Here is a 57,671-nt window from a genome sequence, read left to right as displayed (position 1 = left end):
AAGTCGGATGCCTAAAGGGTAATCAGGAGGTTTTCTTTTTTCCCCTTATTAGATACAGCACCATAAAAAAAGAGGGCAGGGCCGGCACTAAGGTATACACGCTGCCTACCCACAAATGGATCAGCAGGGAAGTAACGATATAGCCAATGCAAAATCCCCTCATCCAGGCAATTTAAGCACCTTGCTGTAGCCGGCAAGGTTAAATTGAAAGAACATGGGGAGCGGGAGGGGCCTTCCCAACTGCCTGTCACCCCACAAAGCCAAAACGCCGATGATGTTGTACGATTGGTTTAAAGACATTGAATTCGCCCGCAAATGGGTGTTGCCTTTCCTGGGCATGCTGCCCGTTTTTGCCTGGCTGCAGGTGCGCATGGCCGCCTCCCTGAAAGCCGGCTTCATGGTGACCACGGCCCGGGCGTTTACGGTCAAAACGTTCCGCAACCTGTTGGCGCCTCTGCCGCTGGTGTTGCGGTTGCTTTCCCTGGGCTGTCTCCTCCTGGCCCTGGCCCGCCCGCAGGTGCGCAATGCGCAAAAACAAATCCGGGGCGAAGGCATGGATATCGTGTTGGCCATGGACGTGAGCGGCAGCATGCTCTCTTCGGATTTTTACCCTAACCGGCTGGAGGTAGCCAAGCAGGTGGCCGCCGATTTTGTACGCTCGCGGCCCGTAGACCCCATCGGGCTGGTGATCTTTTCAGGGGAAAGCTACTCCCTGGTCCCCCTCTCTTCCGACCACCAGGTGCTGCTGGAACAGATCCAGGGCCTGCGCAGCGGCATGCTCCAGGACGGCACCCTGATCGGCGAAGGGCTGGCCACAGCCGTGGAACGGCTCTCCGCCGGCCGCTCGAAAAGCAAGGTGGTGATCCTGCTCACCGACGGCAAGGAGCAGCCGCCGGAAAACCGCCTGATCGACCCGCTCACCGCCCTGGAAATCGCCCGGGCAAAGGGCGTAAAAGTATACACTATCGGCATGAATGCCATTCCTTCGGCCACCGTCGGGGAAAGGGGGCTGCAGGGAAGCGGAGGCGGGCTGGACGAGGAATTGATGAAACGCATTGCCATCGGCACCGGGGGCGAATATTTCCGGGCCCGGGACAAGGAAGGCCTCCGCGACATCTACCGCTACATCGACCGGCTGGAAAAGTCCCGGGTAGAGGTGATCACCAAAGAGCGGGTGGCGGAAAAGTTTGCCCCGTTCCTGCTGGCGGCGCTGGTGCTGCTGGCCCTGGAAATCCTTTTCCGGTACATTTTGCTGCGCACGTTTCCCTAGAGGCCTGCCGGTTTCACCGCTTTACAGCCATTTTTTGCGCCGGAACCAAGCGTAAATGCCCGCCGCTACCGCCACCATCAGCAGGAGCACTGCCGGGTACCCCCATTTTTTACCCAGTTCGGGCATATACGTGAAATTCATTCCGTAAATGCCGGCAATAAAGGTCAGGGGCATGAAGAACGCAGAGAAAAGGGTCAGCACCTTCATGATATCGTTGGTCTTTTGAGAAGAAAACGACAAAAACAGGTTCATCAGGTTGTTGACATTGTCCAGCACCTGGCTGTACAGGATTTGCATCTTCAGGTGCTGGTCGCGTACATCCTGCAGGGAAGCTTCATCTCCAGGGTCAGGACGGATATGGTTGATGGGTTCCTGCATGAGCATCAGGACCTTGTGGGCCAGTGAGGCTTCCCGCTTGATCGTATAAAGCGCTTCCATCTGGTCTCCGGTGGTTTTGCGCACCATGATCTGGGATTCATAAAAATCCAGCTGATCGGACAGCCGGCCTGCCGGTTCCGTAAGCCTACAGGCAGCCACATATTTTTTATCCCAATAACCGGTGGTAGCTTTAGTCCTTACCCCCGGATCATGAATACAACCCCCAAAAAGTCGATCAACAGGCGAACCGATGCGGAGAAGCTCGGTCTCATCCAGGAATGGGAAAAAAGCGACCTTTCCATTGCTTCTTTTTGCCGCCAGCACGGATTCTCCGATTCCCTGTTCCATACCTGGCTCAAGAGATACCGCCCCAAGGGCGGTCAACAGTCCAACAGTGATTTCGTGCCCCTTCAACTTCCTGCAGCTCCCGCTGAGGTACCCGATACCCCTTCCCTGTATGCCGAACTGGTCCTGGCTGGCGGCACCAATATTAAGTTCTACCAGCCGGTAGCCGCCACTTACTTGCGAACCCTAATATCCTGACCACCATGTTGGCCCTTAGCGACGCTTACCGTTATTTCCTGTACCGGCCACCGGCCGATATGAGAAAAAGTTTTTATTCCCTGGCAGCCCTTGTCCGGGAGCAGATGCAGGGTGATCCCCTCAGCGGTGATATCTTTATTTTCCTGAGCCGCCACCGCAACCATATCAAGCTGCTTCGCTGGGAAAGGGACGGCTTTGCCTTATACAGCAAGCGCCTGGAGAAGGGCACCTTTGAGATGCCGGCTCCTCAGCAAGGGGACGGCGGCTCCCCTTTGATCAGCTGCCAGCAGCTTTTACTGATCCTGCAGGGCATTTCTTTAGGGCAGGTCCATTACCGAAAACGCTATGCCCCGGTTGCGCAAAAGGATTGAAAATCATTTGCATTATAGATGAGCTTTGCCGATATTTATATTCCTGCATGCCCACCCCGCCCGCCATAGATTACAAAGCTCTTTACGAAGAAACAAAACCCTTGTTGGACGAGGCGTTGCAAACCATTGCCCTGCTGCGGCATGAAAATGCCCAGTTGAAGAAAATGCTCTTTGGCAGCCGCCGGGAACGTTTTGTATCCTCCACTGCCGCGGGTCAGCAGCCCACTGAATCAAAGCAGGAGGCACGCCAGGATCGGCAGGCCGGTGAAGTACAGGCAAAGCAGGTAAGTTCTACCCTTAAAACAGCGAAAAATCCGGTTTCCCATCCCGGGCGCAGCCCCTTGTCTTCCCGCCTGAGAAGGATAGATATCGTAGTGGAACCGGACTTCATTCCGGAAGGCAGCATCCGGATCGGCGAAGAGGTCACCGAGCAACTCGAATACATTCCCGGAGAACTCGTCGTAAAAAGGACCATCCGGCCCCGCTACCTAGTGCCCCGCCGCAGCCTGCAGGAAGGCACAAAGATCATAACGGCGCCCCTGCCGGTCGAGGGTGTCTTTAAATGCATTGCCGGCCCCGGCCTTCTGTCCCAGATCCTCATCGACAAATTTATTTACCACCTGCCGGCTTACCGGCAGATGCAGCGCTTTGAGCAAAACGGCATCAGCATCGCCTATTCCACCCTGATCGCCTGGATCGGGCTGACCGCCAACCTCCTGGAAGTGCTCTATGATGCCCTGCGCAAAGAACTACAGCAAAGCGGCTACCTGCATGCCGATGAAACGGAGATCAAGGTGCTGGACAACAGCAAAGCCGGCAAAAAGATACACCGGGGCTACTTCTGGGTATACAACAACAGCATCAAAAGGCTGGTGTACTTCGACTACCAGCGCTCACGCAATAAAGAGGCGCCGAAGGCAATGCTGGCCGGGTTCAGGGGCTATTTGCACACCGACAGGCATGAAGTTTATAATGACTATGATAACAGTGAGCACATTATTCATTTGAACTGTATGGCGCACGCCCGGAGGTACTTTGTAGAAGCCCTGGAAACCAGCAGGCCGGAAGCGGAATACGCCCTGCAGCGGATACAACAGCTTTACGCCATTGAGCGAAGGTGCCGGGAGGCGCAATACTGCTTTGATAAGATTAAGGAGATCCGACAGGAAGAATCGGTTCCGATACTTAAAAGCCTGGGAGGCTGGATCGGGGAAAAGAAGTCCGCCATGCAGGCCGGAAAGGTTTTGCCCCAAAGTCCATTAGGTAAAGCGATTACCTATTGCTCTAAACGATGGGAAAAGTTGTGCCGGTATACCGGGGATGGAATGCTTTTGATTGATAACAACCAAATAGAGAATGCTATCCGCCCGGTGGCTCTGGGGAGACGGAACTTTTTATTCGCCGGGTCTCATACTGCGGCGCATCGCACCGCTATGATCTACAGCCTGGTAGGCTGCTGCAAAATGCATGACCTCAACCCTTACGAGTGGCTCAAAGATGTACTTACCCGCCTGCCGATGCATCCCATCAATCGAATAAAGGAACTGCTGCCTCACAACTGGAAGCCTTTGCAAGCGGGTCCATTTAAAAAAATTTAGAAGGAAATTTGCCTGGCGGTTTACCGATCTTTGGGATATCAATAATTTGTTCGGCTTATGGATCCCTCCTTATCAGAGAAAAAGCTTACGCTCGGAGAGCTGCTCGCCCATCTGCGGCATCTTTACCAACCCGATCACAGAGCACTGGCCGAGGCTTTGCAAACATCACACTCAACGTATCTTAAGATCGAACGCGGCCAGCGGGAACTGAGTTTTCTCATGGCATTACGGATCTGCCAGTTTTATCAACTGGACCTGCATGAGTTTATCTCTATACTGAGTGATGAGGAGCTTGGTCGCAATGATTTTTCCGTCATGAAAGCGATAGAAAAAAGGGAAAGAAAAAAAGCTGAAGCGTCTAAGGAAAAGCTATAGCCTCCTACAGAACGAATCGACAAGCAAAGGGGTCAATTTGCCCATACCTGTGGCTGCCTGTAGGTTTACCCGGTTCCTCAAAGGTTTCCAGCGTTTGCCAGCAAACCTGCAGCAGCACGTCAGCCGTGGTATCCCATTTTCCACGGGCCGCCTGGCGTTTGAGGAGTTCCAGAAAGGTGAGTTCCGACTTATGAATGGTAATAAAAAAATGGGACGTAAAGAAGATGGCGATCTTGTTGGTCTGGTCCTGGATGGTGGTTACCCGCTTATCGGAAGGGCGGGCGTAATAGCGCAGGATCAGGAAGTGCACGTCCTCTACAAACTCGTACTTGGGCAGGTGCTCGGGTTGCATGCAGTCCCGGACGATGTGTTCGTTGAGGCCGTATTGCTGGCTGAGCTGTTGCATTTCCCCGGGGGTGGGGTCGGTCACGTCGATCCAGTTGATGTCCTGGAGGATGGGTTGTATATTCGTTGCCATAGTGGTCGTGCTTCGCGCACAAATGTAGCCGCCCTCCGCACCCGTCCGCCTTTTTGCAAGGTGAAATATTTCGGGTACTTTTCCTGCGCCCTGTGCCTGCACCAGACAGGAAATCGGCCCACTAAAACCGGGAACATGAACAAAGTACGCCTCTGCCTGTCTTTGATTTTCCTTTTGGGGCTTGCCTCCTGCACCACCCTGCTGAACACGCCCAAATACCAGTTCACGGATGGTTACTATACCCAGAAAGTGCCCGGCCAGCCTTCCCGGAAGGTGTATGTGGATACGGAAGAAGAGGACATCCGGGTATACTCCCTGAAAAAGACGGGAAATTACTACGGGGTGGACACCGGGATGTTTACCCTGCTGCCGCCTCAGGGGGAAGCTCTTCCTCAATCGTACCCGAATGGGATTCACTTCCACCAAAAGAGTTTTGACGTGGATTTTCTTTCCATCCTGTTCAAATACCGGCCACCGGTTCAGGGCTTTCCCAACCAGTTTACCACCAGCCTGAATGGAGCGGTTTACCTGGGGTACCGAACGGACGTGTACTCCCTGGATTTCACCACCGACCCGCTGGGCTGCCACAGCCGGGAAACGAACCACTACGGCTTTTCCTTTGGAGGCTTCACCGGTGTGGGAGCCACCGCCATGAATCCCTGGGTGACGAATGAGCGGATCTCTATTGAATACGATGGCGTGGTCTGGTCCAAAGGCCTGGCAGGCATCCTGGGGCTCAACCGCTTTACCGTGGGCCTGGCCCTGGGCTGGGACCATTTACTGGACCGCAACAAAAGGGTCTGGATCTACCAGCAGAAACCCTGGGCCGGCCTCGCCTTTGGCCTCAACCTGAACTAAGCTGAGCTGGTCTGAAAATTGCAGAGTTTTTTTGAGAAGCTGGACATCCAATAACCCACTGCCCGTTTGTTCCGGGAGGGCGAAAGCCCGTGAAGACCAGCATCCTGACATCGTACCCTGCCTGGAAACACCCGGAAACGGACAAGCAGTTAAACCACCTCAATACGATGGAATTTTTACTGATTGAAGACGATGAGCGTTTGGCCTCCCTGATCAAAAGGGGAATGGAGGAACAGGGCTATTCCGTCATGCTGGCCTACGATGGGATGATGGGCCGAAAACTGGCCCTGAGCAAAGAGTTCGACCTGATCATTACCGACATCATTCTGCCCAAGCTCAATGGCCTTGACCTGTGCAAGGAGATCCGTATGGCCAAACCCGAGACCCCCATCATCATGATGACGGCCCTGGGCTCCACGGACGATAAAGTCGAGGGATTCGACGCCGGCGCCGACGACTACCTGGTCAAACCCTTCGATTTCCGCGAGCTGTACGCCCGCAGCCGTGTGCTGCTAAAGCGCCACAGCGGGAGAATGAAGACGCAGGGATTCCTGCTGAAATATGCCAACCTGGAAATCAACCTGCACACCAAGGGCGTCAAACGCGACGAAAGCCCCATTGACCTGACTCCCAAGGAATTTAAATTGCTGGAGTACCTGGTGCAGAACCCCGAAAGGGTATTGTCCCGCAAGGAAATTGCCGAAAACGTCTGGGGCACGCACTTCGACACCGGCACCAATTTTATCGACGTCTATATCAACTACCTGCGCAAAAAGATCGATAAAAACTTCGAACCCAAACTCATTCATACCAAATCCGGGATGGGCTTCGCCCTGAAAGCAGAATGAAAGTCAGAAACAAAATAAGCCTGCTGTTTACCGCCCTGGCCGGCGCCATCCTGCTTTCCTTTGCCGCTTCGATCTATTATTCTGCCTATAAGGACCGGGAAACCGAATTTTACACCAGCCTGACAAAGGAAGCCATCACCAAGGCCAACCTGTTTTTCACGGCCGAAGTACCGGTGCCCACCCTCCAAACCATCTACCGGAACAACCGGGCTACCATCAATGAGGTAGAGGTGGCCATTTATGACAGGGATTTTCACCTGCTGTATCATGACGCCGTCAATATCGACCTGGTGAAAGAAACCCGGCAAATGATTTTGCAAATCCAAAGGGAAGGGGAAATCCAGTTCTACCAGGACCGCTGGCAGGTCGTGGGGATGCAGTTTCCCTTCAGGGGCCGGAACTATATTGTCACCGCCACCGCCTACGACCAGTACGGCTACAATAAACTGAACAACCTGGGCCAGACCATGCTGATCGTTTTTGTTTGTTCCATCGTGCTCATTTTCGGCGCCGGCCAGTTCTTTGCGAAAAATGCGCTTTCCCCGGTAACCAATATGGTCAAAAAAGTAAAATCCATCACGGCCACCAACCTCGATCTGAGGGTCAATGAAGGCAACCACCGCGACGAGATCTCGGAGCTGGCCGTTACCTTTAACCAGATGCTCGACCGCCTGGAACGCTCCTTCGAAGCCCAGAAAAACTTTGTTTCCAACATCTCCCACGAACTACGTACCCCCCTGGCCGCCATGATCGCGGAACTGGAATTGACCTCGGCCCGGCAGCGGCGTCCCCGGGAATACCAGGCCGCAGTTCAGAACGTGCTCAGCGATGCCCGCAAGCTGGCCAAACTTTCCCAGGGCCTGCTGGACCTGGCCAAAGCCAGCTATGACCAGTCGGAGATCAGTTTTAAAACCCTGCGGCTGGACGAATTGCTGCTGGATGCCCGCCAGCAGGTCCTGCGTTCTAACCCGGAGTACCGGGTGCATGTCACCTTTGAGCAGGAAATCGAGGAGGACCACAATATTTCCGTCGCCGGCAACGAATACCTGCTGAAAGTGGCCTTTGCCAACCTGATGCAGAACGGCTGCAAGTATTCCGCCAACAATGAGTCGGCCGTAGCGATTAGTTTCTGCAGCCATTATACCAAACTGAGTTTTGCCGACACCGGTATCGGGCTGTCCGAGGGCGACCTGCCCCATATTTTCACGCCTTTCTACCGGGGCGCCAACTGGCAATATGCCGAAGGCTATGGCATCGGCCTGCCCCTGGCCGACCGGATCATCCGCCTGCACCAGGGCGCTATCTCCGTTGCCTCCCGCCTTCAGGAGGGCACGACCTTTACCATCGAGCTGCCCCACCTCTAAGGCTTTCTAATGTTTTTCTAATGATATTCTGTTCCCTCTCTAACCCGCTTTGCCTGGAAGTTGTTCTACTTTTATCCTGTACACCGGTCCTTCCCGTAATGTCAATCAGCCGGGACTGAGCCTTATACCCTTCCGGAAAATGCCTGGCCGTTCTAACCGCCAGGAGTCATCGAATCCAAAAGGGAATGTGCACCTTCCGAGCCCGGGAAATTGCAAAAGATCCGTACACCCATAATTCCGTTCCTGTAAAGCCCCATTGCTTACCGGGGACGATTTTCACTGTACCGGCAAAGTCCAGGTGTTTTTCATTCCTTTTCTCTCATGGCAGGCCCCCCTCTCCTTTTCTGTCACCCTGCGCTCATCCGTCCTGCCGGTAATTTCCCGCAGGAAGTGGCAGGGGCGCCAACTGTTTTTCCCTGGAGGGTATAGAGCGCCTGCAGAAGGAGGGCCGCTGAATTCTACTATTACTAAAAAGCAGGATATGCATCTGATGGAATCAAAGAGCAAAGTCGCCCCGGAATCTGACAACTCCCTACTCGACCTTCAGAAAAATAAGTCCCTTCCTCCACAGGAGCGTGCCAGCCTGCTGAAGACGCTGCCCGCCGACAGGGCGCTCCATGCCTTTGTCGCCTTGCCGGTCGGTGCCGGCGTATCCTTGTTTCCCTACCTGGGCCTTATGCTGCAGAAGAAGATCCTCCGGGAAATAGCCAGATCCCGGGCCTCTTACCTGCTCAATGCATTGCCTTCAGACGAGCGGATGGCTTTTTTCTCCGCCCTGAAAGCCGGGGAACTGTTGGTTTACCTTGGGCTGCTCAGCGAGAAAAACCAAGCGGCCATACAAGCGTTGCTGGAGTATCCTCCCGGAAGTGTTGCCCGTTTCATCAATACCGATTTTGCCGCCATTGACCGCTCCATGACCGTAGGGGGCGCTTGTGCCTATTTAAGAGAGCACCACAAAGACTCCGAGGCGGTCAACGTAATATATGTCGTGGATGAGAAGGGCAGGCTGCTGGACGATGTGCCGGTACGGAAACTCGTGCTCAGTGAACCGGAAACAACGATCCGGCAGCTACTGGACGGCTTCTGTGTCCGTTTGAAAATGACCGACAGCCGGGAAGAGGCGCTCCAGAAGTTCCGCAAATACGACCGAGAAGTGCTGCCGGTGACCGATGGCGATTATCATCTGGTCGGCGTTGTCACCGTGGATGATGTGCTGAAGGTAGCAGCGCAGGAAAGTACGGGGCAACTGCAGCAGTTCGGGGGGATAACCGCCCTGGAAGCCCCCTATGCGCACACGTCTTTTTTCGACCTGCTGCGCAAAAGAGCCGGCTGGCTGGTCCTGCTGTTCGGGATTGAGTTACTTACGGTCCTGGTTATGAACCGTTTTGGGGCTGCACTTACCAATGCAGGGGTACGGGTACTGTTTCTTCCCCTGGTTCTCTGCTGCGGCGGCAACAGCAGCACGCAGGCGGCGGCACTGGTAATACGGGTCCTGGCGCTGAAAGAGCTTTCCCTTAGCGACTGGTGGTATTTCCTGCGCCGGGAGGCTGCTGCCGGCCTCCTGTCAGGCGTCCTGCTGGGAGGCCTGGGATGTTTGAGCCTCGCCTTGGGGCAGCGGCTTCACCTCTGGGATTATGGAGGAGGGCAGCTGGGGCTCACGCTTTTCCTTTCCCTGACCGGCATCGTGCTGTGGGGCACCCTCTGCGGTTCGTTGCTGCCGATGCTCTTAAAAAAAGCAGGCGCAAGTCCCACTGCCGCCTCCGCCCCCCTGGTGGCCACCCTGGCGGATGTGACCGGAATGATCCTGTATTTTACCCTGGCCGCCGTCCTGATGAAGGACGCCCTTTCCTAGTTTCCTGCTGTCCTTTTTCCAGGTGCTCCGTAAGCCCCAAAAAGCAGCCGGAAGGCTTCGCCCAGTACGCTCTAATATTTTTCTAATGATATTCTGTCGCTTCTCTAACCGCCCTTCCCTGGAAGCTGTTCTATATTTGGCTGGACCCGATCCTCCTTCCCTGAGCAAAGCTGCCGCCACTACTGCCTGCCCTAATCCTCCCCCGAAAGCTTCCGGACGTCCTGCCTTATCCTTAAAATTTCATTCCTAACAAAAACCGCCAGCTATGAAAAGATGTATCCTCTCTTTTCTGTGCTTCCTCCTTTTGACCTTCACCCTGACCGCACAGCAAACCCTTTTGCCCTACAAATCTTCCTGGAAATTTTTTACGGGTGCTGCGGACCCGGGCACTGCCTGGCACCTTTCCCCCTTCGATGACGCTTTCTGGAGCAGCGGCAGCGGCAAGCTGGGCTACGGCCTGGAGGGTCTTTCTACCCTGCTACGTTCCGGTACCGCCCCCCTTTACACGACCACCTATTTCCGGACAACCCTTACCCTCTCCAACCCGGAACAGTTTGATGATTTTACCGGGAATGTTCAATTTGGCGATGGCGTAGTGGTCTATATAAATGGCGTGGAAGTGTACCGCAAAAACCTGCCCGCCGGTACCCTCACGTCGCTAACGCCCGCCACTACAGCGGGAACTTTTACCAAAAAGTTTCCCATCAGCAAAGGGGTTTTTGTACCCGGCACCAATGTAGTTGCCGTGGCGGTACACCAGCAGGCGGAAAGTTTATCGGATATGGTCTTTGACATGAAACTGTCGGCCTACCCGGATGTCCTCCCGCCCCGGGTGCTCAACGCGGACCTGCTGCCGCCCGGGGACGCCCAGCCCCGGGGCTCCGCCCTCACCTACCGGTTCCGCTTTTCTGAAAAAGTGAGCGGCGTGGACGTGACGGACTTTGTGCTGACCCCCACCAGCGGTGCGCCGGGCGGGACCGTCAGCCAGGTCACGCAAGTGGATGGCAGCGGCACCTTGTCTGATGTGGCGGTAAGCGCTATTACCGGAACAGGCACTTTTCGCCTGGACCTGAAATCCGGTGGCACCGCTATAACCGATATGGTCGGCAATACCTCCGTCGCCGGCTTTACCTCCGGGCCTGCCTACATCGTGGACCAAACCCCTCCTTTTGTAAAGAGCATCACCCGGCTTTCGCCCCTTATGGAGCTGACCAAGGCCTCCACGGTTACCTTCCAGGTGGCCTTTTCCGAAAAAGTAACCGGAGTGGGCAGGACCGACTTCAGCGTGGTGGCCGCCTCCGGAACGGTAAAGGGCGAAATCGAATCCGGCGACGTGGACCCGGTGGGCACCGATGGCACCACCTATAACGTAAAGGTGTCTTCCATCAGCGGCTCGGGCTTGCTGCGCCTCGACCTGAAAGCCTCGGCTACCGGCATTGGCGATGCGGCCAAAAACGCCTGTGACGGTTATAGCGCCGGGCAGACCTTCCACATCGACAAAACGCCCCCGCAGGTGCTCGGCATTGGGCGCCAGGCACCGGCCGCCCCCCTTACCAATGCCGCCGCCCTGGTCTACCGGGTTTCCTTTACCGAGCCGGTGGCCGGCGTGGATGCGGCCGACTTTTCCCTGACAACCCTCAGCGGCACGGTTAAAGGCGTGCTCTCCCCGGACGCCGTACAGCCCGTGGGGCCGGAAGGCACGACCTGGGACGTGCGGGTAAGCGCGCTGAGCGGCAGCGGGGAGCTGCGCCTGGGTGTTAAAAGCAGCGGTACGGGCATCGTGGACGGGGCCGGCTCCAAGCTCAGTGGTGGCTTTGCCGGCGGAGAAAGCTATACCCTCGACGTTCAGGCACCCACCGTGGTCAGCATCACCCGCCAATTGCCCTCCCGCTCCACCACCAATGCCCCCTCCCTGACCTACCGGGTTGCGTTCTCTGAACCGGTAACCGGTTTAAAGGGCAGCGACTTTTCGCTGGTCACCCTCAGTGGCACCACCACCGCTGCGGTCGCTTCGGACGGCGTGGTGCCGGCAGGTACAGACGGTACCACCTGGGACGTAATGGTCACCAGGGTAAGTGGTGCCGGCATACTGCGCCTGGATGTCCGAAGCAGCAGCACGGGCATTATGGATGTTTTGGGAAACCCTTTAACCAGTGGCTTTGCTACCGGCCAGGCCTATACGATCGATTATACCGCGCCGGAAGTGGTGAGCATCAACCGCCATTCCCCGGATGAAAAGGATACCGAAAAATCGTCGGTCATCTTCCGGGTCAGCTTTTCCGAAGCTGTTACCGGGGTGGATGCCACTGACTTCCTGCTCACCGCACTCGAAGGCACCGCCAGCGGAGAGCTGGCCGCGGAGTCGGTGGTTCCTGCCAATTCCAGCGGCTCCCGGTACGATGTGGAGGTGCGCTCCATCACCAAAAACGTGCAGCTGCGCCTGGATATCAGCAGCAGTACCGGCATTACGGATGGGGCGGGCAATTCCCTGGCCGGTGGCTATACCGCCGGGCAATCCTATAACATCCACCCGCCCATACCTTACGGATTTGAATCGGTAACGCCGCTCCATACCCAATCCGTTACCGCCACTACCGAGCACAAACCCCAGGGAAAGCTGTGGACCCATGACGGCCACTGGTGGAGCGTGCTGGCAACTTCCGACGGCACCAAGATCTTCCGCCTGGACGGCACCTCCTGGACCGACGTGCTGACCCTCTCCAGCGCCGAAGATGCCAAGGCGGATTGCTGGGTGGTGGAAGACGTGACCCATATCCTGTTATTCCGGGAGTCTTCCAGCTCACAGCTGGTATCGGTGGAATATGATGCGGCCCAACACACCTACAAGCTGTGGAGCCGGCGTCCGTCCCGGGTTTCCCTTTCCCTGGGCTCGGATGCCGAAGTCGCTACGCTGGTGGTGGACGACAGGGGCCGGATGTGGATCGCCGCCGACGGCGACGGGGATGTGAGCGTGCGCTGGAGCGATGCGCCCTACACCAGCTGGAGCAGCCGCATCAAGCTGGCTTCGGGCGCCACGGACGATGACATCTGTACCCTGGCCAAGCTGCCGGGAAAAATTGGCGTGCTCTGGTCCAACCAGGACTCCGAACGTTTCGGCTTCCGCACCCACAGCGACGGCGACGATCCGGACGACTGGGCGGAAGACGAAAAGCCGGGCGCGACATCGGCCAAAAACGTCGGGGCCGGTTTTTCCGATGACCACATGAACATTGTCAGCGGCAGCGATGGCACGCTTTACTGTGCCGTGAAAACCAGCTATGACACGGACAATTATCCCAAGGAATCGCTGCTGGTTCGCCGTCCCGACGGCACCTGGGATAAACTGTACACCGTGACTGAAAATGAAAATCATGGTACCCGGGGCATTGTCCTGGTCAACGAGCAAACAGGAAAGCTGCGGGTGGTGTATACCTCCATTGAGGACGGCGGCGATATCCTGTACCGGGAGTCCGCCCTTTACCCGATCTCCTTTGGGCCCGCCCGGACCCTGCTCCATGGCCAGTATAATCATGCTACCAGCACACACCAAGCTTTTACATCCGAGGTGGTGGTGCTGGTCACCGACCTGGAGGAGGGCAGGGCAAAAGGTTTGTTATTGAGCGATGAGGCGACCGCGGCCAGGGCTGCGGCCCCGGCCCTGGTGGAACTGCCGTCGGAAATACCCGGAGCGGGCGGCTTGCAGGCCGAACTGGCGGCAGTGCCCAACCCCTCCGGTGGACCGGTGACGGTGAGCTTCGTGCTGGATCAATCCGACAATTACCAGGTCGTGCTGGAGGACATCAGTGGCGCCCGGCGCCAGGTAGTGAAAAAAGGCTGGGCGGAAGCTGGTCTGCGGCAGACCTTCAGGCTGGAAGACGCCGGAAGGCCTGGCGGTCTTTACCTGCTGCGCCTGCATACCTCCAAAGGAAGCAAAACGCTGAAACTCATGGTGAGCCAATAAGCGGAATGCCCGTTCGCGTAAAATTCAATATCCATTAAAACCATTCCGTGTATGCAAAGATTTACGTTCCTCCTGCTGTGCTCTTTGTTGATGGCCGCCACCCTGACCGCCCAGGTTACCCTGGTTCCCTTTGGCAGTTCCTGGAATTACCTGGACAATGGAACCAACCAGGGAACCGCCTGGCGCGCCCTGGGTTTTAATGACGGCGCCTGGAAAACCGGCAATGGCAAACTGGGTTACGGCCTCAGCGGCCTCACCACCACCGTCAGCTACGGCCCCGACGAGGACGACAAATACATCACCACCTATTTCCGCAAAACCATCTCCATTGCCGACGTCAGTACCTTCACCGGCTTTACGGTGAACGCCTACCGCGAGGATGGTGTCGTGGTGTACGTCAACGGCATGGAGGTGTATCGCAACAACATGCCCACCGGCACCATCTCCTATACCACCGCCGCTTCCGCCAGTCCCTCCAACGATGGCGCCGCCCCGGTAACGTTTACCGTCCCCGTCGCCCGCTTTACCAGCGGCAGCAACGTGATTGCCGCGGAGATCCACCAGAAAAGCACCACCTCCTCGGATATTCTCTTTGACCTGAACCTGGTCGCCTCCGGCGGGGGAACGACCGACCCGCCGCCCTCCGTGTTCTCCATTAACCGCCAGTCCACCGCCTCCACCACCAGTGCCTCAACGGTGGTTTTCCGGGCCACCTTTTCTGAAGGCGTTACCGGTGTGGACGTAGACGATTTTGCGGTTACGGCCGTTGGTGGCAGCGTTGCCGGCAGCGTAAGCTCGGTGGCGCCCCAGAGCGGCAGCGTTTACGATGTGACGGTTTCCGGCATTACCGGTACCGGCGAACTGCGCCTGGACCTGAAGGGAAGCGGAACCGGGATCACCGATGCGAACAGCCAACCCCTAACCGGCGGCTTTACCGCCGGGCAGACCTATATCATCCAGTCGGCTCCTCCGCCCACCACCTACGGCTTTGCGTCCACGGCAACCCTGGCAGGGGTTTCCGTGGGCAAACATACCGGCGAAAAGCCCCAGGCCAAGGTATGGCGCCATGACGGCCGGTGGTGGTGCGTGCTGCCCACCTCCAGCGACACAAAGATCTTCCGCCTGGACGGCACCAGCTGGACCCCTATGCTGTCCGTTTACAGCTCCAACAGCGGCCGGGCCGATTGCTGGGTGGTCGGCGACGTGGTGCACATCCTGCTGTTCCGGGGGGCCAGTACGACCTCCTACCTGGTGTCGGTGCAGTACGACAGCAACCTGAAAACCTATAAGCTGTGGTCCCTGCGGACCTCGCGGGTCGCGCTTTCCTTCGGTTCCGGCGCGGAAACGGCCACCCTGGCCATGGACGGCACGGGCAGGTTGTGGATCGCTTCCTGCGGCACCTCGGATGTGAACGTGCGGTGGAGCGCCGCCCCCTACTCCAGCTGGAGCTCCGAGATCAAGCTGGCCACCAACGTGGCCGACGATGACATCTGTACCATCACTACTCTTCCGGGGAAAATCGGCGTGCTGTGGTCGAACCAGAATACCCGCCGGTTTTACTTCCGCACCCACAGCGATGGTGCCTCGCCCGCCACCTGGTCGCCGGAAGAACTGCCGGCCATCGAATCGGTAAAGGACAACGTGGGGCTGGGGCTGGCCGATGACCACCTCAACATCGTCCCTGCTGCCGACGGCACCCTGTACTGCGCGGTAAAGACGGGCTTTGACCGGGATGACTATCCCACCCTCGCCCTGCTGGTGCGGCGGCCGGCCGGCACCTGGGACCCGCTCTATCCCGTTACCGTGAACACCAGCTCTACGCACAACGGCACCCGGCCGGTCGTGCTGCTGAACGAAGCGCTGGGAAAAATAAAAGTGGTGTATACGTCGGTGGAAAATGGCGGCGACATTTTGTACAAGGAATCCCCGCTGTCCAATATTTCTTTCGGGGCCACGAAAACCCTGCTTTCCGGCAATTACAACAATGCCACCAGCACCCACCAGACGTACAGCAATGAAGTGGTGGTCCTGGCAACCAACCAGGACAACAACCGGGCGGAAGGCATCATCGGCTTTGACAATGCCGCTGTTGCGCCCATCGTCCATGCTACGCAGTCCGGGGCCGAGCGGCTGGCCCACCGGACCCTTCCCGAAGCCGAACTGCTGGCCTGGGCCCCTGCTTCCTCCCGTACGGCTGTGGTCAGCTTTATCCTGCCTTCCAAGAGCGGATACACCCTGAGCCTGTACAATATGGCGGGCGCCCGGATCTCGGTGCTGCAGCAGGGGCGGGCCATCGCTGGCCAGCGCATCACGGTCCCCCTGGAGACGGCGCGGCTGCCCCAGGGGATGTACCTGGTGAAGCTGCAGACATCCTCCGGCAGCAAAACCGTGAAGATGTTCCTGAATCCCTAAATATTCCCAGGGCGCCGCGCAACCGGCGCCCTGGTCTTTTATAAAGCATTCTCTTCCAGTCCCCGTTGGTGAAAGCAGGGGGAAGGGAAAACTGCAATATTGTCCTCTCCGCGCCTGCGCCCTTCTAATGATTTTCTAATGATATTCTGTCCGCCCTCTAACTGCTTTTGCCCGGAAGCTGTTCTACTTTTACCTTGCCGTAACGGCTTTTTCCTACCCGAGGTGGCGCTTCCATTCCCTGGCTTATGGCAGCGTGCCGGTCTGCTTGCAGGATTCGCGTTTCGTCCTGTGGGTTCTGGGAAACCACCCGGCCGCCCGATCCCCCTGCCTTAAGAAAAGATACCTTTTGTCTCCTGCCTTATGGTTAAAATTTAATTCCTGTAAAAAACCTCCCGAGTATGAAAAGAATGACGTTCTTTTTGCTCTGCTCGTTGCTGCTGACCACCACCATCACCGCCCAGGTAACCATTTTCCCGTATAAAGATTCTTGGAAGTACCTGGATGCCGGTACCGACCAGGGAACCGCCTGGCGCTCGCCCTCCTTTAGTGATGCTTCCTGGAAAAGCGGCAATGGCAAGCTGGGCTATGGCATGGACGGCCTCACCACCGTGGTCAGCTATGGAGCTGTCCCCAGCCAGAAGTATCCCACCACTTATTTCCGCAAAACCATTTCCATCACGGAGCCGGCCATTTACAACAGCTTTACCGGTACCATCGCTTACGACGATGGCGTGGTGGTATACCTCAACGGGGCGGAAGTGTACCGGAGCAATATGCCTGCCGGCACTATCGGCTATTCCACCCTGGCGGTTTCCTCCACCAATACCTCCAAAACATTTACCCTTGGCAAAGAGGCTTTTGTCCCCGGAACCAACCTGCTGGCCGTGGAAGTGCACCAGAATTCCCTGTCGAATGGCGACCTGGCCTTTGATATGAAGCTGGTGGGCAATGCCGATGAAACCGTGCCCAGGGTGGTCAGTTCGAGCCGGCTGGTCCCGCAGGCCGCCCTCACCAATGCAACGGCTGTGACCTACCGGGTGACCTTTTCCGAAAAAGTAACCGGCGTGGACCGGGCCGACTTTGCCGTAACGCCTACCAGCGGTACGCCGGGCGGCACGGTCAGCAGCGTAACTCCTGTGGACGGCAGCGCCACCACCTATGATGTGGCGGTCACCGATATTACCGGGACCGGCGCCCTCAAATTGAGCCTCAAAAGCACCGGTACGGCCATTGCCGATATGGCGGGCAATGCCGCCCCGGGCTATACCAACGGGCAGGGCTATACCATTGACCGTACCCCTCCCACCCTCCTGGGCATCAACCGCCAGTCCCCTACCACTTCCCTTACCAATGCCCCTACCCTTGTTTTCCGGGCCAGCTTTTCCGAAGCTATGGCAGGGGTGGACGCAGCCGACTTTGCCGTGACCCGGCTCGACGGCTCCGTAGCCGGTACGGTACAATCGGTCACCCCATCGGGTACGGCAGGAACCCTCTATGACATCACAGTAGCCCCCGTGACCGGGTCGGGCACCCTGCGCCTCGACCTGAAAGCTTCGGGCGCCGGCATCACCGATATTGCCACCAACGCCCTGTTGGGCGGCATTACCACCGGCCAGACCTTTACGGTCGACCAGGTCGTTCCTTATGTCAGCAGCATCAGCCGCCTGACGCCCCTGACCGAGATCACGAAGGCCTCCACGGTGGTGTACCGGGTGGTCTTTACCGAAAAAGTGACGTCCGTAGGGGTGGCCGACTTCAGCGTGGTGGCCACCAGCGGGACCGTGAAGGGAACCATCGAATCGGGCGATGTGGACATGATGGGCACCGACGGCACCACCTATGATGTGAAAGTCACCTCCATCAGCGGCACAGGCCAGCTGCGCATTGACCTGAAGGGAACAGGTACCGGTATCGTGGATGCCGCCAAAAACGCCTGTGGCGGCTATAGCGCCGGCCAGACCTTTTCGATAGACAAAACAGTGCCCAGGGTGCAAAGCATCGAACGCTATACACCGGCGGCTGTCAGCACCAATGGCAGTACGGTCGTGTACCGGGCCACCTTTACCGAGCCGGTGTCGGGCGTGGATTCCGCCGACTTTTCGCTGACTACTGTCAGCGGCACGGCCAAAGGGGTGCTGGCCCCGGGTGGCATTACGCCGGTTGGTACCGGCGGCACGACCTGGGATGTAAAAGTGGGTGCGCTTACTGGCAACGGTGAGTTGCGACTCAACGTAAAAAGCAGCGGTACGGGTATTGTGGACGTGGTGGCCAACGCCCTGGGCAGCGGCTTTACCACGGGGCAAAGCTATACGCTGGACCATACCGCTCCCACGGTGGTGAGCGTCAGCCGGCAGCTTCCTGCGGTAACCACCACCAATGTCACGTCCCTTACCTACCGGGTGGTGTTTTCCGAAGCCGTTACGGGCGTCTCGTATAGCGACTTTTCCTTTTCCGCCCTGAGCGGCACCACCACCGGAGCCGTGCCCGCGGGCGGTGTGGTGCTGGCAGGAACGGCGGGCACGACCTATGATGTAACCGTAAGTAATGTAAGCGGCTCGGGCCTGGTACGGCTGGATGTCAAGGCCAGCGGTACGGGCATAACCGATATCGCCACCAATGCCTTAAATGGCGGTTTTACCACCGGCCAGGCCTTTACCGTCGACCAAACCCGGCCCGAGGTGTCGGGCATAGCCCGGCAGACGCCACTGAACGAAACCACCAATACCTCCTCGGTTGTGTGGCGGGTGACATTCTCGGAAAGAGTGACGGGCCTGGATATTTCCGACTTTGTGTTGCATACGCTCAGTGGTGGTCCCACCGGCGCCTTGGCAAGCGTGGCCACAGTAGGCACCGCAGGCACTACTTTCGATGTGACGGCCAGCGGCATAACCACCTTCAGTACGGTTCGGCTGGATGTGGCCGGCGGTGCCGTGGTGGAAGATGCGGTGGGCAATGCCCTAAGCGGCGGCTATGCCTTGGGCCAGACCTATAACGTGGATCCCCCGGCAACGGTGGTCAGCGTGCACCGGCTGGCCCCTGCCGGGGAACAGACCAATGCCTCCTCGGTCACCTGGCAGGTAAGCTTTTCCGAAAAAGTGACGGGCGTGGATGCGGCCGACTTTACGCTTGCTACGGTGAGCGGGGTGGCCAGCGGTGCCGTGGGCTCCGTGGTCCCGGCAGGCAGTACGGGGTCTTTGTATGAAGTAACCATAAGTGGCCTTTCCACCACAGAGGTAGTCCGCCTGGACATCAAGGCCAGCGGCACCGGCATTTCCGATTCGTACGGCAGTCCCCTGAGCGACGGCCCTTCCGCCACCGGCAGCTTTACGTTCGCCGGCTTCAAATCCGGCCAAACCTACAGCATTGATAAAACCCTGCCCGTGGTGGTGAGCAGCAACCGCCAGTTGCCCACGGGCAGCCTGACCAATGGTTCCTCCGTAACCTGGCGGGTAGCGTTTTCGGAAAAGGTAACCGGCGTGGATGCAGCCGATTTTACCCTCACCCCTCTCAGCGGTACTACCACAGGTACGCTGGCCTCGAATGCAGTTGTAGCGGTAGGCACCGAAGGCACTACCTATGATATAACGGCCACCGCCCTGTCGGGTACCGGCAGTCTGCGCCTGGACCTGCGCAATGGCGGTACCGGCATTTTCGATGGCGTAGGCAATGCCCCCGGCAGCGGTTACGTCTCCGGGCAGAGCTACAGTTTTGACTACACCGTTCCTTCGCCCCTGGGCATGACCCGCCTCAAACCCACCACCGAAGTGGCCCATGGCGCGGCCGTGACCTGCCGGGTGACCTTTAACGAAGGGGTGACCGGGGTAGACCCCACCGACTTTACCATCGTCCTGATCAGCGGTGAACCGACCGGCCTGCTGGCAGCCAATGCGGTCGCGCCGGTGGGTACGACGGGTACGACCTTTGACGTGACCATCAGCTCCATTACCAAGTATGTAACCCTGCGCCTGGACCTGAAGGAAAACGGCACGGGCATCACCGATATTGCCGGCAATGCTCTTACCGGCGGCCTGGCAGGACCGAATTATACTATAGACCCGGCGCCGATCGTGGAAACCATCACCCGCCAGTCGCCACTGGCCGATACCACCGGGCTGAGCGATGTGACCTTCCGCGTAACCTTTTCCGAAAAAGTGACCGGGGTGGATCCTAGCGACTTCTATCCCACAACCGTCAGTGGGGATGCCCGCGGCACGCTGGCGGTGCTGGGTAACGAGGTGCTGGCCAGCAAGGCCCTCCCCTTACTGACGGCCGTCGGCACGACCGGCATGGTGTACGATGTGACCGTACATGCCGTTGCCGGCACCGGGGCGATGCGGCTGGATGTAAAGGAAAGCGGCACGGGCATCAAGGACACCGACGGCCAGCCTCTTTACGGAGGCTTCACGGGGGGAGAGCCCTATTATTTCCAGCAAAGCACGGCACAGCGCTTTGCCTCCGTGACCGATCTTAGCCCGGTGCCCATTGCCAAGAACACGGCCGATAAGCCGCAGGGCAAGGTGTGGTATTATGCCTCCAAGTGGTGGAGCGTGCTGTCCACTCCCAGCGGCACCAGGCTGTTCCGCCTCGACGGGACCTCCTGGACCGATGTGCTCACCCTCTCCTCTTCGCAGACCGTTCATGCCGACTGCCGCGTGGTGGGGAGCGTAGTACATATTCTGATGTTTGAACCCGAGGACGACTCCCAACTGGTATCGGTGGAATACGACGCCGGCACCGGAAAATACAAGCTGTGGAGCCAGCGGACCTCGAAGGTAGACCTGGACTTTGGCTCCGGGTCGGAATCGGCAACCCTGGCCATCGACGGCCGGGGCCGCATGTGGATCGCGTCCTGTGCCAAGACCGATGTGAACGTGCGTTGGAGCGATGCGCCCTACAGCAACTGGAGCGATACCTTCCGCATAGCCGAAGGCATTCTGGACGACGACATCTGCGCCATCACCACCCTTCCAGGTAAGATCGGCGTGCTGTGGTCCAACCAGAATACCCAGCGCTTCGGCTTCAAGACCCATACAGACGGGGGCGACCCGCGCAACTGGTCGGCTGACGAAGAGCCCGCTTCCAGCTCCGCCCAGAGTAAAGGCAATGGTTTTGGCGACGACCACATGAACGTGATCTGCGCCAGCGACGGCACCCTGTATTGCGCGGTGAAAACTTCCTATGATACTCCTGGTTATACCAAGATCGGCCTGCTAAAACGCACCACTTCGGGCAACTGGAGCTTTTACCCGGCCTGTTCCATTGAGGGCACCCGGGGCATTGCCGTACTGAACGAGGGCGCCGGCACCCTGAAGATCGTGTATTGCTCCAAAGAGGAAGGTGGGGATATCGTTTACCGGGAAACGGCGCTTTCGAACATTTCCTTTGGACCGCCCAAAACGCTGATCAGCGGGAAGTACCTGTTCAACGAGGCTACCAGCACCCACCAGCCCATGGGTGGCGAAGTAGTGATCCTGGCCACCAACCAGGATACCGAGCCCAAACTGGCGGTAGGCGTTCTGGCCCGCGATGCCGGCGCTGCTTCCGCACCCGCGATCACGGAGGCGAATGGCGAGCAGGAGGCCCTCACCATCAACAGGGAAGCTTCCCGGGACAACTGGCTGGCCTCGCTGGCGGCCTTTCCCAACCCGGTATCCGGCCGGGCGACCGTGACCTTTACGCTGCCGCAGTCGGAAAAATACCGACTCGTGTTGTATGACAGCAAGGGCGCAAAGCTGTCAGTTCTGGAGAAAGGCAGGGTCGAAGGGGGCCGCGTCCAGACCCTGAGCATCGATGCCGGCAGGCTGCCAGGCGGCCTGTACCTGCTGCGGTTACAAACGGCCACCGGCAGCAAAACGATGCAACTGGTCGTGGAAAAATAGGAAGCCCGCTACCCGGGCGCTGCAGGGCCGGTGCCCGGGTACGTATTATCAGGACATAAAAGAAAAAGGGCCGGAATGGAAATTCAGCCCCGTATTAAAATCCAATAATCCTATGAAAAATCACTATTAATTTACCAATAATAATCATAAACTCATCCTTATTAAAGAGTCCACGCCGCCCATATTCCTTTGTTCTTCGGGGCTGGCGTCAGCGGTTGTCCAAATGCAAGGCAACCTTCACTAATTTACCAATCAGGGAGGGAAATCACCATTGGATTTTCATTGTACAGGGGAAAGAAAAGGGAAGAAAAAGCGGTTGGGTATAATAGGCCGTTTCGGCTGAAATTCAGCATGGTAAAGGGCTTTAATAAAGCTCATGTGTTACTTGAGATAATGATATAGCGGATGCTTTTATCCCAAGCGTAAGGTAGCCTTGGTTATGTTTGTATCAGCCAAGCCGGAGGTAGTGAAAGGGGGGAAAAATCGCGTAGCCGGCAACAGTTGTGCACCAGCAAAACAAGACTATCCTCAACTTTTTTCATATGGCAAGCAATCGTTAGTCGTCCCCTGTTTCTACCCGGGGCTTTTTTATGCCCTTGGCTGGCCCTCTCTGCAAACAAATACCACCGGCGTACCCCAAACTTTTTACAGGTCATTGACCTTCCCAAAAGCCCAGTTCGACCGTCAAAATCAATGTTTCAACATTTATTATTTAATCGTTTAAACCAGCGTGCTATCTTTGAACCCTCAACCGAAATAAATACCTGAGAATATTGGTAAACGGTTCGGCACCTTTACCGCAAGAGATTTAAGTGTTTCATATGGCAAGCAATCGTTAGTCGCCCCCTGTTTCTACTCGGGGCTTTTTTTATGTCTGCTCTATCCCAACACCAGCGGTCGGCCCTGCCAAGGGAATTTTCCCGGGAACAGTAACATTAATGCTGAGGCTGCAATTAAAGGTCAAATAACTTTATTGGTAGCATTACTTAAACAGCGGCAAGTAGAAACACGGGTCGTTAGATTATCGCTATTTTTTTGCCTAAAATTTTGACGGGTAGTTCCCCTGCTTCATCAGCAGGGTCCCCCTTTTCATCGAAAGGAAGGCAGCAATGGCTGACTCAGCCTGGTAACTTTGCTGCTCCAAAGTGGAAGAAAATCCAATACCAATAAAGAACCGGTCCTGTTGCAGGAGCAGGAATTTTCCGTGAAAGGCCCGTTTTCAGTCCGTAAGGCCTTCTGAAATAAGATCTCAACCCTAAGAAAATGCAGGCCCCTGGCTACCTGTGTACAACCGTCCGGCCTGAAGTAAGCCGTCCCCTTCCTGGAGGGGATTTTTTTGGATGGAAAGAACCTGCCTGCTGCCAGGTTGTAACCGGGAGCTTAGTGCAGGACAGGGACTTTTATCCCTTCTTTTGCTATTAGCACCAGCAATTAAAGAAAAACTAACTCCAAGATGAAAAAGACCACCATTATCATGGCTGATCACCAGGAACTGATCCGGGAAACCTTGTGCTATATTTTGAACCGCGACCTCAGGTTTGAAGTACTGGCGGAGTGCTCCGGTGCTGCGCAGGCAGCTGAACTGGCCGGTAAGCTGCGGCCGGACATTATTTTGATGGACCTGCATATCCCGGAAATAGGGGGCGTGGAAGCAACCCGCCGGATTGTACGGGACTACCCGGAAGTAAAAGTCGTTGGCATGTCGCTGAGTTACGACCCTTGGCAGGGAAATAAGATGATCGAGGCCGGGGCACGGGCTTATGTTGCCAAGGACTCGAGGGCGGAAATATTTGACGCCATACGGGAAGTGGCCGGCGGCCGCAGCTTTGTTTCCCGACGGGTGCTCAAAACCGTTTGAGGGGGCGGCAACAGGTACCAGGCATCACAGGCGGCGTCTAAGCTCATTAATAAACTTTTGTATATTGGGCTCCATATTCGCCCAAGCCTCTTTCCCGGGCTCTTTCTCCTTGTCGGTAGCTTAGCTGGTGAACTTCTGACGTACACTCACCCTAAAGGAGTGGGGTTTATGCGACCTATTCCGCTTAAGCGGAAGCCTTTTGGACGAAGCAAAGTGCAACAGCACTCACTTCGCAGGAACCACTTTACGCATTCATCCCGCCAGGAGGTGTCTGTTGTTACATAAAGTTAAGCCCTTTTATTAGAATGCTAAAATGTTTAGTATCTATCATTCCACCTGAAAACGGAGTGGACTTTCCCGGCGTTCTTTCGTAACGCCTGGTTTTGCCCCCTTGCCCACCTGCGGGGAATAAGGTTTCCAAAACCTGCGCCTGCCAGAAATGAAAAGGCAAGTCTTTGAACTGCGTTCAGGCTTACCTTTTGGGAAGGTCAATTTATAAAACTGATCTTCTGTTTGCTGCCCGGGAGCAAGCCCGTAAATGCCCGGCAGGCGCCTAAAAACAAGCCCACCTGCCGGGTCATCCTGCCAGCTGAAAAAGACCACCAGCCGCATGACAGCTGGCAGGAGATTTAGTAAGCTTTGCGCAGCATATCAGCAAATTCATTGGGCAGCGGGCTTTCTTCCACCGCTTTTGCAGCTTGCTCCACGTCATAGTTAAAACGTACGAACTCGACCTGCACGGTTTCCCTGCTCCAAGTTGAACTGTTGGGGTTGATGGTCAGCAGCACGTAGCAGCCGCGGTTGTCGCCGTCCTTGGGCTTGCCTACCGAACCGATGTTGATGGCATGGCGGAAATGTGCGCCTTCCTGCGGATTGGCGGGCAGCACGCGGTGATAGGGTTTGTGGGTGTGTCCAAAGCACAGAATATCTGCCCCGGCCTCCTCCATCATTTCCAACAGGAGTTGCTCATCGTGGTCTTCATAGAGATACTCATTGATTTTGCGGGGGCTGCCGTGCACCAGCAGCAGGTTCAGCCGGTTCTCCCCGAGCCGGAACTCCACCCGGATATGAGCCGGCAGGGTACGCAGGTACTCCCGATCACCGGCCCCCATGGCCAGATCGGTAACCGCCACCGAAATACTGCCCGCCGTTTTCTTGCTGCCGTCCGCGGCAGGAATCACGCTTTCCCCCTTCAGCAGCCCGATTTTCTCATCATAATTCCCGGCAATGGTGGGGATTCGCCGGCTGCGAACCTCCCGGATGACTTCTGCCGGCCATATATTATAACCTACCAGGTCACCGAGGCAATACAGGGTGTCGGGGGCTTGCTGGTCGATACTTTTCAAACAGGCTTCCAGGGCCGGAAGGTTGGCATGTACATCGCTGAAGAGCGCTATTCTCATGAATTGTTGGTTATGTTGGGATATAAATGGTTTCAGGCGACGGGCCTGTTGTCCGGTTTTTATTGCCCTCCTTCAGGAAGGACGCCTTACGGACTTTAATAGGCTTTGCGCAGCATATCGGCATACTCGTCCGGCAAAGGGCTTTTCTCCACCGCTTTGGCCGCCTGCTCTACGTCATAGGCAAAGCGCACGAACTCTACCTGCACCGCTTCCTTGTCCTGGATGCTGCTGTTCTCGTTTATCGTCAGCAGCACATAGCAACCCCGGGCGTCACCGTCCTTGGGTTTCCCTACCGAGCCGATGTTGATGGCATGGCGGAAATGCGGGCGTTCCTGCTGGAGCTCCAGAGGCAGGACGCGGTGATAGGGCTTGTGGGTATGGCCAAAACACATAATGTCGGCATCGGCCTCCTGCATAATGCGCAGCAGGCTTTTCTCGTCCCGCTCTTCAAACAGGTATTCGTTGATCTTCCGCGGGCTGCCGTGCACCAGCAGCAGGTTCAGTTTATCGTTATTCAGCTGGAACTCTACCCGGATATGTGCCGGCAGGGTCCGCAGGTAGGCCCGCTCTTCGTCCCGGACAATGGAATCGGTATAGGAAATGGAAACTTCTCCCATGGCTTTATCCTTGTCGGTTTTATACGCGCAGCCGCAGTCGCCGCTTTTGCGGCCAATGCCGAAATCGTAATTGCCGGCAATGGTGGGGATGCGCCTTTTCCGGATCTCGTTGATCACCTCGTTGGGCCAGCTATTGTAGCCCACCAGGTCACCCAGGCAATAAATGGCATCTGGGTTCTTTTGGTCCACATCCCTGAAAAAGGCTTCCAGCGCGGGCAGGTTGGCGTGGATGTCGCTAAAGAGTGCAATTCTCATAGAAAAAATTAAGCGTTTTGAATTTTCTGGGGTTGGTAATATTTGTTGCGCAGCCAGAAAGCCACGTTCACCAGGGCGATCAGTGCCGGCACTTCCACCAGCGGACCAATCACGCCGGCAAAGGCCTGCCCGCTGTTGATACCGAACACGCCGATGGCTACCGCAATGGCCAGCTCGAAGTTGTTGCCAGCGGCGGTAAAGGCGATGGAGGCGTTTTTGGAATAATCGGCACCCAGGGCCTTGCCGATAAAAAAGCTCACCAGGAACATGATGGCAAAGTAGATCACCAGCGGAATGGCGATGCGCACCACGTCCATGGGGATCTTTACGATCAGCTCCCCTTTAAGGCTGAACATGATCACGATGGTGAACAGCAGGGCGATCAGGGTAATGGGTGAAATAACCGGCAGGAACTTCTTCTGGTACCACTCCTCTCCTTTTGCCTTTTTCAGGATAATGCGGGTCAGCACGCCGGCCGCAAAGGGAATACCCAGGTAGATGGCCACGCTCTCGGCGATCTGCCCGATGCTCACATTTACTTCTGAGCCGCGGATACCGAAAAGTGGCGGCAGCAGGGTCACAAACACATAGGCATAGACACTGTAGAGCAGCACCTGAAAGATGCTGTTCAGGGCCACCAGCCCGGCAGCGTATTCGCGGCTGCCTTCCGCCAGCTCGTTCCACACGATCACCATAGCGATGCAGCGGGCAAGGCCGATCAGGATCAGGCCCACCATATATTCAGGATAGCCCCGCAGGAAGATGATGGCCAGGAAAAACATCAGGATGGGGCCAATGATCCAGTTGAGCAGCAGGGAGGTACCCAGGATCTTCGTGTTTTTAAAAACCTCACCCAGCTGCTCATAGCGCACCTTTGCAAAGGGCGGGTACATCATCAGGATCAGGCCGATGGCCAGCGGGATGTTCATCGTACCGCTGGAAAAGGAGTTGATGAAGCCCGAGGAGGAAGGCACAAAATAGCCGATCGCCACGCCGGCCGCCATAGCCGCGAAGATCCAGAGGGTTAAATAGCGGTCCAGGAAACTCAGTTTCTTCCGTTCCCGGGCCGGGTTACAATTTGTTGCTGACATAATTTGTATAGGTTTTGACGATAGATTCCCCCTGCAGCAGGGCCGTCAGGAGGTAAAAAAACAGCCTGAACCCTTTTCGGGTCCAGGCTGGAATTCCTTAGCTGCAGCAGCCGGGTGCGCAACAGGCCTGCTGGGCGGGCTTTTCGGCATAGACCGTAATGCTGTAAATACCGGTACCGGAGGCCTTGAAAGCGGCTATTTTTTCTTCGGATAAGTAAGCGGACAGGATATCATCGGGGATGATGATCTGCTTTTCTTTTTGCAGGGTAATGTTCTGGAAGCCGCTGCTTTGAATCAGTTCCAGATACACCTCCTTTTGAATGGCCCCGGAAACGCAGCCGGCATACATTTCGGCGGCGTTGCGGATGTCATCTGGCAAGCCACCCACCAGCACAATATCGGAAATGCTGAAGTGGCCGCCAGGCTTCAGGACACGGAAGATCTCCTGAAACACACCATACTTATTGGGCACAAGGTTCAGCACACAGTTGGAGACAATCACATCAGCCACATTTGCGGTTACCGGCATTTTCTCGATATCGCCCTGGCGGAACTCCACGTTGTTGAATCCCAGTTTTTCGGCATTGGCCCGTGCCTTTTCGATCATGGCAGGGGTAAAGTCAATGCCGATCACCTTGCCGGCTTCCCCGGTTTCGTGGCGGGCCACAAAGGCGTCGTTGCCGGCGCCGCTGCCCAGGTCGATCACCACGTCGCCCTTCTTGATCTGTGCGAACTGGGTGGGCAGGCCGCAGCCCAGGCCCAGGTCGGCCTCGGGGTTATAGCCTTCCAGCTGCTGGTAGTCATCAGACATGATGTTGTACACTTCCGTGGAGCAGCAGCCCGAGCCGCAACAGGAGGATTGGTTGGTTTCCTTGTCCTGGAGGGCGATCTCGGAATATTTCTGACGGACGATCTCTTTTAATTGTTCTTGGGTTTGCATGGTAAATATGTTTACGTGTTAAGGAATCCAATTTTATTTTATCCAGTAAGCAACCTCACTGGCTTCCCGTACAAAGGCTTTTACCTGTTCTTCCACCTGGTCCCGGACCACGCGGGTTTGGGCCAGTATTTCTTCCGGGGTGCCGGTAAAGGAGGAGGGGTCGGCAAACGACCAGGCAATGCGTTTCATCATGCCGGGGAAAATAGGGCAACGTTCGCTGTTCGCACCATCACAAACGGTCACGACGGCATTATAATGAGCACCCTTTTGGAAGAGGTCAAAAACTCCCTGTGTTATGTTCTGGCTGATGTCGATGCCTTTTTCCTTCATGACTTCCACCACATTGGGATTCAATTTTCCGGGCTCCAGGCCGGCACTTTCGGCTTGAAAATGGGGAGCGCCGTATTTATTGAGAAAGGCTTCCGCCATCTGGCTGCGGGCAGAGTTGTGCACGCATACGAACAAGACCTTGTGTTGTTGGGACATAGCTGTAGTATTGTATTATTGCAATATGGCAATGATGTGGGGCAAAAAAAATCAGCAGCAGCTGCCTTTTGGCTTATACGCCACAAAAAAGGCTTCAATCTGCTCCTTACAGAGCTTCCAGTTTTCCTCATCGATACAATAGCAAACCGAGGTGCCTTCCACCGAGCCTTTGATCAGGCCGGCGTTTTTCAATTCCTTCAAATGCTGGGAAATGGTCGCCTGTGCCAGGCCCAGTTCCTCCACCAGGTCGCTGTTGATGCAGGCATTGACCTTGATCAGCTCCTGCAGGATGGCAATGCGGGCCGGGTGGGCCAGCGCCTTCATTAGCTGTGCCAGCTGGTTTTGCTCTTTCGTGAATATTTCTGATTTCGTTACGCCCATAGTGATATTGCAATATTACGATGTATTCCGAAACAAACCAATAGCCGGCGGATTTTTCTGAGTTTTTTTCTTTCCGTGCCTTTGTGAAAGGCTTTTCTTATTTTATACCCCTAACCACCAAACCCTATAAAATGAACTGTGATGTACCGGCCCTCTGGCAAGAGCACAAGGAAGCCCTCTATTACTTTATCCTCAAGCGGGTGAAGGATGAAAATACCGCCAAAGACATTTCCCAGGACGTACTGTTGAAGGTGTACCAGTTCTGCTCCTGCAAAAGCGGTGTGCGCAATATCCGGTCCTGGCTGTTCCAGATCGCCAGCAATACCCTGGCCGATCATTACCGGAAAGAAGGTAAAAGCACCCCCACCGATACCTTGCCAGAAGTCGGGCAGGAAGAGGAGGCCTCCGCATTCCGGGAGGCCGCCGAGTATATTCTGCCCATGATCAACCTGTTGCCCGATTCCTATGCCCTTCCCCTGCGCAAAAGTGATGTGGAGGGAAGCAATTTAAAGGACGTGGCGGCCGAGCTGGACCTCTCCCTGGCCGCCGTGAAGCAACGGGTGAGCCGGGGACGCAAAATGCTCCGGGACCTATTTACCGAATGCTGCATCCTGGAATTAAACGGGGAGGGGCGCCTGGTTTCCTTTGACATCCGCCCGGATTGCCGATCCCTGCAACGCTACAAGGCTTCCCTGAAAAAAGTTGAATAATTCCTGTCACCTTTTGGTTACCGGGGCGTCATGGTAGAAAACAAACACAATGAAACGCTTTCACGTACATGTCAGGGTAAAGGATTTGAATGACAGCATCCGTTTTTACAATGCCTTATTCGGGGTGGAACCCACCGTTTCCAAAGAGGATTATGCCAAGTGGATGCTGGAAGACCCGCGGATAAACTTCGCTATTTCCACGGGCCACAGTGAAAACGGTATCGAGCACCTGGGCCTCCAGGTGGACAACCCGGAGGATCTGGAGCAGGTGTACGACAACATGCAAAAGGCAAAAGGAACCGTTCGGGAAGAAGGCCATTGCACCTGCTGCTATTCCAAGAGCCAGAAATCCTGGATCACCGACCCGCAGGGCGTTGACTGGGAAGCTTTCTATACCTATGGCGCCGCCACCGTTTATGGGGAAGGCACCAATGCGAAACCGGCCCCGGAGGTCATGGAACAATGGACAGGGAATGCCCGCAAGTCGGTAGCGCTTTAATTTTGAAGGGTAATTTATATAGCAAGAGCCACCTCCGCTTCTGGTTGGCTCTTATTTTATTATGGAAGTATTCGTGATCAGGTGGATGAGGACCGCGTCCAACACCAGCGCATAGATATTGAAATTCAGGCCCGCCAGCTCCCTAGGACCCATAGGCGCCGGGCATGGTTGTCACGGGCTTTCCTGGACTTGAGCTCGCTGGTCTGGAAGTGGCAGTCCATCAAAAAGAAATAAGGCAGAATCACCAGCAGAAACTCATGAAAGAAACCAAACATAAAAAAAGCCCGACCAGAGCCGGGCTTTACAGTGGTTACCTTTTGAATAATCTTTTCCCTATTTCGTCTGCATACAGCTTCGTTAGAATGGGTGAAAAGAAGACTGTAACAATACCATTAACATCTTTACTGTTAAGAATAGTTAGAATATTTAAGCCCAAGACTTTAATTTCGGGCAGGATTTGAGTGTATTGATTGATATCCATGTTTTTAAAAGTTGTTTTGTGGGCCAGCCCTAACGTCAATTAGGAAAAGGCCCGGATTGTTATTTATTTTACTGAACCAGCTTCGCCTGGTAGGAAAGCCCTTGCGTCAACAAGGGTTTTTTTATTCCATGATTCCAAAGCACTGCCGGGATTTTACACAAAGTTGCAGGAGCCGCTTTAGTTGTAAGGCCTGTGCAACACACGATTTAGGCATTCCTGAATCAAAATTTTATGGCGGTGAACGCTCTTTCATAATTAACCTCGCTTTTTATTAACTATACCATATAACCGGCTTAAAGTCAACCAGAAATGGTATTTTTATTTATATATTTTTAATGATAATGCGTATTTTCTTAGAGTAGTTCCTCCATCTCTCCCTGGCTAAGGCGACTCTTACTTATAAACTAACCATTTAGCTGCTTCATAACTCTTTGCTTATGATGAATCCTTAAACTTTATCTGGATAATATAGCTATCCCATAAAGCTCTCCGGTGCCGGCGAGGCCACTGGGTAACTAGGCTATCGTTTTCTGCAGCTTTAAAGCTAGGTACAGGCATCGGATTGTGGTGGGACAGGGTTCATAAGCCCTGCCCAACATATGCAACACACCCTTTTCTATTCAATTCCGGAATTTGGTTTTACCCCCATCAGACCCATAAATGGAAACCTGGACGATGTGCCCCATTCATTGAACTGGGCAATTATACCGTGCCGGTTCCCTTTGGAACTGCAATACTCGGAACCTTTGATTTCACGGGAAAGGACAAAAAATCAGCGATCTTTTGCCCGCTTAAACTGCTGGAGCTAAGTTCTTGCGATGATAAAAAAGAGGAAAATTCATCTTGTCACTATGCGTCATTCCTGACAGGATTTACATATTTAGCCCTAGGATTGGGGGATTGATGGGCTCTAAGCCTGCAATATGCGGTAAAAAAACGTATAATCAATTGCTCGGCAATGTTTTGCGACTACAATAGCAATAGTGCCTGGACCGCGTCAGGCTTGCTATGGGTGACCGATATAGTGCGAGTGGTCGAGGAATTGGACCACTCGTACACGCTGGAGGTAGGAGCCCGGGAGTTCGTCCTCAGCAGTAAAGTAGCTGGCAGTACCCTGGTGGAGCCCTATTAATCCTTCTCGTTACCTGCACCTCTCCCACGGGTGGGATGAGTTTTTTTTGAGCGCTTGTTCCGCGCGGCTACCTTTGCGCCCGTGAAAAAGCTGGTAGCCATACTCCTGCTGGTCATCATGGCCCTAACCATGTTTGCCCAGTGCTGCACCGAGGACAATTGTTGCCTGGTGAAGCCCTCGGCTTCAGCAAGCCACTGTTCCGACGGGGACGAGGACGGTGCCTGCTCTCCTTTTTCCTCCTGTTCCACCTGCCTGGGCTTTATCCCGGAGGTGCATACAGTTGCCTTGCCCGAACCGCCTTCCCCCGCACTCCGCCACTACAGCCCGGAGGGTGTCCCGGCCCTCCCGACCACGGAGGATTCCTTCTGGCAACCGCCCCGTGCGTAGCCTGCTTCGCTGCACTTTTTTCGACTTATTTTTCTTTTGAACACAAACAAACCACAACATGAAATACCTGTTGACAGGACTCCTGCTGTGCTGCACCTTCGTGTCGGTACAGGCCCAACATCTTTTTCGAGCATCGATCCAAAATGAACAACACCTGCCGCTGCCCGGCGCTACCCTGACCTGGACCGAAGGAAACCGGTCGGTGGCTGCCGACAACACGGGCGCCGCCACCCTTTCGGGCGTTGCCCCCGGCAGCCAGACCTTCCGCATCACCCACGTGGGCTACGCGGAAAAAAGCCTTTCCCTCACCTTCCCTTTGGCTGCCGATACCATCGTGATCATCACGCTGGAGGGAGCAGAGGAGGAACACGAAGAGGAAGAGGTGATCGTTAGCGCCACCCGAACCAGCCGCACCATCGCCAATACTCCTACCCGCATCGAGGTGATTTCCGGGGAGGAACTGGCGGAAAAGGGCAACATGAAACCCGGCGACATTCGCATGCTGCTCAATGAAAGCACCGGCATCCAAACCCAGCAGACTTCGGCCACCTCTTACAACGCCGGCATCCGCATCCAGGGCCTCGACGGCCGCTATACCCAGATCCTGCGCGATGGCTACCCCCTGTACGCCGGTTTTGCCTCCGGTCTCAGCATCCTTCAAATTGCCCCGCTGGACCTGAAACAGGTGGAAGTGATCAAGGGTTCCTCCTCCACCCTCTACGGCGGCGGCGCCATCGGCGGCCTGGTGAACCTGGTTTCCAAAACACCCGGACAGAAGCGGGAGCTCAGTTTTCTGGCCAACGGCACTTCCGCCGGCGGGCTGGATCTCAGCGGGTTTTACTCCGAGCGCTACGGCAAGGCCGGCCTGACCCTGTTTGCCTCCCGCAACAGCGGCTCCCCTTACGACCCGGCAGATATCGGCCTGACCGCCATCCCCAAATTCGAGCGCTATACCATTAACCCCCGTCTGTTCCTGTACGGCAAAAGCACCACTGCCGACGTGGGCGTGAGCTATATCACCGAGGACCGCGTGGGCGGCAGTATGAATTACATCAAGCGGGGCGGCAGCGGCTATTTTGAAAAGAACAATACCGGCCGCATCACCACCCAACTGGGCATCGCCCACCGGCTGGCAGAGGGTTCCACCCTGCAGCTCAAAACCAGCTACACCCGCTTTGACTGCACCATTGAAATCCCCTCTTACCGGTTTGACGCCCTCCAGCAGTCCTCCTTTTCGGAACTGACCTGGAACAAGGCCATGGAAAAAAGCCAGTGGGTAGTGGGCGCCAACGTGCTGACCGACGACCTGGCCGAGCAGCGGCTGACGGCAAGCCCGCTGCGGGATTATCATTACAATACCTATGGCCTGTTCGTGCAGAACGCCTGGTCGCCTTCCGAAAGCTTCACCCTGGAAACCGGCCTGCGTGGGGACAAGGTGCAGGGATATGACTTCGAGCTGCTGCCGCGCCTCTCCGCCCTGTGGCGCCTGTCCTCCAAATTCTCTACCCGCCTGGGCGGCGGTTTTGGCTACAAGGCCCCCACGGTGTTTACCGAGGAGTCGGAGCGCCTGCAGTTCCAGGGCGTCCTGCCGATCAACCGGTTGACCACCCAGAACGAGCGTTCGATGGGCGGCAACTGGGACGTGAACTACCGGACCACCATAGGGGAAGTAGGGCTGAGCCTGAACCACCTGTTTTTTTACACCCGGCTGCGGCGGCCGCTAGTGCTGGGCGTAGCCGCAGGGGGCGCGCTGGAGTTCCGGAATGCTGCGGGTTATCTCGATACCAAGGGAATGGAAACCAACCTGCGCCTGGTATATGATGACTTCAAGCTGTTTGTGGGCTATACCTACACGGACGCTAACACCCATTATTCCGGGGGCAAGGGCTGGCTGCCGCTGACCGCCCGCCACCGGCTGAATAATGTGCTCATGTACGAAATCGAGGAAAAGCTCAAGCTTGGTCTGGAAGCCTATTATTACAGTCCCCAGCGGCTCAGCGACGGTGCCACGGGAAAGCCTTACTGGATCACCGGCTTTATGGCGGAAAAGCTGTGGGAGCACTTTTCCGTGTTTGTCAACTTCGAGAATTTCACCGACACCCGCCAGACCCGCTTTGATACCATCTACTCCGGCTCGATCAGCAACCCTGTTTTCCGGGACATCTATGCGCCGGTAGATGGATTTGTAGTCAATGGGGGGATTAAAATACGCTTGTAAGGAGGGATATGACTATGGAAACTTTTCTGAGGTGGTATTTGCCGCTGTTCCTGTTGGGGTACCTGTTGGTCACCTTCGTGCTTCCCTCCTGGCGGGTGTACCGCAGGACCGGTATCAATCCCGTAACCTTTGGCAGCAGCGATACCGCCCATGATTATATTGGGAAAATGATGAAGGTCGCTACCGCCCTGCTGGTGGCGGTGGTGCTCCTTTATTCCGTTTCGCCGGCGGTGTACCGGTATGTAGTCCCGGTGGAATACCTGGAGGGCGCCGGCGCCAGGGTCGCTGGCCTGCTGCTGCTCCATGCTTCCCTTATCTGGATCATGGTGGCCCAGGTGCAGATGCGCAATTCCTGGAGGATTGGCATTGACGAAAAGAACCGCACCGAGCTGGTGACGTGCGGGGTGTTCCGCTATTCACGCAATCCCGTTTTCCTGGGCATGCTGGTAAGTGTTCTTGGCGTATTCCTGGTGCTGCCCAGTGCCGGGAACCTCGTGGTCCTGGCGGGCACCTACCTGCTGATCCAAATACAGATCCGGCTGGAAGAGGAGTATTTAACTCGCCAGCATGGAGTGGATTACAAAAACTATCAAAAAAGGGTGCGCCGGCTCGTGTAACCGGGAGAGTAGAAAAGCAGTTGGAGATAAGAGAGTGTTTCCTGTGAAAATGAGTTTAGTAAAGGCTTTTAAAATTTTGCATGTGTGTTTGCTGTAATGGAATGCCGCCTGATTTGATCTGAAGCGAACTGCTGCTTCGGCTATGTTTGTATCAGCAAAGGAGCCGGAGGCAGTGAAGGGAAAAGAGAAGTGTATACCCGGCAATAGCTGTGCAATGCAAAACAGGAATATTTCCAACTTTTTCATATGGCAAGCAATCGTTAGTCGCCCCCTGTTTCTACTCGGGGCTTTTTTATGCCCGCTCTGTCCGCCATAGGGATTACAGCCTGTTTCAGACAGGGGCCTGGCCGGGGAAAATAAAAAAATCCTCCCGGCGACCGGGAGGAAGATTTATCAGGCGTTGAAAAATTTTGTTCGATTAGGATAAGGACGCCTTTGGTTTTTCTGGATCTGGAATTTTCAAAAGGTACTTACGGATTACCCGGATTTTCGGGATAATGGAAACGGTCGGTTTGGACTATTGGAAATTGGTTATTTTAGGCTTTCAAAAGGTTTGGATCGTTTGACAAGTCAAAGATAGGACGTCCCCGGAAGCTTCTTCGGCCGGTTTCGGTGAACGCCGGACTTTTGGAGGTGAAGCATTTTTAAAGGTGGAGTGCTAAGGGAATCAGCTCACCGGGGGATGGGTGAAAAAAATAGACCCTTTTAGAAACAGGGGTCTATTTTTTCCCCGCTGGTTTCGCTGCAGTATCGTCAGGATCCTGTTTCTTTTTAAATGGGATCGGCGGCATTGGCAGGATTTCGATTTGTCGGTTGGTAGCCTGTTACCGGGTCAAAACAGCTTACTGCCGTATGGGGGAGGGCATTTATTAGGGCTTCCAGCACTACTGGAACACTCTCAAAAGCCTGCACCCACAGGGAAAAAAAACCTGCCCGGACCAACAACGGTGGAATGCATGACAGGTATGCGTCCTTTTGCACTTGGGTAACCAAGGTGTCCCAGAGCCGCCGTTGCGTTCTGGCCATTTCAAAGGCATCAAAGCGGTTCTGCCAGCGCACATCCGTCATTTTCCGTTCCTGCAAAGGCGTTTGTTCCACCTTCGCCAGTTTTAAATCCAGGATAGTTTGGGCGGCCTTGGTTTTTTGCTCTTCGTCCAGGTTTTCTTTCGGAACCGGTATACAGGCAATTTTACCTGGCAGTTTATTATGCGGGCGAAGCTGGTAATCAAAAATCAAATGGGTGTTGTGCTCGTTAGGCAAGTAATGGGTGGCTGCCGACAGGACCTTATCAGATTTAGCCAGGTTGCAGGGGCCGCAGGCCAGGTACAGGTTATTCCAGTCCAGTGGCGAAACGATGCCCAAGGACTGGGCTACCTGGTGTTCCACCTGCAGATTGTTGGGCAGACGGTCATTGCAATAGACACAGTGCTGTCCGTAAGCCGTCACCAAGTCCAGCCGCCATTCCTTATAATCATTGTATGCTTTCGCCACCCCGTTCTTCGTGGGTACGGGCGCATTTTCAATGGGTCTCATTATAAAATATTCTTTGCAATTCGGGTGGACTTTAAAAAGGCTCGAAGGCCGGCATCATCAATCGCATTCTCAAAGGTTTCCAGCCGGTCTATATAGGCTGCTTTATCGGGGCTGTTTACCGCTTCTTCGAGCAACTGGAAATAATCCATGCTCAGTTGTTCTTTTGCAGCATTTTCGTCGCTGAAGGGGCTTTTTACATTCATGACCTCCTCCGCAACAACTTCCAGGCTCAGTTCTTTGGGCGAGACATCGGTACCCAGATCCAGGTTAATGAGCTCGTTGCTGTTTAATGACTGTACGATGAAAGGTGAATGGGTCGTGGCCATGAACTGGATGCGGGGAAAGGCGTTTTTCAGGTCCTGGACTACGTGGCGCTGCCAGTTAGGATGCAGGTGGAGGTCCAGTTCGTCAATCAGAACCACCCCCCTTGTTTCCTCGACCGCCCTGGCCCCAAGATAGCCATTCAAAATGCTGCAGCGGTACGCCAGTTCGGCCACCATTTCGGTCAACATGATTACCCCGTCGCTGTGCAGGTGCAGAGGCAAAAAGTCGGAGGTATACTCTTCGATTTTTACCCGGAGCCACAGCTCCCCCCCTACAAATTGAACATCTTCTATATAAGGGTTGGCCCTTTTGAGCGCCGCATAAAAACCTTCCCGTACTTGCGGGTCCTCCTTTTTATCCAGCAGCAGGGCGTCAAAACTGGACAGCCAGCTGTCGTATTGGTAAGTGCTGGACTTCATTTCTTCCCAGTTGTGGTAACCTTCCTTGAAAATCTGCCGTACGACCCGGGTACCCCGGTTCCTGCCGGCACCATGGGCCCGGGAGGTGCCAAAGAAGGCAATGACCGGAAGGGCTAGGGTATCATTTCCTTTCCGGGTGACCTCCAGATATTTTTCCCTGCCAATGTTCCGCACCCGTCCCACGTCCTCCTCGTTTGAAGTTGTTCTGGATTTTCCTTCCGGGATCTGCCTTCTCCAGACCACCTTGTCGGGATATTCCGGGAAGTAGCCCTCCGCCTCTACAATCACTGGAGTCTGGGGCGAACTGTGGGTGCCGAAGCGCTCCAGGCGGATTTCGTCCGGGTCGATGTGACGCTTCGGGACTTCGGTAATGGCCAGCAGGTAGGTGCCGCAAGCGATCCGCAGGGCATGAAGCAGTGTCGACTTGCCTTTCCCATTGATCCCTATAATTACGGTAAACTGTGGATCAAACAGGAAAGAGGTTTTGGGACCTATATTCCGGAAATTCTGTATGGTTAGTTTTTCTATTTGCATAGGCTGCTGATTGTTCCCGGCTCAGGGGGAACGTCTCAAATTTAGGTGTCCCCGGCTTTTTTCGCTGTTTACTGGAAATTTATTCAAAAAATAGAAGACTGAAAAGCCTGAAAACAACGCCTTTATGCCCGCTTTATCATAACGGACTTGCAGGCATTGTTAGTGAAGAAAGGATCAGTTACCCAATTTTTTTATATCCGAAAGTTTATCAAATAGGTTTTTCCAAATTTCTTCGGTTTGTTGCGATATAGGTGCATTTTTACGTTGTAGCTTTTTTTCCATCTCTTTGGCCAAATCTACTTTCCAGCCATCCGCCGGGACTATACTGTTTTTCTTAAAATAGGTCTCCGCCTGAACAAGGAATGGGCTATTCTCTTCAATTTCGTCAATCAGGGCAGTGTCTTCTACACGGTATTTTCTATCCAATGCATCAGCCATCATTTCATTGGGAAAAAGATCCTCTATCTCAGTATTGTCAACTCCCAAAAGGTCTTTTATCACGAATATGCGCTCCGATTGACTACTGTATAAGTCTTTTGCCAAAGTGTCTTTCATCTTGGTACCGTTTAAATCACTGTCTAACACTACAAACGGTAATTGGGCATCTTTACCAGAGATGATATTAATAATAGGCTTCATGCCTTTTACTCCTCCTGTCGGAATAAACACTAGTTCTTTGGTTGCGCCCAACAACCCTTTTTTCTGTAAATAACTTTTAATGGCATGCAAGTATACCTGATCGCTATGTCCTTCTACCAAAACCGGTTGGCATCCATTAAGAAATGTTTCGGAAATAGACAGTCCAATAGCTGCATGGACTGGATATATTGAATTTTCTGATACTTTGCTGCCTTTCCTTAAATCAGATGATACTGCGGAATGCCCCTCATCGTCAATATACACCGCTTTCACCTGCCCTAAGTTATTGGAATCGATCAAAAAAGGCGAATGTGTGGTATAAACCACTTGGCTATCCTGAGACAAGGATTTGAAAAACTTGATAAGATCCTCCTGTGCTATAGGGTGAAGAGTAACACCTGGTTCATCTAATAGGAGAATACAACCTGTATGCTCGTCTTGACTTTCGACAAGGAATACCAAGAAAAAACTAAAAAACCATTGTAAACCGCGACTTCTACTTTCCAGTTCAATTTCTTCCGGCCTTTTCTCATCGCTGACCCAAATACGGAAATGATTCCCATCAGCATCAAAGCGAAAACGGTAATCGCCTTGTTTCCACCAGTTGCGGAAATCTTTGGTCATTTTAGTGGAGGCTGATTGCAGCAAAACTTCCCGCTCCTTCTTGCGTTTTGCTTCTTCAGCTATGGTTTCCTCTTCCTTCGTATTCGAATGGGCCTGCTCCTTTCCAAGTTCCAAAATCTCTTTAGGTGTAAGTTTTACAAAGTCAAACAGGACTTTTAATGTTCTTGCCCTGTCCCTGTCTATGCCCTTTAAGTTCTTTCTACTCAAATCCTCAATAACACGGGGTAGATAAATTTCTGAGTTAAGGTTACCATAGTCCGAATAATAAACAAAGGCAGGTAAATACTTTAATACTGTTTCATAATATTCCCCAGTCAACTCGCCATTTACTGCCGTAATTTCGGAAAGCTTCCTGACAGGCTCTATAACCGATTGAATAGCCTTTTCTTGGATCTCTTCTGCCTCGTATTCAATATTATCAAACCGCTCCAGCAACTCAATTATTTTTGTATGTATATTTCCGGACCACGTTCTGGATCGCTCTATCGCTCCATGGAAAAAGTCTTTGACTTCTAGGGCCCCTTCAAACTCTCCAAATGGCTCAATCAGCTTTACCAAGCTCTGTAAAAAGCTAGAAAAGGCTGGGCCATCAAATTGGTTATTTTCAAAAGCTAACAGGACGATTTTATAGGATTTATCCCAATGACGGGAATATCGAACCTGTTCTGTAAATGATTGGGCAATTTTCAGCTTTTTGGAAAGTTCCTTAGCTTGTACTGCATGCAATTGGAATTCGGCTTCAATGAATGGTTGATCATCACCGTCCGCCTTAAAGCTGCTGTAGATGGGGCGGGGGTAATCAATTAGAGGGTCGATGGGCTCTTTATTGGCAGGGTTAAGCTTCCACAGTGGCAGTAAAAGGTTCGTTTTACCCGCTTCATTGGTACCAATGAGGGCAGTAAGATTTGAGGTATCAATCCATTTACTGTCGGAGACACTTCTAAAGTTCCTTACGCGAAATCTATTGAGAACAGCAGTCATTCGATTTATTTGGCTATAATTAAAAAAGTGATATTGCAAAACATGGTATGAGACTACAGTGCCCCATATAATGAATGTCTTGGGAAAAGTACATTTTCTTACATATTATCCAAGATTTGGGTAAGCTTTGAAAATTCCTCTTTATTTAAAATATCCAGCTCATTATTTGTTGCCAGCTTTACGCGTTCCCGGCACACTTGTATGCGGTGCAAAATAGGGAGAATAAGCCCATTTCCATGGTCCAAAAATTTTGAAAGGTCATGAACGCTGGTCGGCAGGCGGTAGCCTTTCTCCTCCCCCTTGGCGCTGCTGGCAATGAGCAGACCCTGGTCCCGCAGCCGGCCGATCACCGTGGCGCGAAACTGCTGCTCAGGCAGGGGCTTTGGGCGTCCCACTTCCAAGTGCTTGATCAGTTCGCTGGCAGACAGGTAGCGCTTCGCCCCGAAAACGCTCTGGTGCAGCAGGAGCAACTTCACACAGTTGATCTGGTCGGTGTCCTCCTGGCTTTTCGGTTCTTTCGTTTCGATGAAATCTATAGCCAGATCCGTGGCATAACGCGTCACCTGGTTGTCGTGCTCCCCTGCCCTTTCTTCTTCCCTAAGGTGCGCTACTCGGAATTCCCGCGGGAAGTAATTGAGGCCGGAAAGGCGTGGTTCCAGCACTTCCAGGAATTTTTCCCGGTGACTCAGATCCTTGCTGCGGTCAAAGCAGCGGCCCAGGGTGCCCGCGATAAAATCAGCCAGCTGGATCAGGAGGCTGCCGGAACTGCTGCCGGTTTCGAACTCGGAGCCGGAGAAAAGGTCGCGTATATGGTTCAGGTACACATATTTCTTGAAGCTGCGCAAAAAATCGTTATCGCCCTGTTCGTCTACGAACAGCCGCAGTTTCGGATAGGCTTTGTACAATTCTTTATAAAGCAGGCCGGAAAGGTATTTATAAAACGGATCCTTGTGGCGAAAACCCTCACCGTACAACTTTTCCTTGTCCACCACCAACGCATAAACGTTGAAGTTCAGGCCGGCCAGTTCCCTGAGGACCTGCAGGCGGTAGGCGTGGTTGTCCCCTACCTTCCGGGACTTGATCTCGCCGGTATGAAAATACTTTTTGCGGATCGCTTCCAGGGAGACTTCCGTGCTTTCCTTTTCGGATTCCTTCAGGATGACGGCAGCAACAATGAAGTGAGTGCCTTGGGTAGTGAAGTCAAACGAGTTGTTGCCGTATTCATCGGCGTAGGCGAGGATTGCTTTGCTCATGCAGGCATCAGTTTATAAACTTTTGACTATTAGGCGATTTCTCCAAATATACGTCAATCGGGGTGGGAAACCATCTGCCCGTTTCCATTATTCAAGGTCTGGGAAAGGGAAGAAAAGGCGGTTGGGCGTAAGGAGATTATTTTGCTGTAAATGAGTTTGGTAAAGGTTTTTGATAAATTAAATATGTTTTAGCCATAAGGGAATGCCCTCTGAATTGATCCGGGGCGAACGGCGGTTTTAGCTATGTTTGTATCAGCAAACGCGCCGGAGGGAACGAAAGAAATAATAGAAGCATATCCGGCGGCCGTTGTGCATCAGCTACAAGACTATTTCCAACTTTTTCATATGGCAAGCAATCGTTAGTCGCCCCTTGTTTCTACTCGGGGCTTTTTTTATGCCGCATAGAAGTTCCTGGTTATTCCGGCTGTTTAACTCCGGGCCAAAACAAGAACCCCCGCCGGGGCGGGGGCCTGTAAACCTTCAATTTAAACCTTTCTCCGAAAAACTACCAATTTCTATCCTTATCGTAGCGGCCGTCGTAGCGGTCATTGTCTTTGCCGTAGCGGCTGTTGTTATCTCGGTCGTCCCTGCGGCTGTCCTTTTTGTACGATTTGTTGCGGTCATTGTAATAGCGTTCGTTCACTTCGCGGATCTGGCGGTCGCGCTGCTGCTCCAGGTTGCGCACCTGGCGGTCTTTTTCCGAAGAACGCAGCCTGCGACTTTCTCTTACTTCTTTGATCTTGTACGCATATTCTCTACGGATACGGCTGATCTGCTCATCCCGCTCCCGTTCGGTAAAGGAGTAAACCGGGGCGGTGGCGATTGAAGTTGTTTTGGAAACAGGGGCAACGGAAGGAGCGGCAAATACGGAGGTCAGGGTTCCCAGGGTCAGTACCAGTGTAAATATCTTTTTCATGGTTCAGTTATTTTATTGTTCTGTATCATTTGTTACGGATATAAGAAGCCTGGCAAGTATTGATGTTTAAACACTTATGGTTAATTAAGGTGAATAGTTGGGTTTGCTGCCATTAGCATTCATTAACAGCACGCTTCTGCTTTTCCAGAGTAATCAGCACCCTGAAATTTGGGGGTTCGTAGCAGGGTATCCACTTCCATCATTCTTAAACAGCCTCCTTCAAATCGGCCGCTGGCTGGCTGCTTTCGCCTGCATTGTCCTGTTCTAACTTATCTTGCGGGGGCCGGTTCAATGACGGTTATTCTAAGACCTGATACCTGATTTATGATGAAGTTTTTTCGTATATCCCTGATCCTTTTGTTTTCCCTGGTACTACTCTCCTGGGGGCGCCTTGGGCACCGGACGGTAGGACTCATTGCAGAACGCCACCTGGCCCCCAAGGCGAAAGCCTCGGTTCGGGCCCTGCTGGGTGCCAGCAGCCTGGCGGATGTCAGTACCTAGGCCGATGAACTGCGCGGCGATCCCCAGTTCCGAAGCACCGGCCCCTGGCATTATATCAACCTGCCGGCAGGACTGGACCGGAAGGCCTTTGACGCGGCCGTACGGGGTATGAAGGGTGCGAATTTGTACGAAGCATTGACCCGGATGCAGCAGCAACTGCGCGATCCCCGCACCAGCAGGGAAGACAAGGTGACTGCACTGAAATTCATCGTGCACCTGGTGGGGGACGCCCACCAGCCCATGCACGTGAGCAGAGCCGCGGACAAGGGTGGCAACGAGATACAGGTGAACTATCTCGGGAAGGGCACCAACCTGCACGCCCTCTGGGACAGCCGGCTGCCGGAACACGCAGGGCTTCAGGAGGAGCAGTTGGCCAGCCGGGTGGACAAGGCCGGGGCTGGCCAGGTAAACGTCTGGCAGGGAGACGCCCCACTCCAGTGGCTATGGGAAAGCTACCAGGTCAGCGCGGGGTTGTATGCGGAAGTGGAGGGAATGAGCAAACGCACCCTTTCGGAGGCATATTATAAGAACCATATGCCCACGGTAGAAGACCGGATACAAAAGGGCGGCATCCGGCTGGCCGGCCTGCTGAACGAGATCTTTGCGGACGGCAAGGCTCCTGGCGGGGAGCCGGTTCCGGCAGCTGCGGCGCCGGCGGGATCGCAAGGGGTAAAAAGTATTACCCTGGAGGAGGTCGCCAGCCAAGTGGGCAGGGAGGTACGGGTATGCGGAAGGGTGTCCGGTTCCCGTAGCCTATCAGGTATAACGCTCGTCAACCTGGGCAGGCCCTATCCCCACCAGCTTTTGACCCTGGTGCTGAAAGGGGCGGTCAGGGATATCGGCAATCGCTTATCGGAAGGTACAAACGTCTGTGTGACGGGGAAAGTGGAACTTTATAAAGGAAAGCCCCAACTGGTTGTCGATAAACAGGAATTGCTGGAGGTGGGCAAATAGCAGCAGTAAAGGGCCGCTTTACAGTGATAATATCCTGCCCTTCCATACGGGGACCAGCGAAACAGGGTTCTGTCCCGCTGGTCCCCGTCTCATTTCGGTAAATGTTGACCGTGATCGTTTCCTATTTTGTATTCCTGTTCTATGCAGCTCTCCGAATTCCGATCCGCCCTTATGTCCCTGCTACAAGCCGGCGACCGTCCCTTTATCTGCAGCGGCTCCCCGCTGGCCTGCAAGATTTTTATTGTGGGCTGTAACCCGGCAACCGGCGGCGCCGGCTTCCAGGAGCATTTTGGCGAAAGTGGTTTTGATTATGGTGCCTGGTGGAAGGACTACCTGGACGCCCGGCAAAAAAGCGGGAAAAGAACGAAGGCGTCCCCTACCCGAAGGAATATCAGGATCATTTCCGAAGTGCTGCAAAGCACCGGCCTTTCCGCCCTGGAAACCAACGTATATGCGACCCCTTCTACCAGAAAAAGCCTGCTTTCCCCAAAGGACCAGGATACCGCGGTTTTTGATTTCCTGCTGCAGTCCATTGGGCCCACCCTACTCTTTATCCATGGGAAGGATGCCTGCCGGGCCATTGAACAAAGAATAAAAGGTCCGCTGGTAGGAGACGGCTGGAACCGGATTGGCGGCAGGAAGTGTTATTGTGTGCTGGACCGGCATTTGTCCTATCGCTACTCCGGGGCAGAGGCCGAACGAACCGGCAGGAAACTGGCTCACCTGTACCAACTGCACCTAGCCGGCTCCTTCCCTTAACAGGAGGCGGCTTCGCCCGGCAGTTCCTGCCTACGCCAAGCAGCAGGGGCCATGCTAGAAGAAAATTAACCGTAGTGAACTTCTTAGCGCTTTATTCGGTGCGGCCGTGCCCGGGATAAATATAAAGGGAGTCCTCCTGGCCAGGGGATGACCATGGATACTTATTAATGAACAGGTTAACCAAACCAAACAGGGGCACTTGTATAATACGGGTATGTCCGACATATGTCGGACAATTGTCCGTAGAGTGAGCCGTTTTGTATATTTTTGTAAAGACACTTGTTTATACTTGTCAACTATAAACAGTCAGCAGTTGACAAGTGTCGAAAAGATTGTAAAAAAACAAGCCCTGCTGCAAACAAGGCTTGTTTGGGTTCAGACTCATTTCTCCTTACTTGAAAAAGTGGAGTACGATCTGAACCAGGCTCGGGAGGAGTCGAAATAACACATCTTTAAGCTGGTCAGAGTTGCCGCTCTGTCCGGCTTTTTTTGTTTTTCGACCTTTCTTACTGGTCATATGAATCAAAAAATGGCAGCTTTAATGGCACTGCCAATTACTTAAATACTCAAAGAACTGGTTTTCAAATGTACTTTGGGAGCCCTAATCTTTCCATTTAATAGGTAATATTTACCATAGCAAAGTTCCGGGCTCGTAACATATATTCATGCCTGGATCACATTTCACAGCGGCTGCAGCCGCCGTTATTTTCATAACCCCCTCTATATTAACATACTAAAAAGTTGCTCATTCGTACACCAAAAAGGACTCTTTTCTTCACTGGTCCCCATTTTATTGACATTAAAGCTAAATCCAACCACCCGGGTACAAAGAACAAGGAAATTCAAAGAACTTTTGCAACAGGTTTGCAACATGAGTTTGATAAAACAAACATAGAGACAGGCTATGGATGGTAAAACGAAAATGCCTTTTCTTAGGCCTTTGTGCCCTTTTTTGCTCTCTTTTGTACCCTACTGTATCTGTAAAATGTAAACCGGAGAGAGAGGGAATCGAGCCCTCGGAACAGTTACAGTGAACTGTCATCAAAACCACCATTTCTGGTGACCATGAGCCATCTCTCCGTCCTAAGCCGCTTTGATTGAAGGCAATAAAAAGAAGGCTTTTGTGCTTATTTTTTCGACCAGCGCACTGCCTCTGGAGGGCAAAGCCTGGTTTCCGAAGATGCTTTACCAGCAGCAGGTTTCCTTCCCTTGTAACCATATCCTTAGGATATAAATAAAGGGGACGATAAGATCATCCCTTTCCGGTCAGCACCGCTGCGCCGTTTATGCATCAGGTTAAGTTTTTGTGCCTTGGCCTTCCCAAGACCGCCGTTAGGTTTAGTCCTGAGCCGTTTCCATGGGCCGGTTTTTTAATAAAACTCTTTCAGTTGATGTAAATTTTATATTTAAAAAAATATACCTTGTGGTCCTAAAACTGGCTCGACCAGGAATTCCTTACCACTAACCCATTTCTGCCATGCACCGCCCCCGTCCGCCTGCCGGCTTTCGCCCGTTTTTCATTCCCGTACTTTCTTCCGCCCGGCATTAACCTGGGCCCAGCCGTCGCTGTTTACGTTCACAGGTAATCGAAAACTATTGGTTGCTTTCCTTTCCCGGTAAACTACTTCCCCCTCCCCTTTCGTAAACCGCCTTTTGCAGGAGCGGCCCCCGGTCCTGCCCGCCAGCTGTTGCTCCGTCTCCCCTTGTTTGCTACCGTCCTTGGCCGCGGTTCCGGAGTACTGTTCGCGGCCCGGAAGTACCCTTCCGTTGCCTCTCCCCCATTCACCTTAAACCTCACCGCATATGAAATGGCGATCTTCCCTTTTCGCAACCCTCTTTCTCTTTCTCTCCCCTTTGCAGCCCGACGCACGGGCACAGGCCGGGCGGCTGGACGCCCGCTTTGCCGCCAAAGGCTGGTTAACCACTTCTTTTGCCCCACGTAATGAAGGATTCGAAAACGGCCGGCAGGTACTTGCGCTGCCGGGCGGTGCCCTTCTGGTCGTGCTTCGTTACGAATGGGGCTGCCTGCTGGCCCGTTACCTGCCTGGCGGGACGCTGGACCAGCGCTTTGGCAGCGGAGGGTATTCCGACTACCTGGACCTCGAACCCTGGGGCGCGGCCCTGCAAAGCGATGGCAAAATCCTGGTGGCCGGGCGCAAATACAACGGGACCACAGGCAAGTATGATGTTGCTGTGGCTCGCTACCTGCCGGGTGGCAGCCTGGACCGTGGCTTTGGCGGGGACGGGCTGCAGATCATGGATTTTGGCGGCAGGCAGGAAGGGGCGGTCTGTGTCGCCCTGCAAAGCAATGGAAGGGTCGTGGTGGGGGGCTACTCCCTTTCCGATTCCGGAACCTCCAGCCACTATGCCCTGGCCCGGTATCTCCCCAACGGCGCTCCTGACCCCAGTTTTGACGGGGACGGAAAGGTCTTCACCGATTTTGGCCCGCCGGGAGAGCTGACGGCCTGCGCGCTGGCCGTGCAACCGGACGGAAAGATACTGCTGACCGGCTCTGCCCTTGGTGTCCGGGGCTCCGCGGATTGGGTACTGGCCCGCTACCTGCCGGGTGGCAGCCTGGACCGGGATTTCGGCTCCGGGGGCCTCGCGTTTACCGACTTTGACGCTTCGGGTGATTGGGCCACTTCCCTTTCCCTGCAGCCTGACGGGAGGATCCTCACAGGTGGATCGGCTTATAACCAATCCACCGGCAGGTATGAGTTTGCCGTGGCCCGCCACCTGCCTGACGGCAGCGCGGACAGCTCCTTTGGCAGCGGGGGCAAGGCCCGTCTGGGCACCGCAGGAAAAAACTATGCGGCCTCCCTGTCGCTGCAGGAGGATGGAAAAATAGTGGTGGGGGGTACTTCCTACCAGTTTCCTGCCGGGGACTATTATGCCGGCCGGAATTATGCTTCCCTGCTCCGCCTGTTGCCTGACGGCAGCCCGGACAAGGGCTTTGGCAGCGGGGGATGGGTAACTGCCCTTCTGGCGCCTGTGACCGGGGACCGCTATGGGGAGGTTGCCCACGCTGCCCTGCAAAGGGACGGCAGAATCGTGCTGACGGGACTGGCCTATAATCAAAGTGTCCGTAACGATGACTATGTCCTGCTGCGTTTTCTTCCGGACGGCAGCCCGGACAAGGGCTTTGATGGGGACGGCCTGCTCGAGGGATATTACCTGGCGGAAACTACCTGGATGAGCGACCTGGCGGTACAGGGGGATGGCAAAGTAGTGGTGGCCGGGGCAACCGGTACCGGAGAAGCAAGAGATTTCGCCCTGGCGCGTTTTCTGCCCGACGGCCGCCTGGACGGGGCCTTTGGCCGCGGTGGAAAGGTCACTTCTGACCTGGGCGCCATTGAACATGCGTGCGGCATTGCGCTTCAAAGCGACGGAAGGATCGTGGTGGCCGGGGAATCCCTCATCAACGGAAGTTTTGACCTGGTCCTGGCGCGCTACCTGCCGGACGGTACCCTGGACAGCAGCTTTGGGGCAGGAGGGAAAGTCACTACCGGAGCCAGCGGTCATGACTTTTTCGGCAGCCTGGCGCTTCAAAGCGATGGGAAACTGCTCCTGGCCGGGTCGAGCCCCGACAGCGCTACCGGCTACGATTTGGTGCTCCTGCGTTACCTCCCCAATGGCCGCCCGGACCCTGGCTTTGGCGCCCGGGGCAGGGTCACTGCCGATTTTTCCGGGACAAAGGATTTTGCCCGGTCCCTGGGCGTTCAAAACGATGGGAAGATCGTGGTGGCGGGAGAAGCAAGAGGGAGCACCGGCACCATTGGTTTTGCCCTGGCCCGCTTCCTTCCCAATGGCGGGCTGGATCCTTCTTTTGCCGATAAGGGCAAGGGCATTTACCGCTTTGGGGCGACCGACTGCGCCGCAAGGGCGCTGGTCCTGCAGGCAGACGGCAAACTGGTAGCGGCGGGATCCTGCTTTAAATCCGGCGAGATATCTTCCCAGTTCTTGCTGGCCCGCTTTCTTTCGGACGGCCGCCTGGATTCCACCTTTGGTACCAAGGGATGGCGGTCCACCGCCTTTAGGCAAGTGGGGGAGGCCATGGAAACTGCCGAATGCCTGGCCCTTCAAAGTGACGGGAAGCTGGTGGCAGGGGGCTGGAGCTTTCATACCGTTTTCTCCACCAGCTCCGCAGTCCTGGCCCGCTACCACCCCGATGGGCGGCTGGACAGCTCCTTTGACGGGGATGGCCGGCTGGTCACCTACTTTGGCCAGATGGCAGTCGATGCCAGTGGCCTGGCGCTGCACAAGGACCGCCTGTACGTGGCGGGAACCATTACGGGCGCTGACAGCAAAGGCCTGTTGGCTGCTTATTTAACAGGGCCGGCATGGAAGACCTTCTTCCACGACGGCGACCGGGATGGCTATGGCGCGGACAATGCCTCCCTTACAGCCGCTGCGCCTCCCTCAGGCTATGTGAAAAAGGGCGGGGATTGCGACGACGGCAACCCGCTGGTCCACCCCGGCGCCCCGGAAGCTGCCAATGGCAGGGATGACGACTGTGACGGGCAAGTAGACGAAGCCCGGCCTCTAACCTCCTTCCCTGCCGCCCCGATGCACGAGGAGGGTGCTGCGGGGGCCTTCCTTGCCGTGGCCGTTGCCCCGAACCCTTCTCCGCATGCCTTTACCTTAACGCTAAAATGCGGCAGCCTGGAGCCGGTACGGCTGCGGGTGCTAGACGCCGGGGGCAAGGTGATGGAGGTGCGGGAAAGGGTGGCGGCAGTGGGCGCAACGTTGCTTCTGGGCCGGGACTACCGGCCTGGGATTTACCTGCTGGAAGTGGTACAGGGAAACATGCGGCAGGTTTTGAGGCTGGTAAAATCAGCGGACTAAGGACGAATGAAAATACCTTAAGGACTGGCTACTGGGCCGGTCCTTTTTATTGGGTTATAACCCTCTGGCGCCTTTAGCCCTGGTTCCCGTAGACAGGAAAAGGTAAGTTGTCAGGGATAGACCCTGCTGCGTGTCAGCAGCCTTACCGACTTCAGTACTTAAGAGGATGAGCTTCGGGGAAATCCGCAGTTTCGAAATTCAGTCCCCTGGTATTATATAAACCACCCTGCAGGACTGGACCGAAAGGCCTTTGCTGTAGCCGTTCAGCTCAAATGCTGAAAGCCAAGGAGCACTTTGAACGAGAACTCATTTTTGAAGAGGACATGACAGCGCACGCTTTAGTAAAGGAGCTATTAGGCGATCAGGAACCGGTAAGGCTGGAAAGGGCTCTCCAAGAAGGCAAGGCGGAACCGGACGCCCTGGTGCATGAGAACCCGTCCCTGCTGGTGGCAGACGACGAACAGATCAGGACGTATATAGCGCAGCTCTTCGGAGCGAAGTTTACCGTGTACCAAGCGGGTATGGCGGAAGAAGGGCTGAAACTGGTCAGCCGTGCCAGCGCCTGACCTTCGGGCCGAAGGGCGCCGGCGGAACGCGTCCATAGCTTCAAGTAGTATACTGTGTCTGTACGAAGGGAATATTGGCCCCGCACCCGTCCGAATGCGTAAAATTTTATATATTTCTCCCGGGGAAGCCCTGCCTGCGGGGAGTTGTCAAACCAAGGCCTTACCGGGTTAATCCTGGTCCCCCGGGGATTGTCTGGAGCCGCAGCACTCCGGAATCTTTTCAACCGGGTACTTACCAATGGCGATCAGAATATCTTCGCTATTAAAATAAAGGGCACCTTTGAACGGTTAAAGGATCAGGGAGCAGGGATTACCGGTAAGAAGGCGTCCCTGGTACGGTCCTTACACGAAATCATTTCGCTCAACGACAAGAAACTTTATAGGGAATTTAAACCTAATGGATATGGAAGGGAAACCTTTGGAGGAAGGAAAAGTAGTATTAAAAACAGCAAAGCGCAAAAAGGAAGTGGTCCTGCCGGAGCTCCGGGAGATCGTTTTCATCCCGAACCGCGTTACCAATGCGCAATACGACTATACCCTAATCCAGGAAAAAATATTCAATTATGTGATGTATTACCTGCAGGAGGCCATCCTGTTGAATATGAACGGCGGGGACTATACCCAGCTGGAGCTGTTCAAGGTAGTGGACACCCACATCAAGGTACGCATTCCCCTGAAGAACATTGCCATCCCTGCCCAATATAAGGACGTACGGAATTCCGCCAAGCAACTGGCCAGCATCGTTGTCGGCGTACCCTACCGGGACAAAGACAGCGGAAAGTCCTATACCCGGTACCAGGGATTATTCAAGGTCAGTGTCCCCGATGAACTGGTACGCAGTTCGGACCTGATCATCGAAATTGAAAAAGAAATCGCCAAGGTACTGGTAGAACTCGAATTAAACCAGGCGGGCAAGCCCAAGAACTACACCAGCTTCGTCCTGCAGATCGCCACCCAGTCCAAAAACAAATATACCTCCCGCCTGTACAAGAAGATCTCCAGCTGGAAGGAAAAGGGGGGCTTTTACATGTCCCTGGATGAATTCCGCGACTGGCTGCAGCTGGGTGACAAATATCCCACCTACTACGACCTGAAGAAGAACATATTGATACCCGTACAGAAGGAACTGGAAGGAAAGGCGCCCTGCTGGTTCAACTGCAAGGAAAAGAGTTTTGAAAAACGGGAAGGTAAAACGGTGGTCGGCCTCCATTTCAAGGTCATTACACCGGATCTCGTACAGGCCAAGCGCATTCATGCCGATAATATCATCAATATGCTGCGGCTTCACTGTGGCTTCAAAGACCAGGATATCCAGCTGTTGACCCCCATTTTCAACGATTCGTTCGACCATAGCAGGGTGATCAACAAAATCATGGAGTTAAATGAGCACATCCGAGAGAATCGCGCTACCATCAACAGTCCCAAAAATTACATGCTCAAATCATTGTTGAAGGAGTTTGCCCCCGAATAGGGAAAAACAGTTAAGAATTTCTCCGTGGTGCTGGCAGCGAGTTAAGATTTTCTCCGTTTTGCAGTTAAGATTTTCTCTTTGATGAGTTAAGATTTCCTCCGTAACTAGTTAAGATTTCCTCCGTGGTCATCCACTGAAACCCGCTTCTAGAGCGGCTTTTCGCCTCCCAACAAATAAGCAAACTGATTCATTCAAATTAAATCAAAGGAAAAATTTTATAGAGATGATCCGGTTTGCAGTCAAGTTTTCAGCCACTTTGACAGGAGAAATACCGGGAAGAAGGTGGTTTTGAAAGGAAAAATCGATCTAAAACAAATGAAGGGGCCCGGCCGCGGCAAAATAGTTAAGAATTTCTCCGTCATGATGATTTTCCCTGCACGCCAATAGTTAAGAATTTCTCCGTGACGTATGTATCTTGTTGTAAATCATATGGTTACACGTTGTGTTCAGGCTGATCCCCCTTCTGCTTAGAACAGCTAAGAATTTCTCCGTGATCCGGGTTACCGCCTTCCTCTTCTTCTTCTTAAGAATTTCTCCGTAATAGGGATCTCTTTCCTGCTTTTCCATAGTTAAGTTTTCCTCCGTACTGTTCTTATAAGTCTGATATTCAGGCTGTTATATCCTTGGTTTTTACAAGATGTTAGCGTATGTCGGATGAGTAAGAGAAGTTAAGAATTTCTCCGTTTTGCTGGTTAGTCATTGGTTTTCAATAAGATACATAAGATGGATTTATGAATTTCCCGCATCCCGCCGTTCATAGAAACGGATTCGCGTGTTGAAAGTCCCTGGGCTTTACAACAAAACCAAAAATCAGCACTACCTGGCTCCCGAAAAAGCAGTATAGGCAGTGCTGGTAGGATAAACGTTTTTACGGGGCCGTAGAACTGCCCTTTGTCAGTGGCGCACGGCAGGGGAGCTTCTGCTGGAAAGTGATATAGTTAAGATTTTCTCCGTGATGGATATGGTTCCGGACTCCCCGCAGCGACATCCAGGTTCCTGGAAAAGAAAGATACATGGGTTGAACCCCCACTTTTTAGCATAGAAGCACTTTATTTCAAATTGCGATTAGCTATAAAGGCAACCCATTTGCCGACCCCCAGAGCTAAAGGCTCTATTTTAATTCAGGAGCAACTTTATTCAGCTGTTCTTTTCCTTACAAAATCTGCATGCGGTAACCTACACGGAGAAAAACTTAACTAAAGTGTTGCGCCCAAACCAGTGGCGTCCCTCTTCCCTTCCTTGCGTCCGGAAAAGCTGATGTAGGCCTACCCGGCCCAAGGCGGATGTGGGATTCTCCTTCTACGCACAGGCCTGAACCTTATGCTATGCACGTAACGGAATGCCGCACCCCAGCTCCGTATATTTTATAGGGAGTAGGCGTCCGCAAATAGTTAAGATTTCCTCCGTGCTGCTCGTTAGGTGCTGTTGTTCTGCAACTCAAATGCGCAAACACGGCGGTTTTGGAACGATTAAAAGCATACGCCGGAAAATAGCGAAGGCCAGGGCCTCTTAAATCCCGAAGGCGGCAGCATCACGGAGAAAATCTTAACTGGTGTGAGCTTTCTATCATTATGTTACTTTCCATTTGGGCGGGATAAAGCCTCATGGCTGAAAAAGATTTGCAACACCTTGCTTCGGCTGTCCGGAAGTGATGCCTATGCCCTATTCGGCAGCCCGGATAATATGAAGCTGCGTGCTTCCAATACCTTATTTTCCACCGTGCCCGGGGCTAATACGGTATTTAGAGACGTTTTATGGCGGCGCGAAAGCGGCTTAAGGCGCGTTCCAAAATGCATGGAAAGGCCGGTTCACAGTTAGTAGAATACAAGGATGGGTCTGCCCGCTTCGGGAGATGGGAACTGAGAGGCAGTGGGTACCGGGCTTAATTTTCCTTTTCCTTGTTTTAGTCGGAACCAAGGGTGAGGGACAGGGGATGCAGGCCTCCTGTTCCTTCTTTCCGGGCCTGGCTTGCAGTAGAATTTCCGCCAGGCGCTGCATTTCCTGGAGCTTCGGATAGTGGAGAGCGTAGTACATGCATTGGCCCACGTGATTGGCCGTCACCAGCCCTGCACGTCGAAGCTCACCCAGGTGGCGGGACGCATCGGACTGGCGAAAAGAAAGCGCCTGGTACACCTCCGTAACGCGGGCGGTACCCCGTGCATGCAGGTAGTGCAGGATCTGGCGGCTGGAAGGGTTGGTGAGCGCACGCAGCGCCAGGTCTCCTTTGTCCAGGTCCCGTGAGTTCAGTATCAGTTCGCCTGCCGGTTTCATGCAGTTTTGAATGTACACAAGTTAGCCAGATGTTTTGATAAAGTGATGGACAGCAGCACGATTTGTCCTCCTGCCGGTACCTCGGGCATTTTTTTTACGTTCGATAAAAGGAAACTTTTTTCGACGGTTTTGTCCCACTTTTTCTTCTATAAAAAGTAACGGATACCCTCATACGGCAGCAGGTGCCGGTTCCATCCAACAGGGATTTTGGGACAGGGAATTCTGGCGCTTGCCCTAATTTCGCGGTCCCGGTGCCCTGCAGTTTTTCAGCAGGGCGCCCAACCTACAAACACAATACTGTCAATATGGATGCTGTAGCAACCCCCGCCGCCGGCCTGACGTTCCGCCGCCAGTTTACCCGTGAGGATAAAGCGGTGTTCGACCTGTTCGATTACGATTACCGCACCTCGGTGATCCGCAATCCCAGCGGAGAAATCGTCTTTGAAATGAAGGACGTGGAAGTACCCCGCGGCTGGAGCCAGATCGCTACCGATATCCTCGCCCAGAAATACTTCCGCAAGGCCGGCGTGCCCCAGGTGGATGGCTCCCTCGGCCGCGAAACCTCCGTAAAGCAGGTGGCCCACCGCATGGCCCACTGCTGGCGGGTATGGGGCGAACGCTACGGCTATTTCGCCTCTCCCGGAGATGCGCAGGTATTTTACGACGAGCTGGTATACAGCATCCTGGCCCAGCTGTGCGTGCCCAACTCGCCCCAGTGGTTCAACACCGGCCTGTACGAAAGTTACGGCATTACCGGGGGCGCCCAGGGCCACTACTACGTGGACCCTGCGGACGGAGCACTCAAAAAGTCCACCTCGGCTTATGAGCGGCCCCAGCCCCACGCCTGCTTTATCCTGGGCGTGGACGACGACCTGGTGAACGAAGGCGGCATTATGGACCTGTGGGTACGCGAGGCCCGGATCTTTAAATACGGCTCCGGCGTGGGCACCAACTACTCCTCCATCCGCGGTGCCGGCGAAAAGCTGAGCGGTGGCGGCACTTCCAGCGGCCTGATGAGCTTTCTGAAAATTGGCGATCGCGCCGCCGGCGCCATCAAAAGCGGCGGCACCACCCGCCGCGCCGCCAAGATGGTGTGCCTGGACCTCGACCACCCCGAGATCATGGAATTTATAAATTGGAAAGTGGAGGAGGAAAAGAAAGTGGCTGCCCTCATCGCCGCCGGCTATGCTTCGGACTATGAAGGCGAGGCCTACCGCACTGTTTCCGGGCAGAATTCCAATAACTCCGTGCGCATCCCCAACGCCTTCTTTGACAAACTGGCCAAAGACGAAGACTGGGAGCTCACCGCCCGTACCGATGGACGGGTGATGAAAAGAATCCCTGCTAAAGACCTGTGGGACGGCATCGCCCATGCCGCCTGGAGCTGCGCCGACCCCGGCACCCAGTACAACACGACCATCAACGAATGGCATACCTGCCCCGCCGGCGGCGAGATCCGGGCTTCCAACCCCTGCAGCGAGTACATGTTCCTGGACAATACCGCCTGCAACCTCGCATCGGCCAACCTGATGAAGTTCTTTGATGCCGATAAGGCGCATTTTGACGTGGAGGGTTTTGAATCCACCTGCCGTCTGTGGACCGTGGTGCTGGAAATCTCCGTGCTGATGGCCCAGTTTCCGAGCAGGGAAGTGGCCCGGTTGAGCTATGATTACCGCACCCTCGGTCTCGGCTACGCCAACCTCGGCACCCTGCTGATGGTGAGCGGCATCCCCTACGACAGCGAAAAGGCCCGGGCCACCTGTGGCGCCATCACCGCGATCATGACCGGTACCGCCTATAAAACCTCGGCCGAAATGGCCTCCGTGCTTGGCGCCTTCCCCCGCTACGATGAGAACAAGGCGTCCATGCTGCAGGTCATGCGCAACCACCGCCTGGCGGCTTACGACGCCGACCAGTACGAAGGCCTGAGCGTAAAACCCCAGGGCCTGAAAGCCAACTATTGCCCCGACTACCTGCTGAAGGCCGCCTGCAAAGCGTGGGACGATGCCGCGGCACTGGGGGAACAATACGGCTACCGCAATGCCCAGGCAACCGTGATCGCTCCCACCGGCACCATCGGCCTGGTAATGGATTGCGACACCACCGGCGTGGAACCTGACTTCGCCCTGGTGAAATTCAAAAAGCTCTCCGGCGGGGGATATTTCAAGATCATCAACCAGTCGGTGCCGGCAGCCCTGAAGAACATGGGCTACAACCCGCAGCAGGTGGAGGCCATCGCCAGGTTCGCGGTGGGCGCTGCCTCATTTAAGGGGGCACCCTTCATCAATTACGAAAGCCTGAAGGAAAAAGGCTTTACTCCCGAAGAAATCCAGAAGCTGGAGCAAGCGGCCCCTACGGCCTTTGAGATCGGCTTTGTGTTCAATGTCTATACCCTGGGGGAAGCCTGCCTGCAGCGTTTGGGATTCACTCCCGATGCATATTTTGATTTTGAGTGGAGCCTACTGGATGCCCTTGGCTTTACCGGGGAGCAGATCGACGCGGCTAACGACTACATCTGCGGTACCATGACAGTGGAGGGCGCCCCCTTCCTCCGACCCGAGCACCTGCCGGTGTTCGACTGCGCTAATAAGTGCGGTAAAAAAGGCGAGCGCTACATCCATGCCCACGGGCATATCAAAATGATGGCAGCCGCCCAGCCCTTTATCAGCGGCGCCATTTCCAAAACCATTAACCTGCCCCACGAAGCTGCGGTGGAGGAAATTGCCGACGCCTACCTGCTCAGCTGGCAGCTGGGCCTTAAGGCCTGTGCCCTTTACCGCGACGGATCGAAATTGTCCCAGCCGCTGAGCAACCAGTCCGATAAAAAGAAAGGGAACAAAGATGAGAGCGCGGAAGAAAGCGAAAAGGCCGCGGAAGTTGGCGGAGGCCTGGTAGACCTGGGACAGCTGACGGTAGAGGATCTGCTCGAAGAGGTACAGAAGCGGGTACAGGCTTCCCCTGATACCCAGCTCAAGCGCCAGCTGGCGCGTATCGTGGAACGCCGGACCCTGCCTGCCAAACGCCGCGGCTTCACGCAGAAAGCCAAGATCAATGGCCAAGCGCTGTTCCTGCGCACGGGCGAATACGCCGACGGCACCCTGGGTGAGATATTTATCGACATGGCCAAGGAAGGCGCCACCATGCGCAGCCTGCTGAACTGCTTTGCCATCGCCATCTCCTTAGGGCTGCAGTACGGCGTGCCGCTGGAAGAATTCGTAGAAAAATTCGTATTCACCAAGTTCGACCCTGCCGGTTTCGTGGACCATCCCAACATCAAGTCCACTACCTCCATCGTGGATTTCATATTCCGGGCGCTTGGATATGAATATTTGAACCGCACCGACTTGGTGCACGTACTGGACAAGCCCGAAGTGCTGAATACTGGGCGTGATCCCTGGGAGGAGCCGGTGAAGGGTTCCGGCCTGCCAGTGGTACCCGCCAGTCCCAATGGACAGGCTGTAAACGGGCATAGGCAGGACGAGAAGGCGGACATGGGCCTCAATGGAGTCAGCCAGGCGGCACGGAGCCTGCAAAGCGATGCCCCTGCCTGCAACACCTGCGGACACATTACGGTACGCAGCGGGACCTGCTATAAGTGTCTGAACTGCGGCAACAGCATGGGGTGCAGCTAGAGTAAGTCTTGCTGTATTAATACTAATCCACCGGACAAGCATATGTACTTGCCTGGTGGATTAGTAAATCTTCGGATGGTGTAGAATAAATTGTGTCAAGTCTATAATAACAATACTCCGGTAGTTTTTAAGCTCTGAGCCTTCCGAAGTTAAGGCAGTTTTCATAGGCCTGTTGGTATTTTTCACT

At 54.5% G+C, this 57,671-nt stretch carries 42 protein-coding genes and 1 tRNA gene (1 of these 43 running past the window's edge); 27 read left to right on the top strand and 16 right to left on the bottom strand.

Going from position 1 to position 57,671, the window contains the following annotated elements; genetic code table 11:
• Positions 1–2 carry a 2-nt sliver of a magnesium transporter gene (mgtE, locus tag V9K67_RS22210; protein ID WP_336726396.1) on the top strand. It extends 1,327 nt beyond the left edge of the window, so just 2 of its 1,329 coding nucleotides fall inside the window; its start codon lies off the left edge, out of view; the stop codon is cut by the window's left edge — 2 of its three bases fall inside, at positions 1–2.
• A 269-nt stretch (positions 3–271) separates the two neighbouring features.
• Complete coding sequence (locus tag V9K67_RS22205; protein ID WP_336726394.1) at positions 272–1,270, top strand: VWA domain-containing protein; 999 nt, start codon at positions 272–274, stop codon at positions 1,268–1,270.
• A gap of 21 nt (positions 1,271–1,291) precedes the next feature.
• Here V9K67_RS22205 and V9K67_RS22200 read toward each other — a convergent pair whose 3' ends face one another.
• The gene (locus V9K67_RS22200) at positions 1,292–1,807 is read right to left on the bottom strand and encodes a CorA family divalent cation transporter (RefSeq protein ID WP_336726392.1); all 516 of its coding nucleotides are present in this window, start codon (positions 1,805–1,807) and stop codon (positions 1,292–1,294) included.
• Between the two features lie 51 nt (positions 1,808–1,858).
• Between V9K67_RS22200 and tnpA the strand changes: the two genes are divergently transcribed.
• The 4 genes from tnpA to V9K67_RS22180 are packed head-to-tail and all read left to right on the top strand — an operon-like array spanning position 1,859 to position 4,535.
• Positions 1,859–2,191 carry an IS66 family insertion sequence element accessory protein TnpA gene (tnpA, locus tag V9K67_RS22195; RefSeq protein ID WP_336726389.1) on the top strand — a complete coding sequence of 111 codons (333 nt, stop codon included), beginning with the start codon at positions 1,859–1,861 and terminating at the stop codon, positions 2,189–2,191.
• Between the two features lie 5 nt (positions 2,192–2,196).
• Positions 2,197–2,562: an IS66 family insertion sequence element accessory protein TnpB gene (tnpB, locus tag V9K67_RS22190; protein ID WP_336726387.1), complete on the top strand. Its 366-nt coding sequence runs from the start codon at positions 2,197–2,199 to the stop codon at positions 2,560–2,562.
• Positions 2,563–2,609: 47 nt separating this feature from the next.
• A complete protein-coding gene (tnpC, locus tag V9K67_RS22185; protein ID WP_336726385.1) occupies positions 2,610–4,160 on the top strand; it encodes an IS66 family transposase in 1,551 nt (516 codons plus the stop codon).
• A 57-nt stretch (positions 4,161–4,217) separates the two neighbouring features.
• On the top strand, positions 4,218–4,535 hold the full coding sequence (locus tag V9K67_RS22180; protein WP_336726382.1) for a helix-turn-helix domain-containing protein: 318 nt from the start codon (positions 4,218–4,220) through the stop codon (positions 4,533–4,535).
• 4 nt (positions 4,536–4,539) lie between these two features.
• Here V9K67_RS22180 and V9K67_RS22175 read toward each other — a convergent pair whose 3' ends face one another.
• The gene (locus V9K67_RS22175; protein ID WP_336726381.1) at positions 4,540–5,013 is read right to left on the bottom strand and encodes a CorA family divalent cation transporter; all 474 of its coding nucleotides are present in this window, start codon (positions 5,011–5,013) and stop codon (positions 4,540–4,542) included.
• A 135-nt stretch (positions 5,014–5,148) separates the two neighbouring features.
• Between V9K67_RS22175 and V9K67_RS22170 the strand changes: the two genes are divergently transcribed.
• The 8 genes from V9K67_RS22170 (at position 5,149) to V9K67_RS22135 (ending at position 24,045) form a co-directional block, all read left to right on the top strand.
• Positions 5,149–5,871, top strand: a complete 723-nt coding sequence (locus V9K67_RS22170) for a hypothetical protein (RefSeq protein WP_336726380.1) — start codon at positions 5,149–5,151, stop codon at positions 5,869–5,871.
• An 89-nt stretch (positions 5,872–5,960) separates the two neighbouring features.
• A complete protein-coding gene (locus V9K67_RS22165; protein WP_336726378.1) occupies positions 5,961–6,719 on the top strand; it encodes a response regulator transcription factor in 759 nt (252 codons plus the stop codon).
• Positions 6,716–8,083 (top strand): HAMP domain-containing sensor histidine kinase, encoded by a 1,368-nt coding sequence (locus V9K67_RS22160; RefSeq protein WP_336726376.1) that lies wholly within the window; start codon positions 6,716–6,718, stop codon positions 8,081–8,083. The genes V9K67_RS22165 and V9K67_RS22160 overlap by 4 nt, the downstream gene beginning before the upstream one ends.
• 481 nt (positions 8,084–8,564) lie before the next feature.
• Entirely contained in the window at positions 8,565–9,935 is a 1,371-nt protein-coding gene (locus V9K67_RS22155) for a magnesium transporter (protein ID WP_336726374.1), read from the top strand.
• 265 nt (positions 9,936–10,200) lie between these two features.
• Positions 10,201–13,896 (top strand): T9SS type A sorting domain-containing protein, encoded by a 3,696-nt coding sequence (locus V9K67_RS22150; protein WP_336726372.1) that lies wholly within the window; start codon positions 10,201–10,203, stop codon positions 13,894–13,896.
• Between the two features lie 51 nt (positions 13,897–13,947).
• Complete coding sequence (locus V9K67_RS22145) at positions 13,948–16,308, top strand: T9SS type A sorting domain-containing protein (RefSeq protein ID WP_336726370.1); 2,361 nt, start codon at positions 13,948–13,950, stop codon at positions 16,306–16,308.
• 398 nt (positions 16,309–16,706) lie between these two features.
• Positions 16,707–22,187 carry an Ig-like domain-containing protein gene (locus V9K67_RS22140; protein ID WP_336726368.1) on the top strand — a complete coding sequence of 1,827 codons (5,481 nt, stop codon included), beginning with the start codon at positions 16,707–16,709 and terminating at the stop codon, positions 22,185–22,187.
• Positions 22,188–23,640: 1,453 nt separating this feature from the next.
• Positions 23,641–24,045 (top strand): response regulator, encoded by a 405-nt coding sequence (locus V9K67_RS22135; protein ID WP_336726366.1) that lies wholly within the window; start codon positions 23,641–23,643, stop codon positions 24,043–24,045.
• Positions 24,046–24,372: 327 nt separating this feature from the next.
• On the opposite strand, the gene V9K67_RS22130 is transcribed toward V9K67_RS22135, so the two are convergent.
• From V9K67_RS22130 to V9K67_RS22100, 7 genes are all read right to left on the bottom strand, one after another.
• Positions 24,373–24,657 (bottom strand): hypothetical protein, encoded by a 285-nt coding sequence (locus V9K67_RS22130; RefSeq protein ID WP_336726364.1) that lies wholly within the window; start codon positions 24,655–24,657, stop codon positions 24,373–24,375.
• Between the two features lie 17 nt (positions 24,658–24,674).
• Positions 24,675–25,448: a metallophosphoesterase family protein gene (locus V9K67_RS22125; protein ID WP_336726362.1), complete on the bottom strand. Its 774-nt coding sequence runs from the start codon at positions 25,446–25,448 to the stop codon at positions 24,675–24,677.
• A 95-nt stretch (positions 25,449–25,543) separates the two neighbouring features.
• Positions 25,544–26,320 (bottom strand): metallophosphoesterase family protein, encoded by a 777-nt coding sequence (locus tag V9K67_RS22120; RefSeq protein ID WP_336726360.1) that lies wholly within the window; start codon positions 26,318–26,320, stop codon positions 25,544–25,546.
• 8 nt (positions 26,321–26,328) lie between these two features.
• Positions 26,329–27,411, bottom strand: a complete 1,083-nt coding sequence (arsB, locus tag V9K67_RS22115; RefSeq protein ID WP_336726356.1) for an ACR3 family arsenite efflux transporter — start codon at positions 27,409–27,411, stop codon at positions 26,329–26,331.
• A 97-nt stretch (positions 27,412–27,508) separates the two neighbouring features.
• Positions 27,509–28,351 carry an arsenite methyltransferase gene (locus tag V9K67_RS22110; protein ID WP_336726353.1) on the bottom strand — a complete coding sequence of 281 codons (843 nt, stop codon included), beginning with the start codon at positions 28,349–28,351 and terminating at the stop codon, positions 27,509–27,511.
• 33 nt (positions 28,352–28,384) lie between these two features.
• On the bottom strand, positions 28,385–28,837 hold the full coding sequence (locus tag V9K67_RS22105; protein WP_336726351.1) for an arsenate reductase ArsC: 453 nt from the start codon (positions 28,835–28,837) through the stop codon (positions 28,385–28,387).
• 51 nt (positions 28,838–28,888) lie between these two features.
• Positions 28,889–29,218 carry an ArsR/SmtB family transcription factor gene (locus V9K67_RS22100; protein WP_336726349.1) on the bottom strand — a complete coding sequence of 110 codons (330 nt, stop codon included), beginning with the start codon at positions 29,216–29,218 and terminating at the stop codon, positions 28,889–28,891.
• A gap of 131 nt (positions 29,219–29,349) precedes the next feature.
• Here V9K67_RS22100 and V9K67_RS22095 point away from each other — a divergent pair, with 131 nt between their 5' ends.
• The 5 genes from V9K67_RS22095 to V9K67_RS22075 all read left to right on the top strand — a co-directional run bounded on the left by V9K67_RS22095 (position 29,350) and on the right by V9K67_RS22075 (position 35,262).
• Positions 29,350–29,928, top strand: coding sequence for a sigma-70 family RNA polymerase sigma factor (locus V9K67_RS22095; RefSeq protein WP_336726346.1), 579 nt, complete (start codon positions 29,350–29,352; stop codon positions 29,926–29,928).
• A 49-nt stretch (positions 29,929–29,977) separates the two neighbouring features.
• Complete coding sequence (locus tag V9K67_RS22090) at positions 29,978–30,427, top strand: ArsI/CadI family heavy metal resistance metalloenzyme (protein WP_336726344.1); 450 nt, start codon at positions 29,978–29,980, stop codon at positions 30,425–30,427.
• Between the two features lie 1,694 nt (positions 30,428–32,121).
• Positions 32,122–32,427: a hypothetical protein gene (locus tag V9K67_RS22085; protein ID WP_336726341.1), complete on the top strand. Its 306-nt coding sequence runs from the start codon at positions 32,122–32,124 to the stop codon at positions 32,425–32,427.
• Between the two features lie 58 nt (positions 32,428–32,485).
• On the top strand, positions 32,486–34,645 hold the full coding sequence (locus V9K67_RS22080; protein WP_336726339.1) for a TonB-dependent receptor: 2,160 nt from the start codon (positions 32,486–32,488) through the stop codon (positions 34,643–34,645).
• A 14-nt stretch (positions 34,646–34,659) separates the two neighbouring features.
• Positions 34,660–35,262 (top strand): methyltransferase family protein, encoded by a 603-nt coding sequence (locus V9K67_RS22075; RefSeq protein ID WP_336726337.1) that lies wholly within the window; start codon positions 34,660–34,662, stop codon positions 35,260–35,262.
• A gap of 771 nt (positions 35,263–36,033) precedes the next feature.
• Here the strand turns inward: V9K67_RS22075 and V9K67_RS22070 are convergent.
• From V9K67_RS22070 to V9K67_RS22050, 5 genes are all read right to left on the bottom strand, one after another.
• A complete protein-coding gene (locus V9K67_RS22070) occupies positions 36,034–36,795 on the bottom strand; it encodes an HNH endonuclease (RefSeq protein WP_336726335.1) in 762 nt (253 codons plus the stop codon).
• On the bottom strand, positions 36,795–38,072 hold the full coding sequence (locus V9K67_RS22065) for an AAA family ATPase (protein ID WP_336726333.1): 1,278 nt from the start codon (positions 38,070–38,072) through the stop codon (positions 36,795–36,797). The genes V9K67_RS22070 and V9K67_RS22065 overlap by 1 nt, the downstream gene beginning before the upstream one ends.
• A 174-nt stretch (positions 38,073–38,246) precedes the next feature.
• Positions 38,247–40,316 (bottom strand): AAA family ATPase, encoded by a 2,070-nt coding sequence (locus V9K67_RS22060; RefSeq protein WP_336726331.1) that lies wholly within the window; start codon positions 40,314–40,316, stop codon positions 38,247–38,249.
• Between the two features lie 98 nt (positions 40,317–40,414).
• Positions 40,415–41,569 carry a DUF3800 domain-containing protein gene (locus tag V9K67_RS22055; RefSeq protein WP_336726329.1) on the bottom strand — a complete coding sequence of 385 codons (1,155 nt, stop codon included), beginning with the start codon at positions 41,567–41,569 and terminating at the stop codon, positions 40,415–40,417.
• 505 nt (positions 41,570–42,074) lie between these two features.
• Positions 42,075–42,485 carry a hypothetical protein gene (locus V9K67_RS22050; RefSeq protein WP_336726328.1) on the bottom strand — a complete coding sequence of 137 codons (411 nt, stop codon included), beginning with the start codon at positions 42,483–42,485 and terminating at the stop codon, positions 42,075–42,077.
• 324 nt (positions 42,486–42,809) lie between these two features.
• On the opposite strand from V9K67_RS22050, the gene V9K67_RS22045 reads away from it, so the two are divergent.
• The 3 genes from V9K67_RS22045 (at position 42,810) to V9K67_RS22035 (ending at position 44,699) form a co-directional block, all read left to right on the top strand.
• A complete protein-coding gene (locus V9K67_RS22045) occupies positions 42,810–42,986 on the top strand; it encodes a hypothetical protein (protein WP_336726325.1) in 177 nt (58 codons plus the stop codon).
• Between the two features lie 9 nt (positions 42,987–42,995).
• Positions 42,996–43,940 (top strand): S1/P1 nuclease, encoded by a 945-nt coding sequence (locus V9K67_RS22040; protein WP_336726423.1) that lies wholly within the window; start codon positions 42,996–42,998, stop codon positions 43,938–43,940.
• A gap of 171 nt (positions 43,941–44,111) precedes the next feature.
• A complete protein-coding gene (locus V9K67_RS22035) occupies positions 44,112–44,699 on the top strand; it encodes a hypothetical protein (RefSeq protein ID WP_336726324.1) in 588 nt (195 codons plus the stop codon).
• Between the two features lie 993 nt (positions 44,700–45,692).
• Here the strand turns inward: V9K67_RS22035 and V9K67_RS22030 are convergent.
• A tRNA-Tyr gene (locus tag V9K67_RS22030) sits at positions 45,693–45,779 on the bottom strand.
• A 723-nt stretch (positions 45,780–46,502) separates the two neighbouring features.
• Between V9K67_RS22030 and V9K67_RS22025 the strand changes: the two genes are divergently transcribed.
• The 4 genes from V9K67_RS22025 to V9K67_RS27205 all read left to right on the top strand — a co-directional run bounded on the left by V9K67_RS22025 (position 46,503) and on the right by V9K67_RS27205 (position 53,399).
• Positions 46,503–49,544 carry a MopE-related protein gene (locus V9K67_RS22025; protein ID WP_336726321.1) on the top strand — a complete coding sequence of 1,014 codons (3,042 nt, stop codon included), beginning with the start codon at positions 46,503–46,505 and terminating at the stop codon, positions 49,542–49,544.
• A gap of 272 nt (positions 49,545–49,816) precedes the next feature.
• Positions 49,817–50,110 carry a hypothetical protein gene (locus V9K67_RS22020; protein ID WP_336726319.1) on the top strand — a complete coding sequence of 98 codons (294 nt, stop codon included), beginning with the start codon at positions 49,817–49,819 and terminating at the stop codon, positions 50,108–50,110.
• A 403-nt stretch (positions 50,111–50,513) separates the two neighbouring features.
• Positions 50,514–51,581 (top strand): replication initiation protein, encoded by a 1,068-nt coding sequence (locus V9K67_RS22015; RefSeq protein ID WP_336726317.1) that lies wholly within the window; start codon positions 50,514–50,516, stop codon positions 51,579–51,581.
• A 1,554-nt stretch (positions 51,582–53,135) separates the two neighbouring features.
• A complete protein-coding gene (locus tag V9K67_RS27205; protein ID WP_414696796.1) occupies positions 53,136–53,399 on the top strand; it encodes a DUF1810 family protein in 264 nt (87 codons plus the stop codon).
• Here V9K67_RS27205 and V9K67_RS27200 read toward each other — a convergent pair.
• On the bottom strand, positions 53,355–53,852 hold the full coding sequence (locus tag V9K67_RS27200) for an ArsR/SmtB family transcription factor (protein WP_414696795.1): 498 nt from the start codon (positions 53,850–53,852) through the stop codon (positions 53,355–53,357). The two genes, V9K67_RS27205 and V9K67_RS27200, sit on opposite strands and share 45 nt — an antisense overlap.
• 305 nt (positions 53,853–54,157) lie before the next feature.
• Here V9K67_RS27200 and V9K67_RS22010 point away from each other — a divergent pair, with 305 nt between their 5' ends.
• The gene (locus V9K67_RS22010; protein ID WP_336726315.1) at positions 54,158–57,484 is read left to right on the top strand and encodes a vitamin B12-dependent ribonucleotide reductase; all 3,327 of its coding nucleotides are present in this window, start codon (positions 54,158–54,160) and stop codon (positions 57,482–57,484) included.
• Positions 57,485–57,671: the final 187 nt, after the last annotated feature.

The sequence above is a fragment of the Huijunlia imazamoxiresistens genome (assembly GCF_037132455.1).
GTDB lineage: Bacteria > Bacteroidota > Bacteroidia > Chitinophagales > Chitinophagaceae > Flavisolibacter > Flavisolibacter imazamoxiresistens.
The sequence above is the reverse complement of the archived record's forward strand: the minus strand, read 5'-3'. Positions and strand labels throughout refer to the sequence as shown.

Bases quoted from the DNA above. Each gene is read 5' to 3' on its own strand.
- V9K67_RS22205 (WP_336726394.1), top strand. From the start codon at position 272: ATGATGTTGTACGATTGGTTTAAAGACATTGAATTCGCCCGCAAATGG.
- tnpA (WP_336726389.1), top strand. From the start codon at position 1,859: ATGAATACAACCCCCAAAAAGTCGATCAACAGGCGAACCGATGCGGAG.
- tnpB (WP_336726387.1), top strand. From the start codon at position 2,197: ATGTTGGCCCTTAGCGACGCTTACCGTTATTTCCTGTACCGGCCACCG.
- tnpC (WP_336726385.1), top strand. From the start codon at position 2,610: ATGCCCACCCCGCCCGCCATAGATTACAAAGCTCTTTACGAAGAAACA.
- V9K67_RS22180 (WP_336726382.1), top strand. From the start codon at position 4,218: ATGGATCCCTCCTTATCAGAGAAAAAGCTTACGCTCGGAGAGCTGCTC.
- V9K67_RS22175 (WP_336726381.1), bottom strand. From the start codon at position 5,013: ATGGCAACGAATATACAACCCATCCTCCAGGACATCAACTGGATCGAC.
- V9K67_RS22170 (WP_336726380.1), top strand. From the start codon at position 5,149: ATGAACAAAGTACGCCTCTGCCTGTCTTTGATTTTCCTTTTGGGGCTT.
- V9K67_RS22160 (WP_336726376.1), top strand. From the start codon at position 6,716: ATGAAAGTCAGAAACAAAATAAGCCTGCTGTTTACCGCCCTGGCCGGC.
- V9K67_RS22155 (WP_336726374.1), top strand. From the start codon at position 8,565: ATGCATCTGATGGAATCAAAGAGCAAAGTCGCCCCGGAATCTGACAAC.
- V9K67_RS22150 (WP_336726372.1), top strand. From the start codon at position 10,201: ATGAAAAGATGTATCCTCTCTTTTCTGTGCTTCCTCCTTTTGACCTTC.
- V9K67_RS22145 (WP_336726370.1), top strand. From the start codon at position 13,948: ATGCAAAGATTTACGTTCCTCCTGCTGTGCTCTTTGTTGATGGCCGCC.
- V9K67_RS22140 (WP_336726368.1), top strand. From the start codon at position 16,707: ATGAAAAGAATGACGTTCTTTTTGCTCTGCTCGTTGCTGCTGACCACC.
- V9K67_RS22135 (WP_336726366.1), top strand. From the start codon at position 23,641: ATGAAAAAGACCACCATTATCATGGCTGATCACCAGGAACTGATCCGG.
- V9K67_RS22130 (WP_336726364.1), bottom strand. From the start codon at position 24,657: ATGCGGCTGGTGGTCTTTTTCAGCTGGCAGGATGACCCGGCAGGTGGG.
- V9K67_RS22125 (WP_336726362.1), bottom strand. From the start codon at position 25,448: ATGAGAATAGCGCTCTTCAGCGATGTACATGCCAACCTTCCGGCCCTG.
- V9K67_RS22120 (WP_336726360.1), bottom strand. From the start codon at position 26,320: ATGAGAATTGCACTCTTTAGCGACATCCACGCCAACCTGCCCGCGCTG.
- arsB (WP_336726356.1), bottom strand. From the start codon at position 27,411: ATGTCAGCAACAAATTGTAACCCGGCCCGGGAACGGAAGAAACTGAGT.
- V9K67_RS22110 (WP_336726353.1), bottom strand. From the start codon at position 28,351: ATGCAAACCCAAGAACAATTAAAAGAGATCGTCCGTCAGAAATATTCC.
- V9K67_RS22105 (WP_336726351.1), bottom strand. From the start codon at position 28,837: ATGTCCCAACAACACAAGGTCTTGTTCGTATGCGTGCACAACTCTGCC.
- V9K67_RS22100 (WP_336726349.1), bottom strand. From the start codon at position 29,218: ATGGGCGTAACGAAATCAGAAATATTCACGAAAGAGCAAAACCAGCTG.
- V9K67_RS22095 (WP_336726346.1), top strand. From the start codon at position 29,350: ATGAACTGTGATGTACCGGCCCTCTGGCAAGAGCACAAGGAAGCCCTC.
- V9K67_RS22090 (WP_336726344.1), top strand. From the start codon at position 29,978: ATGAAACGCTTTCACGTACATGTCAGGGTAAAGGATTTGAATGACAGC.
- V9K67_RS22080 (WP_336726339.1), top strand. From the start codon at position 32,486: ATGAAATACCTGTTGACAGGACTCCTGCTGTGCTGCACCTTCGTGTCG.
- V9K67_RS22075 (WP_336726337.1), top strand. From the start codon at position 34,660: ATGGAAACTTTTCTGAGGTGGTATTTGCCGCTGTTCCTGTTGGGGTAC.
- V9K67_RS22070 (WP_336726335.1), bottom strand. From the start codon at position 36,795: ATGAGACCCATTGAAAATGCGCCCGTACCCACGAAGAACGGGGTGGCG.
- V9K67_RS22065 (WP_336726333.1), bottom strand. From the start codon at position 38,072: ATGCAAATAGAAAAACTAACCATACAGAATTTCCGGAATATAGGTCCC.
- V9K67_RS22060 (WP_336726331.1), bottom strand. From the start codon at position 40,316: ATGACTGCTGTTCTCAATAGATTTCGCGTAAGGAACTTTAGAAGTGTC.
- V9K67_RS22055 (WP_336726329.1), bottom strand. From the start codon at position 41,569: ATGAGCAAAGCAATCCTCGCCTACGCCGATGAATACGGCAACAACTCG.
- V9K67_RS22050 (WP_336726328.1), bottom strand. From the start codon at position 42,485: ATGAAAAAGATATTTACACTGGTACTGACCCTGGGAACCCTGACCTCC.
- V9K67_RS22045 (WP_336726325.1), top strand. From the start codon at position 42,810: ATGATGAAGTTTTTTCGTATATCCCTGATCCTTTTGTTTTCCCTGGTA.
- V9K67_RS22035 (WP_336726324.1), top strand. From the start codon at position 44,112: ATGTCCCTGCTACAAGCCGGCGACCGTCCCTTTATCTGCAGCGGCTCC.
- V9K67_RS22025 (WP_336726321.1), top strand. From the start codon at position 46,503: ATGAAATGGCGATCTTCCCTTTTCGCAACCCTCTTTCTCTTTCTCTCC.
- V9K67_RS22020 (WP_336726319.1), top strand. From the start codon at position 49,817: ATGCTGAAAGCCAAGGAGCACTTTGAACGAGAACTCATTTTTGAAGAG.
- V9K67_RS22015 (WP_336726317.1), top strand. From the start codon at position 50,514: ATGGAAGGGAAACCTTTGGAGGAAGGAAAAGTAGTATTAAAAACAGCA.
- V9K67_RS27200 (WP_414696795.1), bottom strand. From the start codon at position 53,852: ATGAAACCGGCAGGCGAACTGATACTGAACTCACGGGACCTGGACAAA.
- V9K67_RS22010 (WP_336726315.1), top strand. From the start codon at position 54,158: ATGGATGCTGTAGCAACCCCCGCCGCCGGCCTGACGTTCCGCCGCCAG.